The 57,671-nt window shown below is 47.2% G+C and carries 50 protein-coding genes (1 of these 50 running past the window's edge); 34 read left to right on the top strand and 16 right to left on the bottom strand.

Annotated elements, in window-relative coordinates; genetic code table 11:
• Together cysE and V1U08_RS21720 are read left to right on the top strand one after the other, a co-directional pair.
• A protein-coding gene (cysE, locus tag V1U08_RS21725) for a serine O-acetyltransferase (RefSeq protein WP_014233221.1) crosses the window boundary here: on the top strand, window positions 1-160 show its 3' portion. 662 nt of this gene lie to the left of the window's left edge; only the last 160 of its 822 coding nucleotides appear in the window; its start codon lies beyond the left edge, outside the window; its stop codon occupies window positions 158-160.
• A 29-nt stretch (window positions 161-189) separates the two neighbouring features.
• Entirely contained in the window at window positions 190-1,338 is a 1,149-nt protein-coding gene (locus V1U08_RS21720) for a murein hydrolase activator EnvC family protein (protein ID WP_041170278.1), read from the top strand.
• 68 nt (window positions 1,339-1,406) lie between these two features.
• On the opposite strand, the gene V1U08_RS21715 is transcribed toward V1U08_RS21720, so the two are convergent.
• The 4 genes from V1U08_RS21715 to epmA all read right to left on the bottom strand — a co-directional run bounded on the left by V1U08_RS21715 (window position 1,407) and on the right by epmA (window position 4,510).
• Window positions 1,407-2,363 (bottom strand): DHH family phosphoesterase, encoded by a 957-nt coding sequence (locus V1U08_RS21715; RefSeq protein ID WP_330471403.1) that lies wholly within the window; start codon window positions 2,361-2,363, stop codon window positions 1,407-1,409.
• Window positions 2,364-2,497: 134 nt separating this feature from the next.
• Window positions 2,498-3,133 (bottom strand): TetR/AcrR family transcriptional regulator, encoded by a 636-nt coding sequence (locus V1U08_RS21710; protein WP_014233224.1) that lies wholly within the window; start codon window positions 3,131-3,133, stop codon window positions 2,498-2,500.
• Window positions 3,134-3,154: 21 nt separating this feature from the next.
• A complete protein-coding gene (locus V1U08_RS21705) occupies window positions 3,155-3,529 on the bottom strand; it encodes a VanZ family protein (RefSeq protein WP_014233225.1) in 375 nt (124 codons plus the stop codon).
• Window positions 3,530-3,538: 9 nt separating this feature from the next.
• Window positions 3,539-4,510, bottom strand: a complete 972-nt coding sequence (gene epmA / locus V1U08_RS21700; protein WP_330471402.1) for an elongation factor P--(R)-beta-lysine ligase — start codon at window positions 4,508-4,510, stop codon at window positions 3,539-3,541.
• Window positions 4,511-4,958: 448 nt separating this feature from the next.
• Here epmA and frdA point away from each other — a divergent pair, with 448 nt between their 5' ends.
• Genes frdA through frdD form a run of 4 tightly spaced genes read left to right on the top strand, consistent with a single transcriptional unit; the run spans window position 4,959 to window position 8,279 of the window.
• Entirely contained in the window at window positions 4,959-6,764 is a 1,806-nt protein-coding gene (frdA, locus tag V1U08_RS21695; RefSeq protein WP_065297478.1) for a fumarate reductase (quinol) flavoprotein subunit, read from the top strand.
• Window positions 6,764-7,510: a succinate dehydrogenase/fumarate reductase iron-sulfur subunit gene (locus tag V1U08_RS21690; protein ID WP_014233228.1), complete on the top strand. Its 747-nt coding sequence runs from the start codon at window positions 6,764-6,766 to the stop codon at window positions 7,508-7,510. Before frdA ends, V1U08_RS21690 begins: the two co-directional genes overlap by 1 nt.
• Window positions 7,507-7,890 carry a fumarate reductase subunit FrdC gene (gene frdC / locus V1U08_RS21685; RefSeq protein WP_014233229.1) on the top strand — a complete coding sequence of 128 codons (384 nt, stop codon included), beginning with the start codon at window positions 7,507-7,509 and terminating at the stop codon, window positions 7,888-7,890. Before V1U08_RS21690 ends, frdC begins: the two co-directional genes overlap by 4 nt.
• 11 nt (window positions 7,891-7,901) lie before the next feature.
• The gene (gene frdD, locus V1U08_RS21680) at window positions 7,902-8,279 is read left to right on the top strand and encodes a fumarate reductase subunit FrdD (protein ID WP_014233230.1); all 378 of its coding nucleotides are present in this window, start codon (window positions 7,902-7,904) and stop codon (window positions 8,277-8,279) included.
• Between the two features lie 100 nt (window positions 8,280-8,379).
• Here frdD and V1U08_RS21675 read toward each other — a convergent pair whose 3' ends face one another.
• Together V1U08_RS21675 and efp are read right to left on the bottom strand one after the other, a co-directional pair.
• Window positions 8,380-9,783, bottom strand: a complete 1,404-nt coding sequence (locus V1U08_RS21675; protein ID WP_239949952.1) for an SPFH domain-containing protein — start codon at window positions 9,781-9,783, stop codon at window positions 8,380-8,382.
• A gap of 262 nt (window positions 9,784-10,045) precedes the next feature.
• On the bottom strand, window positions 10,046-10,612 hold the full coding sequence (efp, locus tag V1U08_RS21670; RefSeq protein ID WP_014233232.1) for an elongation factor P: 567 nt from the start codon (window positions 10,610-10,612) through the stop codon (window positions 10,046-10,048).
• A gap of 32 nt (window positions 10,613-10,644) precedes the next feature.
• Between efp and epmB the strand changes: the two genes are divergently transcribed.
• Window positions 10,645-11,667 (top strand): EF-P beta-lysylation protein EpmB, encoded by a 1,023-nt coding sequence (gene epmB / locus V1U08_RS21665; RefSeq protein WP_014233233.1) that lies wholly within the window; start codon window positions 10,645-10,647, stop codon window positions 11,665-11,667.
• Window positions 11,668-11,783: 116 nt separating this feature from the next.
• On the top strand, window positions 11,784-12,278 hold the full coding sequence (locus V1U08_RS21660) for an MgtC/SapB family protein (RefSeq protein WP_014233234.1): 495 nt from the start codon (window positions 11,784-11,786) through the stop codon (window positions 12,276-12,278).
• A gap of 75 nt (window positions 12,279-12,353) precedes the next feature.
• Here the strand turns inward: V1U08_RS21660 and V1U08_RS21655 are convergent, their stop codons facing one another.
• The 3 genes from V1U08_RS21655 to V1U08_RS21645 all read right to left on the bottom strand — a co-directional run bounded on the left by V1U08_RS21655 (window position 12,354) and on the right by V1U08_RS21645 (window position 15,337).
• Entirely contained in the window at window positions 12,354-12,917 is a 564-nt protein-coding gene (locus tag V1U08_RS21655) for a VC2662 family protein (protein WP_065300315.1), read from the bottom strand.
• A 405-nt stretch (window positions 12,918-13,322) separates the two neighbouring features.
• Window positions 13,323-14,969 carry a chaperonin GroEL gene (gene groL, locus V1U08_RS21650; protein WP_014233236.1) on the bottom strand — a complete coding sequence of 549 codons (1,647 nt, stop codon included), beginning with the start codon at window positions 14,967-14,969 and terminating at the stop codon, window positions 13,323-13,325.
• A gap of 77 nt (window positions 14,970-15,046) precedes the next feature.
• Window positions 15,047-15,337, bottom strand: coding sequence for a co-chaperone GroES (locus tag V1U08_RS21645; RefSeq protein ID WP_005381516.1), 291 nt, complete (start codon window positions 15,335-15,337; stop codon window positions 15,047-15,049).
• A 218-nt stretch (window positions 15,338-15,555) separates the two neighbouring features.
• On the opposite strand from V1U08_RS21645, the gene V1U08_RS21640 reads away from it, so the two are divergent.
• On the top strand, window positions 15,556-16,941 hold the full coding sequence (locus V1U08_RS21640) for an MATE family efflux transporter (protein ID WP_065297484.1): 1,386 nt from the start codon (window positions 15,556-15,558) through the stop codon (window positions 16,939-16,941).
• Window positions 16,942-17,026: 85 nt separating this feature from the next.
• Here V1U08_RS21640 and pfkA read toward each other — a convergent pair whose 3' ends face one another.
• The 3 genes from pfkA to V1U08_RS21625 all read right to left on the bottom strand — a co-directional run bounded on the left by pfkA (window position 17,027) and on the right by V1U08_RS21625 (window position 19,818).
• Window positions 17,027-17,989: a 6-phosphofructokinase gene (gene pfkA / locus V1U08_RS21635; protein ID WP_014233238.1), complete on the bottom strand. Its 963-nt coding sequence runs from the start codon at window positions 17,987-17,989 to the stop codon at window positions 17,027-17,029.
• Window positions 17,990-18,274: 285 nt separating this feature from the next.
• Window positions 18,275-19,183, bottom strand: a complete 909-nt coding sequence (gene fieF / locus V1U08_RS21630) for a CDF family cation-efflux transporter FieF (RefSeq protein WP_014233239.1) — start codon at window positions 19,181-19,183, stop codon at window positions 18,275-18,277.
• Window positions 19,184-19,305: 122 nt separating this feature from the next.
• A complete protein-coding gene (locus V1U08_RS21625) occupies window positions 19,306-19,818 on the bottom strand; it encodes a CpxP family protein (RefSeq protein ID WP_014233240.1) in 513 nt (170 codons plus the stop codon).
• 190 nt (window positions 19,819-20,008) lie between these two features.
• On the opposite strand from V1U08_RS21625, the gene V1U08_RS21620 reads away from it, so the two are divergent.
• The 3 genes from V1U08_RS21620 to trmL all read left to right on the top strand — a co-directional run bounded on the left by V1U08_RS21620 (window position 20,009) and on the right by trmL (window position 22,754).
• A complete protein-coding gene (locus V1U08_RS21620; RefSeq protein ID WP_065300317.1) occupies window positions 20,009-20,698 on the top strand; it encodes a response regulator in 690 nt (229 codons plus the stop codon).
• Window positions 20,698-22,095, top strand: coding sequence for an envelope stress sensor histidine kinase CpxA (gene cpxA / locus V1U08_RS21615; RefSeq protein ID WP_330471401.1), 1,398 nt, complete (start codon window positions 20,698-20,700; stop codon window positions 22,093-22,095). The genes V1U08_RS21620 and cpxA overlap by 1 nt, the downstream gene beginning before the upstream one ends.
• Window positions 22,096-22,274: 179 nt before the next feature.
• A complete protein-coding gene (gene trmL, locus V1U08_RS21610; RefSeq protein WP_014233243.1) occupies window positions 22,275-22,754 on the top strand; it encodes a tRNA (uridine(34)/cytosine(34)/5-carboxymethylaminomethyluridine(34)-2'-O)-methyltransferase TrmL in 480 nt (159 codons plus the stop codon).
• Window positions 22,755-22,824: 70 nt separating this feature from the next.
• Here the strand turns inward: trmL and V1U08_RS21605 are convergent, their stop codons facing one another.
• Window positions 22,825-23,358 carry an FxsA family protein gene (locus V1U08_RS21605; RefSeq protein WP_014233244.1) on the bottom strand — a complete coding sequence of 178 codons (534 nt, stop codon included), beginning with the start codon at window positions 23,356-23,358 and terminating at the stop codon, window positions 22,825-22,827.
• A gap of 385 nt (window positions 23,359-23,743) precedes the next feature.
• On the opposite strand from V1U08_RS21605, the gene aspA reads away from it, so the two are divergent.
• The 4 genes from aspA (at window position 23,744) to V1U08_RS21585 (ending at window position 29,480) form a co-directional block, all read left to right on the top strand.
• Window positions 23,744-25,195 (top strand): aspartate ammonia-lyase, encoded by a 1,452-nt coding sequence (aspA, locus tag V1U08_RS21600; protein WP_020336214.1) that lies wholly within the window; start codon window positions 23,744-23,746, stop codon window positions 25,193-25,195.
• Window positions 25,196-25,367: 172 nt separating this feature from the next.
• Window positions 25,368-26,675 carry an anaerobic C4-dicarboxylate transporter gene (locus V1U08_RS21595; RefSeq protein ID WP_014233246.1) on the top strand — a complete coding sequence of 436 codons (1,308 nt, stop codon included), beginning with the start codon at window positions 25,368-25,370 and terminating at the stop codon, window positions 26,673-26,675.
• A 161-nt stretch (window positions 26,676-26,836) separates the two neighbouring features.
• Entirely contained in the window at window positions 26,837-28,657 is a 1,821-nt protein-coding gene (locus V1U08_RS21590) for a protein-disulfide reductase DsbD (protein ID WP_330471400.1), read from the top strand.
• Window positions 28,658-28,850: 193 nt separating this feature from the next.
• The gene (locus tag V1U08_RS21585; RefSeq protein WP_014233248.1) at window positions 28,851-29,480 is read left to right on the top strand and encodes a response regulator transcription factor; all 630 of its coding nucleotides are present in this window, start codon (window positions 28,851-28,853) and stop codon (window positions 29,478-29,480) included.
• Between the two features lie 166 nt (window positions 29,481-29,646).
• Here the strand turns inward: V1U08_RS21585 and V1U08_RS21580 are convergent, their stop codons facing one another.
• Window positions 29,647-31,389, bottom strand: a complete 1,743-nt coding sequence (locus tag V1U08_RS21580) for a potassium/proton antiporter (RefSeq protein ID WP_014233249.1) — start codon at window positions 31,387-31,389, stop codon at window positions 29,647-29,649.
• Window positions 31,390-31,777: 388 nt separating this feature from the next.
• Here V1U08_RS21580 and V1U08_RS21575 point away from each other — a divergent pair, with 388 nt between their 5' ends.
• The 4 genes from V1U08_RS21575 (at window position 31,778) to V1U08_RS21560 (ending at window position 35,919) form a co-directional block, all read left to right on the top strand.
• Window positions 31,778-32,041: a DUF4212 domain-containing protein gene (locus V1U08_RS21575; RefSeq protein ID WP_020336217.1), complete on the top strand. Its 264-nt coding sequence runs from the start codon at window positions 31,778-31,780 to the stop codon at window positions 32,039-32,041.
• A 12-nt stretch (window positions 32,042-32,053) separates the two neighbouring features.
• Window positions 32,054-33,781, top strand: a complete 1,728-nt coding sequence (locus V1U08_RS21570) for a sodium:solute symporter family protein (protein WP_014233251.1) — start codon at window positions 32,054-32,056, stop codon at window positions 33,779-33,781.
• A 105-nt stretch (window positions 33,782-33,886) separates the two neighbouring features.
• Window positions 33,887-34,369 carry a hypothetical protein gene (locus V1U08_RS21565; RefSeq protein WP_014233252.1) on the top strand — a complete coding sequence of 161 codons (483 nt, stop codon included), beginning with the start codon at window positions 33,887-33,889 and terminating at the stop codon, window positions 34,367-34,369.
• A gap of 164 nt (window positions 34,370-34,533) precedes the next feature.
• The gene (locus V1U08_RS21560) at window positions 34,534-35,919 is read left to right on the top strand and encodes a class II fumarate hydratase (protein ID WP_065300322.1); all 1,386 of its coding nucleotides are present in this window, start codon (window positions 34,534-34,536) and stop codon (window positions 35,917-35,919) included.
• A gap of 75 nt (window positions 35,920-35,994) precedes the next feature.
• Here V1U08_RS21560 and V1U08_RS21555 read toward each other — a convergent pair whose 3' ends face one another.
• On the bottom strand, window positions 35,995-39,429 hold the full coding sequence (locus tag V1U08_RS21555) for a hybrid sensor histidine kinase/response regulator (protein ID WP_014233254.1): 3,435 nt from the start codon (window positions 39,427-39,429) through the stop codon (window positions 35,995-35,997).
• 120 nt (window positions 39,430-39,549) lie between these two features.
• Window positions 39,550-40,740: a 3-phenylpropionate MFS transporter gene (locus tag V1U08_RS21550; protein ID WP_065300323.1), complete on the bottom strand. Its 1,191-nt coding sequence runs from the start codon at window positions 40,738-40,740 to the stop codon at window positions 39,550-39,552.
• Between the two features lie 230 nt (window positions 40,741-40,970).
• On the opposite strand from V1U08_RS21550, the gene V1U08_RS21545 reads away from it, so the two are divergent.
• The 14 genes from V1U08_RS21545 to V1U08_RS21480 all read left to right on the top strand — a co-directional run bounded on the left by V1U08_RS21545 (window position 40,971) and on the right by V1U08_RS21480 (window position 57,480).
• Window positions 40,971-42,797, top strand: a complete 1,827-nt coding sequence (locus tag V1U08_RS21545; protein ID WP_065300324.1) for a DUF294 nucleotidyltransferase-like domain-containing protein — start codon at window positions 40,971-40,973, stop codon at window positions 42,795-42,797.
• A gap of 30 nt (window positions 42,798-42,827) precedes the next feature.
• Window positions 42,828-43,457: a 3'-5' exonuclease gene (locus V1U08_RS21540; RefSeq protein WP_014233257.1), complete on the top strand. Its 630-nt coding sequence runs from the start codon at window positions 42,828-42,830 to the stop codon at window positions 43,455-43,457.
• Window positions 43,458-43,750: 293 nt separating this feature from the next.
• Window positions 43,751-45,700, top strand: coding sequence for an acetate--CoA ligase (acs, locus tag V1U08_RS21535; protein WP_020336224.1), 1,950 nt, complete (start codon window positions 43,751-43,753; stop codon window positions 45,698-45,700).
• A gap of 304 nt (window positions 45,701-46,004) precedes the next feature.
• Window positions 46,005-46,454, top strand: coding sequence for a type II 3-dehydroquinate dehydratase (aroQ, locus tag V1U08_RS21530; protein WP_014233259.1), 450 nt, complete (start codon window positions 46,005-46,007; stop codon window positions 46,452-46,454).
• Between the two features lie 60 nt (window positions 46,455-46,514).
• Window positions 46,515-46,973 (top strand): acetyl-CoA carboxylase biotin carboxyl carrier protein, encoded by a 459-nt coding sequence (accB, locus tag V1U08_RS21525; protein ID WP_014233260.1) that lies wholly within the window; start codon window positions 46,515-46,517, stop codon window positions 46,971-46,973.
• A 14-nt stretch (window positions 46,974-46,987) separates the two neighbouring features.
• Window positions 46,988-48,331 carry an acetyl-CoA carboxylase biotin carboxylase subunit gene (gene accC / locus V1U08_RS21520; RefSeq protein ID WP_014233261.1) on the top strand — a complete coding sequence of 448 codons (1,344 nt, stop codon included), beginning with the start codon at window positions 46,988-46,990 and terminating at the stop codon, window positions 48,329-48,331.
• Between the two features lie 395 nt (window positions 48,332-48,726).
• On the top strand, window positions 48,727-49,614 hold the full coding sequence (prmA, locus tag V1U08_RS21515; RefSeq protein WP_020336225.1) for a 50S ribosomal protein L11 methyltransferase: 888 nt from the start codon (window positions 48,727-48,729) through the stop codon (window positions 49,612-49,614).
• Window positions 49,615-49,753: 139 nt separating this feature from the next.
• Window positions 49,754-50,722, top strand: coding sequence for a tRNA dihydrouridine synthase DusB (gene dusB / locus V1U08_RS21510; protein WP_330471399.1), 969 nt, complete (start codon window positions 49,754-49,756; stop codon window positions 50,720-50,722).
• A gap of 23 nt (window positions 50,723-50,745) precedes the next feature.
• Window positions 50,746-51,042: a DNA-binding transcriptional regulator Fis gene (gene fis, locus V1U08_RS21505; protein WP_000462885.1), complete on the top strand. Its 297-nt coding sequence runs from the start codon at window positions 50,746-50,748 to the stop codon at window positions 51,040-51,042.
• 537 nt (window positions 51,043-51,579) lie between these two features.
• Window positions 51,580-52,326 (top strand): SPOR domain-containing protein, encoded by a 747-nt coding sequence (locus tag V1U08_RS21500; protein WP_330471398.1) that lies wholly within the window; start codon window positions 51,580-51,582, stop codon window positions 52,324-52,326.
• Window positions 52,327-52,503: 177 nt separating this feature from the next.
• Window positions 52,504-53,118, top strand: a complete 615-nt coding sequence (locus V1U08_RS21495; RefSeq protein ID WP_330471397.1) for a DUF4402 domain-containing protein — start codon at window positions 52,504-52,506, stop codon at window positions 53,116-53,118.
• A gap of 72 nt (window positions 53,119-53,190) precedes the next feature.
• The gene (locus tag V1U08_RS21490) at window positions 53,191-53,658 is read left to right on the top strand and encodes a DUF4402 domain-containing protein (RefSeq protein WP_020336229.1); all 468 of its coding nucleotides are present in this window, start codon (window positions 53,191-53,193) and stop codon (window positions 53,656-53,658) included.
• A 17-nt stretch (window positions 53,659-53,675) separates the two neighbouring features.
• Entirely contained in the window at window positions 53,676-54,521 is an 846-nt protein-coding gene (locus V1U08_RS21485) for a fimbrial biogenesis chaperone (RefSeq protein WP_330471396.1), read from the top strand.
• Window positions 54,522-54,525: 4 nt separating this feature from the next.
• A complete protein-coding gene (locus tag V1U08_RS21480; RefSeq protein WP_330471395.1) occupies window positions 54,526-57,480 on the top strand; it encodes an MSCRAMM family protein in 2,955 nt (984 codons plus the stop codon).
• Window positions 57,481-57,671 lie beyond the last annotated feature (191 nt).

The following is a 57,671-nucleotide window of genomic DNA, read 5'->3' as shown; positions in this document are numbered from 1 at the left end:
CTCTTGCTCCGTGGTTCTACAACCGGTTCCCCCTCACACGACCGTGGCAGGGGTACCAGCAAAAATTGTGGGCCGACCAAAAACAGATAAGCCATCACTCGATATGGACCAGGGCTTCAATGGCAAATCTCAAAGCTTTATCCATGGAGATGGTATTTAATCGCTCTCTAATTTTTAAATAACAACAATGTGGTAGGTAACTCTCAAGTGCGAAAACAAAATCATCCTGTGCTCCGCTCGGCTATTTTATTAACTTGTGCTTTATCTGCCACGTTCCCTATCACCTCTTCCGCTGTGAGTCAGCAAGAGTTGAAAGGGGTCTCCAGCGAAATCAATCGCCAGAAGAAAGCCCTCACCTCTCAAGAAAAGCAACTGAATGAACTGCAAAAATCTCTTAAAGACCAAGAGCTGGGGATCTCAGCTCTAGAAAGAGAGATCAAACAGACCAAAGCAGAGCTCACTCAAGCCGATAAAAACATCAATAACTTAGAAGAAAAGATCGCCTTACAAGAGGGTCAGCGTCAGGCGCAGGAAGAAGAGCTGAAACAGCTTCTGCAAACCTATTACGTGACTGAGCGAGCTAAAGCCAATGGACACTTGCTCAATCAGGGCGTCGAAGAAGATCGTATCAGCCAGTACTTTCAACACTTGGCAAAAGCGCGCTCCGAAATCATTGATGCCATTACCCAAACCACTCAGAAGCTGGAACACAATAAGAACCAACTTGAGCTGGAAAAAGAGCAAATTGAAACCCTGCTAAAACAGCAATCCGAAAAGCGTACCGCGCTGGCAAGTACGCAGTCGAAACGTAAACAAACGCTGAGCAAAATTCAGGGCAGCATTACTAACGACAAACGCTATCTGGCAGAGTTGCAGCGAAATGAGACTCGCCTAAAAGCCGAAATCGCTAAAGCCGCTAAACGCAATGCGGTACCAATGGATGGTTTAGGTAAGCAGCGAGGTAAACTGCCTTGGCCAATAACAGGTAGTGTGCTGCATAACTTCGGCACTCGTCAGACTGGCCAGGTTAACTGGAAAGGCATGGTGCTATCCGCCAACTATGGCCAGCAAGTCAAAGCGGTTTATCCCGGCACTGTGGTATTCGCTGAGTACTTACGTGGTTATGGATTAGTGGTACTCCTCGACCACGGTAAAGGAGACATGACCCTTTACGGATACAATCAGGCACTAACGAAGAAAGAAGGCGATAGAGTGACGGCTGGTGAGGTTATTGCTCTTGCTGGTGATACCGGAGGCCAAGACAGAGCATCCCTTTACTTTGAGATTCGTCGTAACAGCGAAGCACAAAACCCGAAATCCTGGTTAAAGCGCCTGTAAGTAAAAATAGCCTAAAAAGAAAAAGGAGCCGATGGCTCCTTTTTACACAAATGAATGACTCTAAATCGTTACGCGTAATACGTTTCAACCGCATCAATAAATGCGCTCACATCATCTTTGCTTAACGCATTGATTCCCGCCGCAGCCTCTCGACCACCACCTGTCGGGAACTGTCCACAAACCGCTACGGCACCCTGCTTGTTATTCAATGGAGCGCGCAGTGATACCGTATAAGTACCATCTACGTTTTCGGTTAAAACAGCATGAGCTGAATCTGGATTTTGGTTCGCCAACCAGTTGCCATAAACTCCGCTGATACGACGTGAAGCCGCATTGTCTGGTAGCTCAAACAGTTTCAGTTTATTGCTTTCATGGGTGGCAGGAATCGCTTGGGCGGCATCCATATCTTGCTGATAGGCCGATTGCAGCAAGTAGAATGGAGAAGACGTATCTGCAATGACATCAAATGGCGAAGTATATTTCATCAATGCTTGATACAAATCCGCCGGATGAAAATGTAGATCGTCAACCTTCGAACCATAGCCGTTGTAATTGATCAACGTGCCCAGCTCTTTTAGTTGCGCTTTCTGCTCTGCCGAAAAGCCAGCAAGGTCAGCCAGGTCATCAGCTTTAGCAATCAGGTTATCACCATACGCTGCCGTTATAGCCCAGGCATGAAAACGTCCCTGCAACAGTTTATCGACAATCAAAGCCGTACACATATTCGCATCGAGATCGATGTGCGCATCTAAGTTGCCATGCTGTGGAATGTCACCCGCTTTATGGTGATCGGCGTAAAAAACATGAGCGCCCTGAGCCAAAGCATGCTCCAGACCTGCCATGTTCTTTTCCATCGAAACGTCTAATACCGTCAGCTCGTCACCCGCTTGAGCATCCACGCTTTCCACCAGCTTGATATCGCGCTTTACACCCGTTACCAATTTGGCTTCCAGAGGATCAGCTAAGCGCAGTTGCAGCAGAGCGATAATGCCGTCCGCATCACCATTAAATATGTCGTAATTCATTGAAAGATAATTCCTTTATCGAGATAACTTTGCTCAGGTATAAATTGAGGTTTGTAACTATTGTGCGCTGCGCGTGCCACAAGTCAACTCAAGTTACGATTCGAAAATGAAATTAAGCTTAAAATAATACGCCATTAGCCCTGCATAGCACTTACGCCATCTTCCAACAGTAACAGCTGCTCCAACCCTTGCTCCGTTGCGAGTGGTTTTACAACATTGATCATCTGAAGCATGCCTTGTCGCACCATTTGCTCGGTAATGTTGGATTTAGGTAGCATCGCAGATTGGTAAGACAACCAACTACAAGCGATGAGATGCAGCGTGCATACCAAAGATGTTAATTGCTGCTGATCAACGTTCAGCAATTTGAGGGCAACGAATTCCTGCATGATCGCAATCAAATTGGCTTGCAGTTTGTCCTGCACCTCGATGTATTGCTCGTGAAGTTGCTCATCACGCGACAAAATCTCTGGTAAATTGGCGTAGAAAAAACGGTACTTCCACATCAGCGTAAAGGTCGAATCTAGGTAACTCTTCAGCATAGTCAGACTCTCTTGAGAGCCTTTAAGGGGGGTAAATCTTTCTAAAAGTTCTGCTGAATAAAGCGCAAAGATTTCGCGGACGATTTCTTGCTTATTGCGAAAGTGGTAATAAAGATTACCTGGACTGATTTCGATGTGATCGGCAATGTGATTAGTGGTGATATTTCGCTCACCATGTTGGTTAAACAACTCCAGTGCCGCGTAGACTATTTTGTCGCGCGTTTTCATTATTATCGTATTCCCTTTTCTTTAACGAATCGAGTATAGCGACTTCACCAACCTAGGTCGATAGAGGCTCCAAATACGATAACTTAGCAGACCAGTCAGAATCCCCGTGCCATTAGCGACAAGGTCTAACCAAGAGGTTTCTCTACCGACATAACCTTGTAGCCATTCAATCACCGCGCTGAACAACAGGATACTAATTGCCACTATCCAGCGTTTTCGCCAATGACGAACACAGCAACAAGCAACAAAAGCAAAACTCGTGTATGCCATTAAATGTTGTAGCTTATCGAGGTAAGTAAACGACCCCCACTTTTGTAGCTCTCCTGAGCTGAGCGATAAATACGCAATCACAACAGCGCAACCGCAAATAATCAAACGTCCAACCGTTCGGTTCATTGGATATCCTTATGCAATAGGGAACGGGAATGCTGTTACCTGATCAATATGATCACAGCCTAAAGCCAACATGATGAGTCGATCAACGCCTAACGCTACGCCAGCACAGTCCGGCAACCCAGCCTCTAGTGCCGCAATAAGATGATAGTCAATCGGCTGAGGCTTCAAACCCATCTCTAAGCGTTTCGCATTGTCTTGTTCAAAACGCGTAAGTTGTTCTTTAGGATTGTCTAACTCATGGAAACCATTAGCGAGCTCTATCCCTTTAAAATACACTTCAAAGCGATCAGCGACACGGCTGTCTTGAGGGTTTATTTTTGCTAATGCCGCTTGCGATGCAGGAAAGTCATAAACAAACGCAGGCGCATCCTGACCAATCTTACTTTCGACACCAATACTAAACAGGAGTTGCAGTAAAGTATCGCGGTCATCTTCCGGATCAGCAATATCACTCAGCCCCAGCTTTCCGGCGACAACTTTAAGCTCTGACATTGAGCCTTCAAGCGGGCACACACCAAGAACATCAAGAAACGCCTGCTGATACGTCATACGATGAGCCGAGCCACACTTCAGCACTTGCTGTAGCAACTCATCCATCTCATCCATTAACTGATGATGGTCAAAACCAACTCGATACCATTCCAGCATGGTGAATTCTGGATTGTGGTAGCGGCCATTCTCTTCGTTGCGAAACGCTTTATTGATCTGGTAAATGCAGCCACTACCCGCCGCCAATAAACGTTTCATATGGAATTCAGGACTGGTCATAAAGAACAGCTTACTGCCGTCAGCATAGCCAGGGCCAACAAACTCTGTTTGAAAAGTATGCAAATGAATATCCGTCACCGTCGCGTGGCTCATGGCAGGCGTATCCACTTCCATCACCTGTCGCTCGGCAAAAAATTGGCGAACAGTGGAGATTAACGCCGCACGTTGACGAAGTTGTTCAATGGAAGCAGTCGGTTGCCAATTGGTTTGCATAACAAGTCTCTCAAAGCTTAGGGCTAGCAGCTAAAGCCCACATTCTACATGTTTTTACTTTGGGGCGAGAAACGATTTCATTCGCTTTTAAAGACCGGTTATTACTGTGCGACAAAACAATATGAAGCCAAGATTTTTCGTACTACAAAGCAAAATCAACACTCACCACAAAACCTGTTATCAACCTCGCCAACAACAAGCAACACTCCATTAACACTCAATAATTTCAGTTAGAGGTTACAAATATTCTCGCCGTGATAGTAATCACATAACCTGTAATTTTTATGCTCTTAAGTGCATTACCAAAGAAAAAACCTAATTACATCAATATTTATCTCATACAGCTCCACTACACTAATCTCTACTACTTTCGGGGAGCTTCTCTTCGAGAACCCCTCACAATCACAATAACAAGCGGATTTCCGCAATTACTCACTGGAGGATAACTGTGCAAATTATCACCACAGATATCGCAGTCATCGGCGCTGGCGGCGCTGGTCTTCGTACTGCTATTGCAGCGGCAGAGGCAAACCCAGATTTAGAAGTCGCTCTGATTTCTAAAGTTTATCCTATGCGCTCACACACGGTCGCAGCGGAGGGTGGCTCAGCAGCAGTTATCAAGGATGAAGATAGCTTAGATAACCACTTCAACGATACGGTTGGCGGTGGCGACTGGCTATGTGAACAGGACGTCGTTGAATATTTTGTAGAAAACGCAACCCGCGAAATGATCCAAATGGAACAATGGGGTTGTCCTTGGAGCCGTAAAGAGAACGGGGAAGTTAACGTTCGCCGCTTTGGCGGTATGAAGGTTGAACGAACTTGGTTTGCAGCGGATAAAACCGGCTTCCATATGCTTCACACCCTATTCCAAACTTCAATGAAGTACAGCAACATCAAACGTTTTGATGAGTACTTTGTGTTGGATCTGCTTGTTGACGATGGTGAAGTACAAGGCTTAATCGCCATTCACATGTCTGAAGGTGAGTTGGTCACCATCAAAGCGAAATCTGTTGTGCTTGCGACTGGTGGCGCGGGACGTGTTTACCACTGTAACACCAACGGCGGTATCGTAACGGGCGATGGCATGGCGATGGCTTACCGTCACGGTGTTCCGCTACGTGATATGGAATTTGTTCAATACCACCCTACTGGCCTACCAGGTACTGGTATCCTAATGACAGAAGGTTGTCGTGGTGAAGGTGGTATTATTGTCAACAAAAACGGCTACCGCTACCTACAAGACTACGGCATGGGCCCTGAAACTCCAGTGGGTCAACCGAAAAACAAATACATGGAACTGGGTCCACGTGACAAAGTTTCTCAAGCTTTCTGGCATGAGCAACAGAAAGGCAACACCATCAAACACCCACTGGGTGACGTGGTGCACCTAGACCTTCGCCACCTTGGTGAAGAGTACCTACAAGAGCGTTTACCTTTCATCTGTGAGCTAGCAAAAGCTTACGTGAACGTTGATCCTGCAAAAGAACCAATTCCAATTCGTCCGACCGTGCACTACACCATGGGTGGCATCGAAACTGATGGTGGCTGTGAGACTCGCGTTAAAGGTCTATTCGCAGTTGGTGAATGTGCGTCAGTTGGTCTGCATGGTGCGAACCGTCTTGGCTCTAACTCTCTGGCTGAGTTCGTGGTATTTGGCCGAGTTGCGGGTGAAAACGCAGTGAAACGTGCAGCAGAATTCAAAGGCTGGAACGACGACGCTATCGCAGCTCAAGTGAAAGCTGTTGAAGAACGCATTGCCAGCCTAATGAACCAAGAAGGCGATGAAAACTGGGCAGACATCCGTACCGAAATGGGCCACACCATGGAAGCGGGTTGTGGTATCTACCGCCAAGAAGATCTGATGCAAGCAACCATCGATAAGATCACGGAACTTAAACAACGTTACAAACGCATTAGCATCAAAGACAAAGGCAAAGTGTTCAACACTGACCTTCTGTACGCAATCGAAGTCGGTTACGGCCTAGAAGTGGCAGAAGCGATGGTTCACTCTGCAATCCTGCGCAAAGAATCTCGCGGTGCTCACCAACGTCTAGACGATGGCTGCACTGAACGTGACGACGTGAACTTCCTGAAACACTCACTTGCTTTCTATCAACCAGACGCAGCGCCTAGCATCGACTACAGCAATGTAACCATTACTAAGTCTCAGCCTAAAGCGCGTCTATACGGTGAAGCTGCAGAAAAAGCCGCAGCAGAAGAAGCAGCGAAGAACGCAGAGGAGCAAGCATAATGTCAGCAAACCGCATCCAGAAAGTAGACATTCTGCGTTATGACCCAGAAAAAGACGCAGAGCCGCACTTACAAACTTTCGAAGTACCATTCGATGAAACAATGTCTGTGCTCGACGCGATTGGTTACATCAAAGATAACCTAGACAAAGATCTGTCTTACCGTTGGTCTTGTCGTATGGCGATCTGTGGCTCATGCGGCATCATGGTTAATGGTGTGCCTAAGCTAGCTTGTAAGAGCTTCTTACGTGACTACCAAAATGGTCTGAAAATCGAGCCATTAGCGAATTTCCCGATTGAGAAAGATTTGATCGTCGATATGACACCGTTCATCGAGCGTCTTGAAGCAATCAAACCTTACATCATTGGCAACGACCGTAAGCCTGAAGACGGCACAAACTTGCAAACGCCAGAGCAAATGGCGAAGTACAAGCAGTTTGCTGGCTGTATCAACTGTGGTCTGTGTTACGCAGCGTGTCCGCAGTTCGGTCTTAATCCAGAGTTCATCGGCCCGGCAGCGCTGACTTTGGCGCACCGTTACAACTTAGACAGTCGTGATAACGGTAAAGCTGAGCGTATGAAGCTGATTAACGGTGAGAATGGCGCCTGGGGTTGTACGTTTGTAGGTTACTGTTCTGAGGTTTGTCCAAAGAGCGTTGACCCTGCAGCAGCAGTAAACCAAGGCAAAGTAGAGTCTTCTATGGACTTCGTAATTGCGATGCTGAAACCTCAGGAGGCAGAAGGATGAGTAACCGTAAACCTTACGTTCGTGAAGTAAAACGCACTTGGTGGAAGGACCATCCTTTCTACCGCTTCTACATGTTACGTGAAGCGACGGTACTGCCACTGATTCTATTCACCATCTTCCTGACTTTTGGCCTGGGTTCACTAGTGAAAGGGCCTGAAGCTTGGCAAGGCTGGTTAGAGTTCATGGCAAACCCAATTGTAGTCGCGATCAACATCGTTGCGCTACTTGGAAGCCTGTTCCACGCACAAACCTTCTTCAGCATGATGCCGCAGGTGATGCCAATTCGCCTAAAAGGCAAACCTGTAGGTAAGAATATCATCGTACTGACTCAGTGGGCAGCGGTCGCGTTTATCTCACTGATCGTTCTCATCGTGGTGTAAGGAGCTGAACAATGAAACCAAATTATAGTGTAAATACAGCACCAAAACGTTCGGATGAGCCAATCTGGTGGGGACTGTTTGGTGCAGGCGGTACCTGGTTTGCGATGATCACTCCTATCACCGTACTTGTCCTTGGTATCCTCGTCCCACTGGGCGTGATTGATGCAGACGCAATGAGCTACGAGCGAGTATCTGAATTCGCGACCAGCATCATTGGTGCGCTATTTATCATCGGTACACTAGCGCTGCCAATGTGGCATGCAATGCACCGTGTTCACCACGGTATGCACGACCTTAAGTTCCACACTGGTGTGGTGGGCAAAGTGGCATGCTACGCGTTTGCTGGCCTTATCAGTGCGCTATCAGTTATCTTTATCTTCATGATTTAAGACACTGTTATAAATGAAAAAAGCTGGCTTTATGCCAGCTTTTTTTGTTTTTGGACACCTATGATCTTTTTGCTTTATAAGCTTTTGGCCACCTATGATCTTATTGCTGAGTAATCTTCTTAGTTTGATCCATTAAGCCAAGAGCACCAAAACCAGTGATCACATCTAAGTTCGTTTTCAATCCTGTTTCCTGATTACCACCAATGTAGTTTTGCGGCATTTGAACTTGGAAGTTTTGCAGATTACTGTACAACGAGTTTGCAACCTCACGGTTCAGCTCAGCTAGGTAAACTTCTCGGTTTGCCCCTAATGCCGCATACTTAGCTTTCAGGACTTCGGCTTCTGCGCGGCCTTTCTCTAAAATCGCTTTCGCTTCATATTGAGCGGAAAGAGCGTTGGCTTTCTGAATCGCTAAGTTCGCTTCTGCCATTGCCAGCTCTTTTTCTTTCTCCACTTCAGCAAGTCGCTTGGTTTTCTCCACTTCAACGATTTCACGCTCAGCTATTTGACGAGCAACCTCGACCTCTTTTTGCTGAGAAATAATAGCGAGCTCTTTCTGACGTTGTGCATCCTGAACTTCACGAGTACGCTGAATTTCTTTACGCAGCTGCTCAGTTTCGGCCTGAGCTTTAGAAGTTTCCTGCTCCTGAATTGCGCGAATGCGATCTGCGACCAAGCGCTTTTTATCTGCCAATAACTGATCAAGCTGCTTCTCTGGCTGCGGGTCACCAATGGTTACCTGAGTAACTTGAATGCCGTATTGCTGTAACGGGTTATCCTGTCGGATAGGTTGGCCTGTTTTGTCTACGACCGGTACCGTTTTCCAGACTAACTGATTCGTACGCTGTAATTGATTGGCGTTGGCCTGATTTGCACCGACGGGAGCAAGGTCAAGCTCTTCAACTTCCACCTGACGACGCTCAGTCAGATAAATACCTTCTCGAAGCTGATCACCCAACTTAGATTTAAACTGGTTCAAACCGCCCTGAAAGAACTCTTCTCCAGTATACTGAGTCGCAGTAATCACCGTTACGTTGCGGGCATTTTTTACTAATAACGCATCGATCAGATTGCTGTTATTACGAAACTCTCGGTGCATTTTCTTCACTGCTTCCGGATCATTACTCAATTTAAAACGGAATGTGACGGGAATCTGACCAATATAAGTATCCGCAAAGCGCACTTGTACCGGCTCAAGCCTCTGGTAAAAATCCTCACCCTTGTTGTTACCAAATGACACAGTGATGACTTGGTCATATTGGGTGATTTTAGACAGAAAGGGCATACGAAAATGAATACCCGGTTCAGTGAACACATCCAATTCACCGGTAATATTGTTCTGGTGCACGTAACTGTAACCTGCATCGGTCATCAAAACAGAACTGTTAATGGTTAACCCTATAGCCAACAACGGTATACCAAAAACTGCCGCTTTTATCCCACGGTGAAGTAATCGACGTCGTTCTTCAACTTTTAAGCCTTGCCCTAAGCCTGTGCTTTCCATATTGTTCTCCTTATTGCGGTTATCATTGAGTTAAATCGATAAAAATCAAATTGCTATGCAACTCAACGACCTCTGGAGATAATCTATCAAATGGTAACCTTAAGGAATAATCGAAAGATTCATCAAACAAATACGTTTTTAACGAATAATACAAAAAGAATAAAACTATGCGGTGCGCTTCTTGTTTTAGCCACAGACCAAAACTGCGGGTAATAAAAAAGGCCGCCGAAGCGACCTTTTCTATTCGATACGTTGAAGTGAATTACTTCACACGACCTACGTATTCACCAGTACGAGTGTCTACTTTGATCACTTCGCCAATTGCGATGAATAGTGGAACACGTACAACAGCGCCAGTTGATAGCGTAGCTGGTTTACCACCTGTACCTTGAGTATCACCTTTCAAACCTGGATCTGTGTCAGTAACTTCCAGCTCAACAAAGTTTGGTGGAGTAACTGAGATTGGGTTACCGTTCCAAAGCGTGATCATACAAGTGTTGTTTTCTACCAACCATTTAGCGTTCTCACCTACCGCTTTCGCATCAGCAGCGATCTGTTCGAACGTTTCATTGTTCATAAAGTGGTAGAATTCGCCGTCTGAATATAGATAATCTAGGTCGATATCCATTACGTCTGCCACTTCACAAGTGTCACCAGACTTGAATGTTTTCTCTAGCACTTTACCAGAAAGAAGTTTACGAATTTTTACGCGGTTGAACGCTTGGCCTTTACCTGGTTTAACGTATTCGTTTTCCAGAATTACGCAAGGCTCATTATCAAGCATTAACTTAAGACCGCCTTTAAATTCATTGGTGCTAACTGTAGCCATTTTTTCCTCTTACATTCTTAGAGCTAAATTCAATGCCGCACATAATAACCCGAAAAGTCGATTCTGTTGAGCAAAACTGGCTCAAACAGTTGGCGAATGGGATCTCTGATCCTGCAAAATTGCTCGAAAAACTGGAAATAGATCCCTCACCGTGGCAAGACGGGTTTGCTGCGCGCAAGCTGTTTGCACAGCGTGTACCGCAAAGTTTTGTCGATAGAATGGAAAAAGGCAATCCCAAAGACCCTCTTTTACGTCAGGTTTTACCGTTAAGTGAAGAGTTCGAAGTGCATGAGGGCTACTCCAGCGATCCACTTGAAGAGCAAGACAACGAGATTCCCGGCTTGCTGCACAAATATCGTAATCGTGCACTGATGATTGTTAAAGGAGGCTGTGCGGTGAATTGTCGCTACTGCTTCCGCCGACATTTCCCGTATCAGGATAACAAAAGTGGTAAACAAGCTTGGGCTCAAAGTCTCGAATATATTGCGCAGCAGCCCGAGCTGAACGAAGTGATCTTCTCCGGCGGAGACCCATTAATGGCGAAAGACGATGAACTTCAGTGGCTGATAGAGCGGATTGCACAAATTCCGCATATCAAACGTCTTCGCATTCACAGCCGCTTACCTGTGGTAATCCCAGCGCGTATAACCGATGAACTATGCCAGATACTTCGCGACTCCCGCTTGCAGGTTATCTTGGTCACTCACATCAACCATGCGAACGAATTAAGTAGCGAGCTCGCCTCACAGCTGTTCAAACTCAAACAGTCTGGTGTGACTCTACTCAACCAAAGTGTGCTGCTTAAAGATATCAATGACTCTGTGGATGCCCTGGTCGACTTGAGTGAAGCCTTATTTGATGCGGGAGTGTTACCTTATTACTTGCATGTACTAGACAAAGTCCAAGGTGCTGCGCACTACTTTGTTTCCGATGAGGAGGCAAAAACGATCATGCGCGGAGTAATAACTCGTGTGTCTGGTTACCTGGTGCCAAAACTTACGCGAGAGATCGGCGGCAGGCCAAGTAAAACACCGCTTGATCTCCATTTAGAATAAACACCAAGGCCGGATTAATTTGAGTTTAAGCTTAATTAAATTTGTCGTCACGAGCGTTTCTTTTTGTTCGCTTTGAGGGGTAATTCTATGCATACTCCGCGCTTTTGGAGGTCAAGATGCATACAACATTCGAACAAATTTTCGATCTTGGCCCATTTAGTTGGTCTGCTCTTCTATGCTGTGCCATCAATGGGTTAATGATTGGCATAGAACGCCAGACCCGTGGTAAACCGGTTGGCATTCGCACTGCAATACTCATTATTTCAGGCACCTATCTTTTTATGTCGATGGCGGTATCCTTATCGCCGAACACGCTTGATCAGGCACGTGTACTGGGTCAAATCATTACCGGTGTCGGATTTCTGGGCGCTGGTGTAATGATGACGCTAGATGGCAAAATCCACGGTGTGACTTCTGCGGCGGTCATCTGGGTACTAGCCGGGTTAGGCTTAATGATTGGTCTTGGTTATTTGTCTCAATCAGTGGTCATCACCGTACTGACTTTAACCGTGTTACTGGGCGTTGATGAAGCGGAGCGACACATCAAGTCCTTACGTCGCGGTGTGCATCAAAGAATACAGCGCAGAAAGTCGTCTCGCTTAATCAAATAAGCTCAAACGTGAGATATAAAAAGACCCCGACATCAGTTCGGGGTCTTTCTGTTTAAGTATTACTATAACTGCAGATTATTTCGCGAAGTTAATCAGAGGGAAACACTTCAAGAAGCCGTTATCCGCACAGTTAAGCAGACCAATTTGAATACCGTCGATTTGGTCTGTCATGTTGAAGAAACCTAGCTGGAAGTTAGACTTTTTAGAGATACTTGCCAGACCAACATCCGCCATTGTGTAACCTTGGGAGTAGTTCACCGCGCTCCAGTTAAGGCCTTTCACATTGTTAGTAATGTTAACCGCACCCAGGTTTAGGCCTGTTGTTTGGCCACGGTTCCAGTTAACAAGGCCAAGTGAAGCACCTTTCATTTCTTGGTTTACTTTCGCTGCGCCGAAGAACAGACCAAAGTTAATACCGGTTGTACGATCGGTTTCAGACATACCAAGTAGAGAGAAATCGACCCCTTTCACTTCGTTAACCTGTCCGTGTAGAACAGCTAAGCGAACACCGCCCACTTCAGAGCGAGACGGCGCATTAATGTGATCAATTGTAGAAAACATCACAGGAGTGCTGTCAGCAAGCGCAACAGGTGATGCAACAGCGGCTACCACTGCCAAAGACGTCAAAAGCTTTTTCATTCTTATCTCCGTTATATTAAGCATTACTTACAACATAGCGTATGTGTACTCATTTTCTACTAATCGTATGAAAAAATTTCACTCGCATGCCATATTTAACAAGTTGACTATAATAGAAAAAATCTACAACGACCATATTTCAATATTTTCTGAAGTATTTCTTGTACCAGTCCCACACAATGGCGATGTCATGTTCAGCCACGAATCTGGATAAACAAATACGACGCATCGCCTTTAAATCAGTATTTCATCGCACTGCATAAACGACCAATTGAATTGCGATGACGTATCAACAAATCAAAAACGCCAAGCACAAAAAAGCCGAGGTAAAAACCTCGGCTTCTTCTTGGTTTGGTCAGTTACCTCTTCGCTATAAAACGTTACAGCGATAAGGTAAGCAGCGTATTACATCATGCCGCCCATACCACCCATACCGCCCATGCCGCCCATATCAGGCATGCCTGCGCCGTCTTTCTGTGGCATATCAGTAACCATTGCTTCAGTTGTGATCATCAGACCAGCAACCGATGCTGCGAATTGTAGTGCGCTACGAGTTACTTTAGTTGGGTCTAGGATACCCATCTCTAGCATGTCGCCGTATTCACCTGTCGCTGCGTTGTAGCCGTAGCTGCCTTCGCCTGCTTTCACGTTGTTCGCTACTACTGACTCTTCGTCACCCGCATTCTTCGTGATTTGACGGATTGGCGCTTCCATTGCACGTAGTGCAACGCGGATACCAACGTTTTGTTCTTCGTTGTCACCTTCAAGGCCAGCAATCATAGATGCTGCACGGATTAGAGCAACACCACCGCCTGCTACTACGCCTTCTTCAACCGCTGCGCGAGTTGCGTGAAGTGCGTCTTCTACGCGGTCTTTCTTCTCTTTCATTTCAACTTCAGTTGCTGCACCAACTTTAATTACTGCAACACCGCCAGCTAGCTTAGCTACGCGCTCTTGTAGTTTCTCTTTGTCGTAGTCTGAAGTTGACTCTTCGATTTGCTGACGAATCTGAGCAACACGGCCATGAATCATTGTTTCTTCACCGATACCATCGATGATAGTCGTGTTTTCTTTCGTGATAGCAACGCGCTTAGCCTGACCTAGGTCTTCTAGCGTTACTTTTTCAAGCTCTAGACCTACTTCTTCAGAAATCACTGTACCGCCAGTTAGAACCGCGATGTCTTGTAGCATTGCTTTACGACGGTCACCAAAACCTGGTGCTTTTACTGCCGCAACTTTCACGATGCCACGCATGTTGTTCACAACTAGTGTTGCTAGCGCTTCACCTTCTACGTCTTCTGCGATGATTAGCAGTGGACGAGATGCTTTAGCTACTGCTTCTAGAGTTGGTAGAAGTTCACGGATGTTTGAGATCTTCTTATCAACCAGAAGGATGAATGGGTTTTCTAGATCAACAGAACCTGCTTCTTGGTTGTTGATGAAGTAAGGAGATAGGTAACCGCGGTCGAACTGCATACCTTCAACTACGTCTAGCTCGTCTTGTAGCGCCTGACCTTCTTCAACAGTGATAACACCGTCGCGGCCAACACGTTCCATTGCTTCAGCAATGATGTTACCTACGCTTACGTCAGAGTTCGCAGAGATAGTACCTACCTGTGCGATAGCTTTAGTGTCGTTACACTCAACAGACAGCTCTTTTAGCTGTTCAACTGCTGCTGCTACTGCTTTGTCGATACCGCGCTTAAGATCCATTGGGTTCATACCCGCTGCTACTGCTTTCAGACCTTCGTTTACGATTGATTGCGCTAGTACTGTTGCTGTTGTTGTACCGTCACCTGCAGCATCGTTTGCTTTAGATGCTACTTCTTTAACCATTTGAGCGCCCATGTTCTGGAATTTGTCTTCCAGTTCGATTTCGCGCGCTACAGATACACCATCTTTAGTGATTGTTGGTGCACCGAAAGATTTATCTAGAACGACGTTACGGCCTTTAGGACCTAATGTCACTTTTACCGCGTCAGCCAGAACGTTTACACCTTCTAGCATCTTAACTCGTGCGTCATTACCAAATTTAACGTCTTTAGCAGCCATCTTTGATTTCCTTTCTACAATTCTTTAAGTTCGACTTGGTTTTTGAATCTGAGCAAAAAATTACTCAATGATTGCTATTATTCAACGATTGCCATGATGTCGTTTTCAGACATAACTAGCACTTCTTTACCGTCGATTTTTTCAGTCTTAGTGCCGTAACCTTCAGCGAAGATAACAGTATCACCAACTTTAACGTCCAGCGGTAGCACTGTGCCGTTTTCTAGAATGCGGCCTTTGCCTACAGCTAGAACAACACCGCGAGTTGATTTTTCCGCAGCAGAACCAGTCAGAACGATTCCACCAGCTGACTTAGATTCAACTTCTTTACGTTCAACGATAACTCGGTCATGTAATGGACGAATGTTCATTGGTCGTCTCTCCTGAAAATTTCCATGTTTATTTGATAATTGCCCTTCTGGGACACGTGATCACTATATAAGGGGTCCAATGAACGATCCCAAGGGGCGAGCATGATTTTTTTGTGACTTAGTTAAAAGATCGCAACGGTTTGCGTGAGAAATGCGCACTCGCTCACCTTCCTGCTTTCTTGTATCCTTGCAGTTTATCCACCAGATAGACGTTAAACATGCTGGAAAAAAACAAGCCGGAACACCAAGCAACAGATAAACATGGTTTGTTGAGCGCGCCCATTCCCGAAACACTGAGAAAAATGACGGTCCCGATGACGGTGGGCATGATCGCGATTTTGATGTTCAATCTGGTCGATACATTCTTTATTTCTCTGCTCGGCACTCAAGCCCTAGCTGCCATTAGTTACACCTTTCCGGTCACCTTTGCCGTTAACTGCATTACGATGGGCATTGGCATGGGGCTTTCGACCAATATAGGCCGATTACTCGGACAGGGGCACTCAACACAAGCCGCGCGTTTTACTACTCATGGTCTACTGTTAGCTGTCATGCTAGTTGCGATCGCGTCATCAGTTGGCTTTGTGACCATCAGACCATTGTTCGGTTTTCTTGGCGCGACTGACGATCTTCTTCCACTCATCGAACAGTACATGCAAGTGTGGTATCTCACCATTCCATTACTGGTGATCCCAATGGCTGGCAACAGTGCAATCCGTGCGACGGGTGATACGAAAACCCCAGCTAAAATCATGATGCTGGCAGGGTTGATCAACGGGATGCTGGATCCGCTACTGATCTTCGGCTTGGGACCTTTTCCTGAACTTGGAATTCAGGGCGCAGCAATCGCGAGTGCTTTTAGTTGGCTAGGTGCTTTAGTCGGCTCATCATACTTACTGGTTAAACGGGAAAAACTTCTGGCTAAGCCGCAGTGGTTACATCTGAAACAAGATTGGCAACAGACATTGAAAATCGGTACGCCTGCGGCCTTCTCTACCGCAATGACACCTCTGTCAGGCGCTATTTTGATGATGCTGCTGTCAGGCCACGGAACCGCAGCTGTTGCCGCTTATGGCGCAGCACAGCGCATCGAGTCGATACTGATTCTGGTATTGATGTCACTGACCTCAGCTTTAACGCCGTTCATGGCACAAAATCTCGGCGCTAATAATCCACAACGGGCATTTGCAGGATTATTCCTCAGCATGCGCTTCGCAGTTGTGTTTCAGGGACTTATCTTTCTGGCAATGGTGCCTTTGAGCATCCCGCTGGCCGCTCTTTTTTCACAAGAAGAAGCGGTTAAAAACCTGCTTTGGCATTATCTCCTTGTTGTGCCGTTCAGCTACGGTTTTCAGGGTATTGTGATGATATTAGTGAGCGGGCTTAATGCGATGCACAAGCCATTACGCGCTTTCCAGTGGAGTTTTATGCGCCTGTTCATCTTTACATTGCCAGCGGCTTGGATTGGCAGCTACCTGTACGATGTTGAAGGGCTATTTATCGGTATTGCGGTGGGTAATATATTAGGTGGGTTACTTGGTTATATGTTTGCGCTCCGCGAACGAAAGTTAATGCTGGTAGAACAAAGCATTTCCTCTTCATGAACCCTGTCCTCCCCTCGCTTAGAAAAACAGAGACAAAAAAACCGCGTATCAACGCGGTTTTTTATTTTAGCTAAGAGTGGTCTACTTAGAACAACTCTTCTGCAACCTTGTACAAGTCATTACGTACAGGGCGCTTCATATTTTCGATCGCATCAATAATATCGTGATGAACAAGCTGCTCTTTCACGATACCAACACAACGGCCACCGTGACCTTCCATTAGAAGGTGAACAGCGTAGTTACCCATGCGAGATGCAAGAACACGGTCAAATGCAGTAGGACGACCACCACGTTGGATGTGACCAAGTACTGTCGCACGAGTTTCACGGCCTGTTGCCGTTTCAATATCACGTGCAAGCTCGTTTGCATCCATCATCAGTTCAGTAAGAGCAATGATTGCGTGTTTCTTACCTTTTGCGATACCGTCTTGAATGTTGCCGATCAGCTTCTCTTTATCAAGACCCGTTTCTGGTGTGATGATGTACTCACAACCACCAGCGATAGCAGACATCAGAGTCAGGTCACCACAGTGACGGCCCATGATTTCTACAATTGAAATACGTTGGTGAGATGAAGAAGTGTCACGTAGACGGTCGATTGCATCAATAACTGTGTTTAGTGCAGTTAGGTAACCGATAGTGTAATCCGTACCCGCAATGTCGTTATCGATAGTGCCTGGCAGACCGATACATGGGTAACCCATTTCAGTCAGTTTCTTTGCACCCATGTAAGAACCGTCACCACCAATCACTACCAGTGCGTCGATACCGTGTTTCTTCAGGTTCTCAATAGCTTTTTCGCGTACTGCCACTTCCTTGAACTCAGGGAAACGTGCAGAACCCAGGAACGTACCACCTTTGTTAATAACATCAGAAACACTAGAACGATCTAGCTTCTCGATGCGGCCTTCATAAAGACCTAGGTAGCCATCGTACACACCAAACACTTCCAATCCTTCAGAAAGTGCTGTGCGTACCACGCCGCGTACTGCAGCGTTCATACCAGGTGCGTCACCGCCACTTGTTAAAACACCGATCTTCTTAATCATGCTCACCCTCGATCTTTGGCAATCAATTTATTTAATTTTCTTCTAGGCCCCTTGTCACCAAGCAACCTGCATAATCCAGAACTGTGCGTTATGTTACATTTCCTATACCGGATTACCAATGAAAACACACATTTTTATGTAACTTTTCTACTTATGTAAGAGTATTACAGCTTCTACTATCAACTTCGTTGATTCACATCAGTATCAGGATTCTTAAAGCGTATTGATGGAAAGATAGACAATAAGCGCCTATTTGTCGTCAGACGCTTTTGTATTTTTCGAGCTCTACCAATCTTGCTCTTTCTGTTCTTTCTCTGGTCCATAAATGACAGATATCGGATCTTGGTGGATCAATACATCCGCTTCAGGAAAGACAGACAAGAGGTTTTCTTCCACTTTATCAGCTATATAGTGGGCTTCGATTAAACGTAAGTCATCATCTAGCTCGAGATGTAACTGAATAAAACGTGTCGGCCCGGACATCCGTGTTCGTAACTGATGAACACCTCTCACTCCTTTCACGCTCAAGCACTGAGTGTGAATTTCCTCTAATTCTGTATCAGGCAGTTTTCTGTCCAATAAAGTTTGAGTCGCTTCATTCACCATTTTGAAAGCACTGTAAAGAATGAACACGCCAATACCAATCGCAAACACCGCATCCGCTTGTGTGACACCAAAATAACTTAACCCGAGCGCGACCATAATGGCCGCGTTCATATAAAGGTCAGTCTGATAGTGAAGTGAATCGGCTGCAATGGCTTGGCTGCCTGTCACTCGCACTACGTGCTTCTGAAACGTCACCAAACCAAGTGTAACGACAATAGCAAACAACGAGACATAAACGCCGAGTTCAGGAGTATGTAAAGCCTGAGGGCGGAAGAAACGCTCAACCCCATTAAGGATCAAGAATACCGCGGAGCCGGAAATAAACATGGCTTGCGCCAGGGCAGCTAATGACTCCGCCTTGCCGTGGCCAAAAGTATGTTCCCTGTCTGCTGGCTGCAAGGCATAACGAACCACGACTAAATTCACCACCGACGCGGCAATGTCCAGCATAGAGTCAATAAGAGAGGCTAATAGGCTGACCGAACCTGTCACCCACCAAGTGATGACCTTAACCAGTAAAAGAAGCGTTGCCGTGATTGTTGCAGTCCAGGCTGCTGTCGTCACTAAGCGTGCGTATTGATGTTTCATAATCAAAGAGTTAACTCAAACCATAACCAAAGTATACCTCGATAATTATTTAATGAGTATGAAATAGCCAGATCAAAAAGAGGCAGCCAGGGCTGCCTCTTAAGATTATTTCGTTGTGTCGGTTAGTTGCTGCTTGGTTTAGTCATGCGTTTTTGCATTCTTTCACCACACTGTTGCATACGTTCATTTTGCAACTTCACAAACTCTGCTTTTTGCTCAGGAGTCAGTACACTCAACATTTGGTGTTTTTTCTCCAGCATTTTTACACGGCGTTCGGTTTGTTTTTCTACCATTTCTTTGGCTAACGCATTCGCTTGAGCTTCATCAAAGTTATCCGCTAGCACAAGAGCCTGCATTTTTGCGTGGTAAGCCTGGCGCTCCGCTCGACGAGCATCACGTTCTGCCGCATTTTTACCTTTCATCTCCGCACGATTAGCGTCGCGAAATGATTGTAATTGCTCTTTTTGCGCGTCGGTCAGATCCATTTGACGCATAATTCCTCGGTCCATTCCTGGACCACATTCGTCACGAGGACCTTTTTGCTGGTCTTTACCACCGTAGGCGAAGGCACCTGCAGCACCAAGAGTAAGTGGTAGAACAACGGCAGCTAACACAATTTTTTTTGCAGATTTCATAATTTGATTCCTCATACATCTGATTGCTTCTTCTGGGCTGTTCTCCCAGCGCTTGAGTATAGAATAGGACGCGCTAGGTAAAGTGACGTATAGAGAGCGTAAAGATTCGTAAAGAGTGATTTTTATACTCTTCGTCACCCATCATTCCAATGTAATATTAAATAAAAGGTAATTGATGGTAGGTCCCTAAATGGCAAACATTCTTTTGATTGATGACGATATAGAGCTAACTAGCCTGTTAAAAGAAGTGCTCAGCTTCGAAGGATTTGAAGTCAGTGAAGCGAATGATGGAGAAGCAGGTTTAGCTGCCGTGACAAGTGAAGTCGATTTAATTTTGCTGGATGTCATGATGCCTAAACTCAACGGCATGGAAACATTAAAGCGCTTGCGTGAAAACTGGGAAACTCCCGTACTAATGCTGACAGCCAAAGGCGAAGAAATCGACCGAGTGATTGGCTTAGAACTAGGGGCAGACGATTACTTACCAAAACCCTTTAGTGACAGAGAGCTACTGGCCCGCATTCGCGCCATTTTACGCCGTACCAGTGCAACACAAAAGGACAATAAAAGCGGTGACTGCATTGAGTATCAAGAGCTTCGTCTTTATCCAGGCAAGCAGGAGGCTTACTGCGATCAGTTGCTTCTTGATTTAACGGCAACAGAATTTGCTTTGCTCACACACTTTGTACAACACCCTGGGCAAGTACTGACGAAAGAAACCCTGAGCTTGGATGTGCTTGGCAAGCGACTCGCCGCTTTTGACCGCGCGATTGATATGCACGTCTCCAACTTACGCAAAAAACTGCCCGACCAAAGTAATGGCAAGCCACGTATCAAAACCTTGCGTGGCCGAGGCTATATGTTGCTTGAGGAAGATTAATGAGCCAAATATCACGCATCAAACTGCCAAATATTAACAGCTTGTATGGACGCATATTTGCCATCTTCTGGTTCACCATGTTGTTGGTGTTAATCGCTGTGCTATCACTACCGCATCTGGATCCACGTAAAGCGCGTGATATTCCAAGTGCGCCTTATCAGCGCATGCTAGAAGTGCGTGACGACATTCAGAATCAATACAGTAAAGAAACTGACCTTGGCCGCATTCTATTTAGTATTGAGGGACGTCGCCAAAATAAAAACGACCCTCGGCCACGGATGTTCTTTTCTGACTATAACGGCAAAATATTAACCACTGATCACCGCAACAACTTTCAAATGCGGGCGATGCAAAACTTTGTTTCCATCATTGAAGACAATAATCAGCCAAAACAAAAGCTCTATGGCCGATACATGGTCGCCGGGCCAGTGCCAATTACATTAGCCGGTTCTGACCTTTTAATGTACGTCGGCTTTAAATGGAATGAGCCACCGCCACTGCTGCTGAGACTGTTTGATCACCCTGTTCAGTTATTACTTGCCGTCATGCTGGCAAGTACACCTTTGCTACTTTGGCTAGCATGGGCATTGAGTCAGCCTGCACGTCGACTCGAAGCCGCCGCACAGCGCGTAGCCAAAGGAGAATTTGTCACAGACCCTAATCTGGAGAAAGGGACTTCAGAGTTCCGTCAGGCGGGCAGCAGTTTCAACCAGATGGTCGAAGCCGTAAATCAGATGATATCCGGTCAGCAACGCCTGCTCTCCGATATCTCTCATGAACTGCGTTCACCACTGACTCGCCTGAGAATGGCCAATGCATTAGCGACACGCAAACAAGGCGAAAGCCCAGAGCTAACAAGGATTGATACCGAGGCTCAGAGGCTTGAGCAAATGATCAGTGAGCTACTGGAGCTGTCCCGAATGCAGGCGAATAGCCACATGACACGTGAAACTCAACCGATTCAAAGTTTGTGGGAAGAGATCATTGAGGACACTCAATTTGAAGCGGAACAAATGGGTAAACAATTGCGTTACTCCCCGCTACCTAAAGGCAGTATTTCAGGCAACCCTAAGTTGCTAATGAGCGCTGTGGAAAACATCATTCGCAACGCCATTTACTACGGGAAAGATCAGGTTGAAATTAATCTAGAAACGCAAGGTAACACTCTGCACATCACCGTAGATGATAACGGTGAAGGAGTGCCAGATGCCGAGCTGGAAGCCATCTTCCGACCATTCTACCGAGTCTCTACCGCTCGTGACCGTCACACTGGCGGAACAGGATTAGGGCTGACGATCACCGAAAGTGCCATTCGTCAACACAGCGGGACCATTGTCGCTAGTCGCAGCCCACTAGGTGGATTGCGTATGACGATAACATTGCCTTTGAGTTTGTAGTCAAAGCTCACATCATTCAACTGATCAGGTAAACCCTCCGTCTCAGGAGGGTTTACTTTTTCTCAACACGGTTCATCCATTGGACTAGCATGTGTAGCTTTGCCAATACTTGGTGTATACCCCAGTCGTAGCTACGGTATATACTGCCTCTCTCTTTTGACTAACTCTATTTCTATACCATGTTTGATATCGCTTTATACGAACCAGAAATCGCGCCGAACACCGGCAACATCATTCGACTTTGTGCCAACTGCGGTGCAAACCTTCATTTGATTGAGCCACTGGGTTTCGATCTGGAAGAGAAAAAAGTGCGCCGTGCAGGCTTGGATTATCATGACTTGGCTCGAGTAACACGTCATAAAAACTATCAGGCATTCTTAGACTATTTAGAGGAAGAGAAGCAAGGTAACTACCGTCTGTTCGCTTGTACAACCAAAACGACAGGTCACCATGTAGATGCTCAGTATCAAGCCGGTGACGTGCTGCTTTTCGGTCCGGAGACCCGTGGTTTACCTGCGGAAGTGATTGAAAGCCTGCCTATGGAGCAACGTATTCGTATTCCAATGATGCCAGATGCCCGCAGCCTGAACTTGTCGAATGCCGTAGCCATTATTGCATTTGAAGCATGGCGTCAGATGGGCTTTGAAGGAGCTCAATAATCGCTGGATTATAGTGGCAAAAAAGGGCGCCAGATGCGCCCTTTTATCTTCTGCTTGTACTGGTAATTGATCAGTTAAGCTTATTTCGGTCATTACGATCGTCATCGTCGTCTTTACGCTCGTATTCACCTTCGAAGGTATTGCCATTATCCGAGCGAGAATCGAATGGACCACGACGGAATGGATCATCGTCAAATGGCCCCTGCTGCCCAGAAAAACCGCTGTGGAAGCCACCACCGTGGACCGTTTTCACCACCATTTTACTCATCAGGTATTTTGCAATCGCAGCTCTAGGCGCAGGCAACAATACCAACATACCAAGTGCATCCGTCATAAAGCCCGGAGTTAACAGCAGCACGCCAGCTACAGCCAGCATGACACCTTCAAAAATCTGCTGAGCAGGAATTTCACCTTGCTCAAGACGCCCCTGAACTGACATCAGAGTTTGAATACCCTGACTACGCACGAGTGACGCCCCAACAAACGCGGTGATGATCACCAACGCAATGGTCGGCCAGAGGCCTAAAAATCCGCCTACCTGAATAAACAAGCCGATTTCAATGATCGGAACAAAAATAAACGCCAATAATAAGATAGGAAACACACGCCCTCCTTTGTTTAATTCAGTGTAATGGTAAAAGCTAACCAAGCTCAAACGAATCGTTGTAAAAAAGCGTGTTCAGCACTTGTTGATGAAGTAAAAGATGCCTTTCCATTGGCACGAAGCAGATAGCCATAATCACAAACATGAACAGTAGAAACACTGTCCTGAAACGTAAGGCAATAACCTGTTCATACTTTGCAAACTATTGACGCATTAAAAACCAAAAAGGTGATCTAGTTACTATTTTTATGTGCTAGGTAAAGTATGATGTGCCACATAAGTCAGGACGGATTTTCCAGCCCAAAATTCTGATGAATGGATTCTAGATTGCAGAATAGGCTAATACTCAACCATATTATTAGAATTATCATCTAAGGATCCTGTTATGGCTACTCTATCTGATGCTCAAAAAGCAGTTAACTCAGCCACTCGTATTGAAGAAGATCTATTAGGTCAACGTCATGTCCCTGCAGATGCGTACTACGGTATTCACACTCTACGTGCCATCGAAAACTTCAACATCTCTAACGTAACCATTTCTGACGTACCTGAATTTGTACGTGGTATGGTAATGACCAAGAAAGCCGCAGCGTTGGCAAACAAAGAACTTGGTGCGATTCCAAAAGATGTTGCTAACTACATCATCGAAGCATGTGATTTGATCCTGGAAACAGGCAAGTGCATGGATCAATTCCCTTCAGACGTATTCCAAGGTGGCGCTGGCACTTCTGTCAACATGAACACCAATGAAGTGATCGCCAACGTTGCTCTTGAAATCATGGGTAAAGAGAAAGGCCAGTACGAGTTCGTCAACCCGAATGATCACGTAAACAAAAGTCAGTCAACTAACTGTGCTTACCCTACTGGCTTCCGTATTGCGGTTTACAACAGCGTACACAAGTTGATGGAAGCGATTGAGTACCTGAAAGGCGCATTCGAACTTAAAGCAATTGAGTTCAAAGATGTACTTAAAATGGGCCGTACTCAGCTACAAGACGCGGTACCAATGACGGTTGGTCAAGAGTTCCACGCTTGGGCGGTAACATTAAACGAAGAAATTCGTGCTCTGGACTACACGTCAAAACTACTTCTAGAAATTAACTTGGGCGCGACCGCTATCGGTACGGGCCTGAACACACCAACCGGTTACCAAGCTCTGTCGGTAAAACACCTGGCTGAAGTAACAGGTCTGGACGTGGTTCCTGCAGAAGACCTTATCGAAGCGACGTCAGACTGTGGTGCTTACGTGATGACACACAGTGCCCTAAAACGTCTGGCAGTGAAACTGTCTAAGATTTGTAACGACCTGCGTCTGCTTTCATCTGGCCCACGTGCTGGTCTGAATGAGCTTAACCTTCCTGAAATGCAAGCCGGCTCTTCTATCATGCCAGCGAAAGTGAACCCTGTAATCCCTGAAGTTGTAAACCAAGTGTGCTTTAAAGTACTGGGTAACGACAACACGGTATCTTTCGCAGCAGAAGGCGGCCAGCTACAGCTAAACGTAATGGAACCAGTGATCGCGCAAAGCATGTTTGAGTCCATCTCACTACTGCAAAATGCGTGTATTAACCTGCGTGACAAATGTATCGATGGCATCACAGTGAACAAAGAAGTCTGTGAAAACTACGTATACAACTCCATCGGTATCGTAACCTACCTGAACCCATACATCGGTCACCATGAAGGCGACATCGTCGGTAAGATTTGTGCGGAAACCGGTAAGAGTGTTCGTGAAGTCGTGCTAGAGCGCGGTCTGCTAACAGAAGAAGAACTTGACGAAATCTTAACTGTTGAAAACTTCATGCATCCAACTTACAAAGCGAAACGCTACGAGTAAGTCATCATCCATAGGGGCCTATAAGGCCCCTTTTTAGGGTTCCGTACGGTTAACCACACTTTTTCTAAGCTTTTTAATGCCATAGCTCTTGGGCTCTGATTCTCTGAACATTTACTCCTGTTCCTGAGTGTTCAAAAAATCAGAATCTATACAAACTAAAGAGGTATCTATAATGGTCATGGTCGAACTCTTCGTGGTTCTGCTCTTCATCTATTTGGGAGCGAGAATCGGCGGTATCGGCATCGGTTTTGCCGGTGGTGCAGGTGTCATTGCATTGTCTTTGATCCTAGGCGTTCCTACTAGCCAGGCTTACATCCCTGTTGATGTAATTTTGATCATCATGTCAGTGATTACCGCTATTGCAGCAATGCAAGTTGCAGGTGGTCTGGACTGGATGGTGCAAGTTGCCGAAAACTTTTTGCGTAAACACCCTGAACGCATCACCTTCTATGCGCCAATCGTGACATACATAATGACACTAATGGCGGGTACTGGTCACACCGCGTTCTCTACTTTGCCAGTAATTGCCGAAGTGGCTAAAGGTCAGGGCGTTCGTCCTTCCCGTCCTTTGTCTATCGCCGTTGTCGCATCGCAAATCGCCATCACAGCATCTCCAATCTCTGCGGCTGTGGTCGCTTTCGCAGCCATGCTTGCTCCATTTGGCGTCGATTACCTCACTCTACTCGCTGTGTGTATTCCAACCACATTCATCGCTTGTATGGTCGGTGCGTTCATTGCGAACTTCATGGGCAGTGAACTAAAAGACGATCCTGAATATCAACATCGTCTGGAAAATGGCCTCATCAAACTCAATACTGAAGAAAAACGCGAGATTCTACCAACAGCGAAGAAAGCAACGTTTATCTTCCTTGGCGCTATCGCCTTCGTAGTGTGCTACGCAGCAGCAATCTCTGGCTCTGTGGGTCTTATCGAGAACCCAGCACTGGGTCGTAACGAAGCGATCATGACAGTCATGCTTGCGGCAGCAGCTGCCATCGTAATGAGCTGTAAGATCGACTCGAGCAAAATCCCAGCGGCAGCAACATTCCGTTCTGGTATGACAGCGTGTGTTTGTGTACTTGGTGTTGCATGGCTAGGCTCTACATTCGTGAACGCGCACGTTGATGGCATTAAAGAAGTGGCTGGTGCACTTCTAGCAGACTACCCATGGATGCTTGCATTGGTGCTCTTCTTCGCTTCTATGCTGCTTTACTCACAAGGCGCAACGACTGTTGCACTGATGCCTGCAGCATTAGCGATTGGTGTCGCACCACTGACTGCGGTTGCATCATTCGCGGCGGTAAGTGCGCTGTTCGTACTACCGACTTACCCAACGCTACTTGCCGCGGTTGAGATGGACGATACAGGCTCAACACGTATTGGTAAGTACGTGTTCAACCACCCGTTCTTCCTACCAGGTGTCGCAACCATCGCATCAGCGGTGACATTAGGCTTCATCTTCGGTGGCCTGCTGATCTAGCAGAAACAGAGTCTTACTCGGGGAGCTTCGGCTCCCTTTTTTATTGCCAGAATTTGAACGTATTGATTAACAAATCTTCACTTTGATGAAACTTATCGGTTAGTCAGCAGGTCTGATTGAGTTACACTTACGGCAATTAGCTAAGACGAATTGAACATTTTATGCGTGCATTACTTTCCGTATTACTCTTAGGGTTGATTACCTTTTCTGCGCCTTCTTTAGCCTTATTTGGCAAGGACCAGTTTAACAATAGTCAGAACAACAACTTCGGTAACAGCAGCGACAGCTTTGTTCCTGTTGATCAAGCGTTTCCGTTTAATTTTTATCAGCAAGATGACAAGCTGATGCTCGACTGGCAGGTACGTGACGGCTACTACCTGTATCAAGAACGTTTGTCGGTATCCGGCGAGAATGTCACGCTTGGTGAGTTAGACATGGAACGTGGTACACCACACAAAGATGAGTTCTTTGGAGAGGTGCATATCTATACCATGCCACTATTTGTCAATGTACCACTGTCAAATTGGCAGGAAGGTGCACGCGTTATCGTCCAGTATCAAGGCTGTGCCTCAGCAGGTTTCTGCTATCCACCAGAAACGCGGGTCATTCCTATCAACGCATTTACGTCACCGGCAGGTTCCGCAGCTGCCACTGCACCACAACAGCCACCCCAAAAACAAACAGCACAAGCCACGCCAAAAGTAACAAACACAGCGCCAACAGCGCCTGTTACGCAGCAAGACAGCCTGGCGACAAACCTGGCTGAAAGCTGGTGGACGCCACTGCTGTTTCTAGCTTTAGGTGTCGGCCTTGCTTTTACTCCTTGTGTACTGCCTATGTACCCGATCCTGACCAGCATTGTGCTTGGTAGCGGGAAACTCAGCCAACGACGTGCACTTGGCTTGTCGTTTATTTACGTACAAGGTATGGCGCTGACTTATACCCTGCTTGGTCTGGTCGTTGCCTCTGCTGGTATGCAGTTCCAAGCGGCGATGCAGCACCCGTATGTACTCATCGGTCTGAGTGTCTTATTCATCGCGTTGGCAATGTCGATGTTTGGCCTGTATTCGCTGCAACTCCCAAGCAGCGTGCAAACTTGGCTCAATAATCTAAGTAACAAACAGCACGGTGGCAGCGGTACTGGCGTGTTTGTGATGGGTGCCATTTCCGGTTTGGTATGCTCACCATGCACCACTGCGCCGCTCTCTGGTGCGCTGCTTTACGTCGCGCAAAGTGGCGATCTGCTAACCGGTGGAGTTGCTCTGTACGCTCTGGCCATGGGAATGGGGATTCCTCTGATTCTTGTTGCGGTCTTCGGCAATAAACTGCTGCCGAAAGCGGGTAACTGGATGGGTCGGGTTAAAACGCTATTCGGGTTCATTCTGCTCGCTGCCCCTATCTTCCTGCTTGAACGCCTGTTACCTGAAATGTGGTCAACATTACTTTGGTCTGTGTTGGGTGTGGCTGCTTTTGGCTGGCTATATCATGTGAAAAACAGCCTCGAGTTTGGCGGCTGGAAACAGAGTGCCGTTGGAATTATTGCCGTTCTGGGATTATTCGCTTCCGCACAACCTGCGTTGAATTATTGGTTTGGTAACAACGAAACTCATGCTCAACAAGCCAGTGTCAGTTTCACGCGGATAGCGAATGTCACAGAACTAGAAGAACAACTGGCGTTAGCAAAAGCGGCAGGTAAACCGGTCATGCTCGACTTTTATGCCGACTGGTGTGTGGCCTGTAAGGAGTTTGAGAAGTACACCTTCCATTCGCCAAAAGTCGAAGAAAAGTTGCGAGATTTTGTGTTACTGCAAGCGGATGTGACCAAAAATCAGGTTCAAGATATTGAATTACTCAAGCGTATGAACGTCCTTGGCCTACCAACGATTGAGTTTTGGAACAGTAAAGGAGAACACGTTTCAAACGCTCGTTTAACGGGTTTCATGCAGGCAGAACCTTTCTTAGAGCACATCAATCAGTTCTAATCAGACAAATTCAAACGCCAGTAATTTTCTACTGGCGTTTTTATTGCACAAAACAAAAAAATAAAATGAGGGTTATATGCATTTTCTCTAATAAAAGTCGATTTGGTTCAGACTTTTAGCGAATAAATATTGTCCACAATCTCAAAGCTGGACAATAATAAATTTAACCAAATAGTCAAAAGTGTTTAACGTCATGGATTCGACCTACACCATCATCATTGCTGATGATCACCCTCTCTTCCGTAATGCTTTGTTCCAATCGGTACACATGGCGGTGAGTGGTGCCAATCTTCTCGAAGCTGACTCACTCGATGCCTTACTTGCGTTATTGGAGAGGGAAGAGGAGCCAGACTTAGTGCTGTTGGATCTCAAGATGCCTGGCGCAAATGGTATGTCGGGCCTGATTCACCTGCGTGCTGAATACCCTGACTTACCAGTAGTTGTCGTTTCAGCCAGTGAAGAGCCTGCTATCGTAACTCAGGTTAAAAGTCACGGCGCTTTCGGCTTCATTCCTAAATCAAGCGATATGCGTGAACTCGTTAATGCGATCAATCAGGTGCTTAACGGCGACCCGTACTTCCCTGAAGGTCTGATTACCAATAATGCTGCATGTAGTGACTTGGCAGAGAAGATTGCCACGTTGACGCCGCAGCAATACAAAGTGTTGGGGATGTTGTCAGATGGCTTGCTGAACAAACAAATCGCTTATGAGCTGAATGTATCAGAAGCCACCATCAAAGCGCACATGACGGCGATTTTCCGCAAGCTGGGCGTGAAGAACCGCACTCAAGCTGTCATCATGTTAACGGAAATGAACAACTAAGGCTGATACCAATCGTAGTAAGTAACTGGTCATCCTAGCTTGTTAAAACACTAGATAACTGCGTTATAATTTTTGATTGTAGAATAACTACTTATCGAAAAATTCCGCCTTGTTCTCAAGCATTTTTCCTGCGCTATTTCTGACCATTGTCTTACTGTGATTGATATTACTCTTCTTCCGATTCCTCTTGTTCAGTAGGCAAGCGTAAGCCTACTTTGGTCACTTGCTGATCGACTACATCAGCAATAATCCAATGCAGCCCTTGCCATTCAAACTGGTCACCCAGTACAGGGGCTGTTCCCAGTTGTTCTTCCACCAAGGTTCTCAGTGTAATACCCAGCGCTTCCTCGCCAAGATCCAAACCATACATCATGGCAACATCGGCCAGTCTGACTTCAATATCCAAAAAGAAATCACCAAAGAAACGAGTCATTGATGCTTTTTCTGGAGCTTCACTAAACAACAGGCTCAACGCATCTAAATCTTTCTCTTGAGCAAAGACACACAAAGTATCATCTTCTTCCAGCTTGGTACTTCCAGATGGGTGCATCAATTCCTGATGGCGAAAGACCGCCGCAATACGCGTGCCTTCCGGCATAGACAAGCTACGTAATGGCTCCCCGATACACCATTTGTCTGCTTTCAATCGATAGATAAATAGCTCCCACTCACTGGTAGGATAAACCTCGACACCAATTCGCGATATTGGCTCCGGTTTTGGAGGCAGTTCTACTTTGGCTAGCGACATTGCTTTAGTCAATGTGCCTCCCTGAACAATCAGCGAGACCATAACAACGAAGAACGCGAGGTTGAAATAAAGCTGTGCATCAGGAAGGCCTGCCATCATCGGGAACACCGCCAAAATGATCGGCACGGCACCACGCAACCCCACCCAGGAAACAAACCACTTTTCGCGCGGCGTAAAACTTTTGAATGGCAGTAAGCCTACCCACACTGAAATTGGACGAGCAAACAGAATCATACCAAAGGCGAGTGCCAGCCCCGGCAAGGCTATCGACAACAGATTCGAAGGCGTGACCAGCAAACCAAGCACGAGGAACATGCCTATCTGGGCCAACCATGTCATTCCGTCCAGCACATGAAGAATCGAGTGACGGCTGCGCGTAGGGCGATTACCTAATAACAGACCGACTAGGTAAATGGACAGAATGCCGCTACCACCGAATGTATTCGATAAGGCAAAAATCAGCAGACCACCACTGACGGTCAGAATGGAGTACAAGCCATCCGGTAGCTGATTGCGGTTTATGATCTTCCATAACAACCAGCCACCAGCAATACCAAGCAATGCACCAATGCCAAACTGCTTCACAAAGCTCAGTGCTAAAAAGCCGACACTTAACTCCGCACCTGAGCTCGACAAAATAGCAATTAAGGTAACGGTGAGAAATACCGCCATCGGATCGTTGGTACCGGATTCGATTTCCAGCGTTGAGCCGACACGCTCATTGAGACTGCGCCCTTTCAGTAGTGAAAACACCGCAGCAGCATCGGTAGAGCCCACGATAGCGCCCACAAGAATCCCTTGCAGTAAGTCCAGATCAAACAGCCAGGTCGCCATCAAACCGGTTAAAAGCGTCGTCATTGCCACACCCAGCGTGGCTAATGACACCGAAGGCCACAACGCCACCCGGAAGCTCGCGACTCGTGTTCTCATGCCACCATCAAGCAGAATAATCGCTAAAGCTAAGTTACTGACTAAATAAGCAATTGAGTAATTATCAAATAATATTCCGCCTAAGCCATCTTCTCCGGCCAACATACCAACCGCAAGAAACACGAGAAGAATAGGAATACCCAGTTTCGAGGACACAGGGCTTAGAAGAACGCTCAGTGCAATCAGCAATGCACCGACGAGAAAAAAGCTATTGATGGTGTTTGCGTCCATTCCACTCTCCCTAATATAAAAGTTATGACCAACGTACTAAGACCGTTAGTCTAACCCCTTATCGTGTCTCAATGCTTTAGTTGAAACGAAAACTTTATGTAAACAAATAACTTGTAGCAATGAGTATAGGTTTCATGAAACAAATGAAGAAAAGATAACGCCAGCAAAAATAATTAGTGAAAAATGTCATTTCGCATTAGACCTTAGGCTAATTTAACACCACGTTAACATACTAAAATCCTCTTACAATTGCCTTAAGCGCCCATTCTACGGGCGTTTTTTGATTTTTATGCCCCGACTAAAGTTGAAAAGAGTTCTTGCCAACACCTTGCTAATGTACATGGTGAAACATTTTTTTAACAACAATACCAATCGTAAGGAGACGGCAATGGCGTTTGAAAGCGAAGAAAGAGCCAAAGCCTACTGGGACAAGAACGTGAAGCTAATGATTGGCCTAATGGTCATCTGGTTCTTAGTGTCTTTCGGCTGCGGCATTTTATTTGTCGATGTACTCAATCAATTTCAACTAGGCGGATACAAACTTGGTTTCTGGTTTGCTCAACAAGGCTCCATCTACGCCTTCCTGGGTATTATTTTCTACTACGCGTGGAAGATGCGCAAAATAGACCGTGAATTCGGCGTGGATGAGTAAGGAGTCACTCAGATGGATTTGAAAACTATTACCTACCTGGTTGTTGGCGCAACCTTCATCCTGTACATCGGGATTGCGATTTGGGCGCGCGCAGGCTCAACCAAAGAGTTCTATGTTGCGGGTGGCGGTGTAAACCCAATCGCGAACGGTATGGCGACAGCAGCAGACTGGATGTCAGCGGCGTCGTTTATTTCGATGGCGGGTCTGATTGCCTTCATGGGATACGGAGGTTCTGTATTCCTAATGGGTTGGACTGGCGGTTACGTTCTGCTTGCTCTGCTTCTTGCTCCTTACCTACGTAAGTTCGGTAAATTTACCGTGCCAGAGTTTGTCGGTGAGCGTTTCTACTCTAAGACAGCGCGTATCGTAGCGGTTGTGTGTCTGATCATCGCGTCAGTAACCTACGTTATCGGTCAGATGAAAGGCGTAGGTGTTGCATTCGGTCGCTTCCTAGAAGTAGATTACGCAACAGGTCTACTGATTGGTATGTGTATCGTATTTATGTACGCTGTACTAGGCGGCATGAAAGGCATCACATACACGCAGATTGCTCAATATTGTGTACTCATTCTTGCTTACACTATCCCAGCAGTATTTATCTCTCTGCAATTGACTGGTAACCCAATTCCGCAAATTGGCCTTGGTAGTACCATGGCGGGAACCGATGTCTATCTACTCGATCGGCTCGATCAGGTGGTGACCGAACTCGGCTTTAGTGAATACACCACTCAAGTTCGTGGTGATACACTAAACATGTTTGCTTACACCATGTCACTGATGATCGGTACGGCTGGTCTGCCACACGTAATCATCCGTTTCTTTACGGTACCTAAGGTTCGTGACGCACGTACATCAGCAGGTTGGGCACTAATCTTCATTGCTATTCTTTACACAACTGCACCTGCAGTATCAGCAATGGCGCGCCTAAACCTAATGAACACAGTTAACCCAGCTCCGGGCCAACACTTGGCTTATGACGAGCGTCCTGCTTGGTTTAAGAACTGGGAAAAAACAGGCCTGCTAGGTTTCGATGATAAGAACGGTGATGGCAACATTCAGTACACTTCTGATGCGGCTACTAACGAGCTAAAAGTTGATAACGACATCATGGTACTGGCTAACCCAGAGATTGCTAAGCTACCAAACTGGGTAATCGCATTGGTTGCGGCAGGTGGTCTGGCAGCAGCACTATCAACCGCTGCGGGTCTACTACTGGCGATTTCGTCCGCGATATCTCACGACTTAATCAAAGGGGTCATTAACCCGAATATCTCCGAGAAGAAAGAGCTCCTTGCCAGCCGGATTTCCATGGCAGTGGCAATTGCGGTAGCAGGCTACTTAGGTCTACACCCACCGGGCTTCGCGGCAGGTACCGTTGCACTGGCCTTTGGTCTGGCAGCGTCCTCTATCTTCCCTGCATTGATGATGGGTATCTTCAGTAAGAGCATCAACAAAGAAGGCGCTATCGCAGGTATGATCGCAGGTATCAGTATTACACTGTTCTACGTATTCCAACACAAAGGTATCCTATTCATCGCGGATTGGACTTACCTAGAAAGCTGGGGCAGCAACTGGTTCCTAGGCATTGAGCCAAACGCGTTTGGTGCAATTGGTGCGCTATTCAACTTCATCGTGGCGTTCGCAGTATCGAGAGTAACAGCAGAAACACCACAAGAAGTGAAAGATCTGGTTGAGCACGTACGTGTACCAGTAGGTGCGGGCCAAGCTGTCGATCACTAATTATAATTAGAACCACAAAGCCCCGTCTGGAAACATCTGTCCGGGGCTTTTTTATTCTCTATTTTCAGTTACTATTTCGAAGTCTGTCGTTGCAAGGAAGCCAAGATGTTCAAAAACAAGCACTTAATTATCGCCCTGTTAATCGCTCCGATCCTATCGTTAATTGCCTACTTCGGTACGGATTTAGCGTTAAGTGAAAAGCCTCATGCCGCGAAAGAAGGTGAAAGTTATAAATTGGCCAGCAAGTCCAATTGTCGCTACACCAGTGGTCTTTGTGATATGGAAAATGGCGATTTTAAAGTGAAGTTTCGCTCTGAGAAGCTAACGAAGGACAGTCTAGAATTGTCTCTCAATGCGGCTTTCCCACTGGAAGGCGTGAAAGTTTCTGTGGTCGCAAATCAGGAAAAGAACGCGCAGCCAGTCGATATGAAGCCCGCTGATCAAGCAGGTAAAAACTGGTACATCACCTTGCCGAAACCAAAATCAGCAGAAAGCTGGTTAAGAGTGGTCATTCAGTCAGAAGGAACGCTCTACTACGGCGAGACTCAAACGGCTTTCGTGAAATACGAGACCCTGTTTACCGAATAACTGAAATAAAGAACAAAATAGAAAGCTGGGCTTAATTGTAGGGATATAGCTCACTTGCTCCAAGCCGATGCCTGTATTCATGCATCGGCTTTTTTGTCATCAAAATCCTCGTAAATCACCTATGGTTGATAAGAGACTTAGGATTGAGAACAGAGGAGCAAGTCATGACCAGAGACTTTCGTATTGAAACCGACAGCATGGGTGAGGTGAAAGTCCCTTCTGATGCTCTCTATCAGGCTCAAACTCAACGTGCCGTAGACAATTTTTCCATCAGCAGACACACCATGCCACAAGGCTTCATCCTTGCTTTGGCACATATCAAACAAACCGCAGCACTGACTAATGCTCAATTAGGAATATTAGACAGTAAAATTGCCGATGCGATAGCGAATGCAGCGCAATCGATCATCGACGGACAACATCTGGAGCAATTTCCGATTGATGTTTTCCAAACCGGCTCTGGTACCAGCTCAAATATGAATGCCAATGAGGTGATCGCAACGCTGGCTGCCCAGACTCTTGGAGAAAGCGTAAGCCCAAATGATCACGTCAACATGGGTCAAAGCAGTAACGATGTCGTGCCAACGGCGATTCAGGTCAGCGTAGCACTGGCGATCGAAAAGCAACTGATTCCCGCTTTGGAGTACCTTTGCCAATCACTTGCCACGAAACAACACGCCTTAAAAGACGTGGTAAAAACAGGCCGAACTCATCTGATGGACGCCATGCCGATTACCCTTGCCCAAGAACTTGGAGGATGGCAGTACCAAATCGAACACGCCAAACAAGCGATTGAACAAACTTTGCCAGCCGTGAAGGCACTGGCACAAGGAGGTACCGCAGTAGGTACTGGGATCAATGCCGATCCGCGATTCGCCCCACTTTTCGCAGACAATCTTTCACAATCAACAAATGTAGCGTTTTGTTCCAGTCCAAATTTCTTTTTTAATCTCAGCAGTCAGGATGCGATCGTCGCCCTATCCGGACAGCTCAAAACGTCAGCAGTTGCGATCCTGAAGATCGCAAACGATCTTCGCTGGATGAATTCCGGACCACTAGCAGGGTTGGGAGAAATTGAGTTAAAAGGGCTTCAGCCCGGTTCTTCCATCATGCCGGGGAAAGTAAACCCTGTTATTCCAGAAGCCGTCGCCATGGCCTGCGCCCAAGTAATTGGTAATGACACCACCATCACCATTGCAGGTCAGTCTGGTAACTTTCAGCTCAACGTGATGCTGCCTGTCATTGCTCATAATGTATTAGAAAGCATTGAGCTACTATCCAACAGCGCCACTGCACTGGCAGACAAAGCCGTCGCCACGTTTGAAGTCAGGCAAGATAACCTTGATGTGGCGTTAGCCAAGAACCCTATTCTGGTCACCGCACTTAATCCGGTTATTGGTTACCTGAAAGCCGCCGAAATCGCGAAAAAGGCTTATAAACAAGGACGGGCGATCATTGATGTCGCTGAAGAGGAAACCGACTTAGATCGTGCGACACTGGAGAAACTGCTGAATCCAACCAAATTGACGCAAGGCGGGGTAGCTGAGTAATTCGTCCAGCCTCAAACACAAAGACCTCCAATTGGAGGTCTTTATCTAACTGTAAATAACTGAAACTAACTAAAACTAGGCCACTCGGTTTAGTACCGAACGCAACTTCAACGGTTTAACAGGTTTGGCGATAAAGCTAAATCCATTCGCTTTGATGCCATCGAGCATATCATCGGTACGGTCCGCACTGATGATGACACCTTCAAAGCGATTACCCAGACGAAGACGGCACTGTTGCAGCACTTCCAATCCAGTGCGTCCGTTATCGAGTCGGTAATCCGAGAAGATCACATCCGGCACCCAGCCATCATCCAGCGCTTTCAGACTTTCGACTAAGTCGGCGGCCAGTCGTGTATCACAGCCCCAACGCGATAACAGGTTATCCATTCCCACTAAAATATCTGGCTCATTGTCGACACACAGAATTTTCAGATGGCATAGCTCAGACTGAGTACTGCTTGGCATCGTCACTGTGCTGATGACCTGTACGCTCTCGGCTCTGTCGAGCGTAATCGAGAAGACACTGCCTTTGCCATGCCAGGAGCGCATCGAGATTTCATGTCCCAGCACCTGCGCTATCCCTTTCGATATCGCCAGCCCCAACCCTAAGCCCTGATCAGAGCGAACTTGAGAGCCTCGGTTAAATTCTTCAAAGATCTCCTGCTGTTTCTCTTCTTCAATGCCCATACCGTTATCCCAGACATCAATACGCACTCGACCTTTGACGCGGCGCACACCCAAAGCGACTTTGCCGTTTGGACTATAGCGGAACGCGTTAGTAAGAAAGTTTTGCACCACTCGGCGCAGAAGTTTGGGGTCAGAATTCACCGTCAGCGAGGAAGGGATCATCGTAAACTCAATACCCTGTTGTTTCGCCAGCGCACTGAACTCCGCATTTAAATTCGCCAATACATCATTAACGGCGAACCCACAAACATGCACTTCAAGCTTGCCCGACTCCAGACGGGAAATATCCAACAAGTCGCCAATCAAATCCTCTGCTGCACCGAGTGCACTTTCGATATGAGAAGAGAGCTTTTTCGTCTCGTCGTCTTTGGCGACTTCAGAAAGTGAAGAGGCAAACAGCCTTGCAGCATTAAGAGGCTGCATCAGGTCGTGGCTCACCGCCGCGAGGAATCGTGACTTTGACTTCGATTCTAAATCTGAACGCTGCGTCGCCGCCACCAGCTGTTTGTTAAGCCGTTCAAGTTCACGGGTACGAAGTCGCACGCGTTCCTCAAGCGTCTCGTTCGCCTCTTTTAGTGCCTGCTCGGCATCGCGGAAGACGGTGATGTCGGTGAAGCTCATAACAAAGCCCCCACCCGGCATCGGATTCCCCTGCACTTCAATTACTCGGCCGTCAGGACGAACACGAGAGGATGTATGCCGCGTCCCTTGCTCAAGATGGTAAACCCGGCGACGAACATGGTCATCTGGATCACCCGGGCCGCATAACCCTTGCTCGGCATTGTGGCGAATGACATCTGCGATTGGACGGCCGACCTGAATTAACCCCGGAGGAAATTCAAACAACTCAAGATAACGTTGGTTCCATGCCACCAGCCGCAATTGTTTATCGACCACAGCGATACCCTGGCCAATATGCTCAATCGCCCCTTGCAGTAGCCCTCGGCTGAAATCGTACAGTTCAGAAGCTTCATCAACGATGGTCGCGACTTCTTCGAGCTGCATGTTTCTTCCCTGCAAGGCAGAAGTAAGTACTAACTTAGCAGAAGAAGCACCGAAGACCCCCGCGAGCACACGTTCTGTGTGTCTTATCAATGAAGACGGCGCTTGCTGGTTCGGCATCAGCTCTTCACGTTGCTGGCTCCAATAGGCCTGAAACGCAACTTTAACGCGAGATCGCCCAACAAAGCGAGAGGCGAGCATTTCCAGTTCAGCCACGGTCACGCGGCTCTGGTAAAGGCTCATATTTTCGCTTTCTGGCAACGGTGTACCAACAAACGAAGCCGATTGTAAGCGCTCACTTAGGCTTGGACGAGTAATCAGAGAAACGACGACAAAACAGGCGGTATTGGCCGCGACACTGAGAATCATTCCCCAGTCAGAGATCGCAATATCAAACTGGGTTAACATCTCTGGCGGCGTAATAAGCCAAATCAAAAAGTTACTGCTGGCGTTACCCGCAAGCATGTCGGTTTGGCTCATCAGGGTGATAAGCCAAATAGTAAAACCAACCGCAAGACCGACATAAACGCCCTTCTTGTTTCCCTGACGCCAATACATCCCGCCAATCAGTGCCGGCGCGAATTGAGTGATGGCTGCAAACGATAGAAAGCCTATCGCAGAGAGTGAGTGGATACTATCAAGTGCCTGATAAAAGCCCCATGCACCAATCAAAAGAATCAGGATAAGTGCGCGACGAATGCGTAGCAGTAACTGAGAAAAGTGCTGATGATTACGTTGGGACAGGCGCATACGACGTAAAAGCAGTGGCATCGCCAGATCATTCGATACCATGATGGCTAACGCGATAGTCGAAACGATCACCATCCCACTTGCTGCGGAAGTGCCACCAAGGAATGCCAGTAACGCAATCTCGCTCGCGCCAACCGCCATCGGCACACTGATAACAAAAGTATCTGGCGACGCATCACTCAGCAGTCCTTGCCCTACCCACGCAATCGGCAAGACAAAAATACCCATTAAAATCAGATAGAGTGGAAACAACCAGCGGGCAACATGCAGATCCTGAGCGCGCTCGTTTTCCACCACCATGGTATGAAATTGACGAGGTAAACAAACGATCGCCAACATGGTAAGCACGGTATGGATCAGAATGGTAGGAATGTTGGGCGGCTGATAGGTTTCGGTAGCGACATCTATCAGACTGAGGTTTTCTGCACTCATTGCCAGCCAGACAATAAATACACCAACCACTAAAAATGCCATCAGCTTGATGATCGACTCAAAGGCGATCGCCATCATCATGCCCCGGTGGTGCTCGGTGTTATCGATATGACGCGTACCGAATAAAATGGTAAAGATGGCCAGTGCCATTACCACAAACCAAGAGACACTGTCGTTCTGATAACCAAAGTCTGACGCAAGCTCAGGCGCAATGATTTCCAGCCCCATGGTGATGCCACGTAACTGCAATGCGATATAAGGAAGAATCCCCGCGACGGCAATCAGCGTCACGGCAACCGCTAGTCCCTGCGATTTTCCATAACGTGCGCCAATGAAATCAGCAATAGAGGTAATGTGTTCACGCTTGGCGATTAATATCAGCCTGGCAAGCACTCGCCAACCAAGCGTAAAGACCAGAATCGGCGCAATGTAGATCGGCAGAAAAGACCAGGGATTACTGCTCGCTTGGCCCACCGTGCCGTAGAACGTCCAGGAGGTACAATACACAGCAATAGACAAGCTGTAGATCCAAGGCCGCCATCTGGCTAGCCACCTTCTCTGGTTGTCTCCATACCACGCGATTATAAATAGGGCTCCCAAGTACGCCAAAGAAACGGGAACCACCAGCCATCCTTGCATCCGATATCCTTTATGACCTTGCTTACAAAAAACAAAAACCTCTCCGTAAGGGAGAGGTTTCATTTAACACTGCTTTCACAACAGAGACAAAGATTAGTTTTTAACCTTTGTCACAGAAGTCTAATTCTGTGTTTCAAGTGTTTTATCCGACAGGTCAACAACATGCCTTGCTGGCTCTTGCGGATCCAGTTTAATGAACAGTGCAATCAATCCCATTACAGCCATTCCCCAGAACACAAACGCGCCCCAGTGTTCATAAGCCCAACCACTGAGCACCGTCATCAGCGCAGTAAATGCCCCAAGCGCAACCGCGTTATATAGCGCCTGTAACGCAACCATTTTATTCTCTGAAGAGTTTTGGATGTATTGAATCGCAGCAATATGCGCAGCCGCAAACGTCACGCCATGCAGCAGCTGGACGATAACCAAAGCTAGAATTGACGTTGTGCCTGCCGTGATCCCCCAACGCAACATCACACCGCAAGCCGCAATAACAAACAGTGAACGCAGAGAACGACCAGCAAAGATGCGCTTGCTCAACGCAAACACGGCAACCTCTGCTGCCACCCCCAGACTCCAAAGGTAACCAATCACATCTTCAGAGTGACCAGCGGATTTCCAGTGGATCGCACTAAAGCCATAATACGCCGCATGGCTGCCCTGAATCAGCGACACAAGCACTAAAAACTTAAGGACAGATTTCTCGGTTAACAGTGCCGACAATTTAGGACGTTCAGCGTGCTGATCACTGAGCGTTACCGGCATTGGGTTAGTCATACGCATCGCAAACAACAAGGCTATAGTTAAACCCGCCATTGCGGTGTACAGAATCATATCCGCACCAAAACCTGCCACTAAGTAACCAACCACGGTAGAACCAGCGATAAACGCGATCGATCCCCATAAACGTGAACGCCCGTAATCGAGCACTTTTAAACGCGCATAATAATTCGCCATCGCATCAGAGAGCGGGATAATGGGGCCACAACATAAGTTAAATAGAATGGTAGCCAACGCCATTAACCAAAAGTTACCGCCGGTAAAAAAATGGAATCCTACAAAAATAAGACCGGCGAAACTCAACCAACGTAATGCTGGCATCAAACGCTCCACTCTATGCACTCGAGGAGTAATCACCAGATTCGCAACACAGCGAGTTGCCAAGCCTAAACCCACTAGCAAGCCAATATCAGTCGGCGTGACACCCTGCTCTTTAAACCACAATGACCAAAATGGCAGATAGACGCCATACGCAAAAAAGAATCCGAGAAAGTACTGGGAGATCCAGCCATACGGAGAAGGTTTTAGCATTATTATTTTCCTAAAATGGGAACACCAACGTTATGAGCGTGGATTATGGATCGCGAAACGGAGTAGAAAAAGGGAAGAATCGGCAACTTACCGTTTCCTCGATGGGATACAAACTTTTAAAAATCAGAAAGCGTGGATTTTAACGCCCTGGATTTAGACCAAAGTCGTCTGGCTTATGGGAGGAAATTTGTCAGACTTAGAATGTGTTCCTCCCAATTTTAGGGTTCCTTATGCCTGATAAGTTTAATATGCAATCTCCCCCGTTCGATCGCCTGACCAGCAAGCAGCAAGCGCGACTGCGTTCGTCTCTCGACGTGGCATATTATCGAACTCGAGATGTGATTTTATCTTGTGGGCAAACCAACCCTCATTTGCATATTTTGATCAAAGGTGCCGTGGAAGAGCGCTCCAAAGACCAGAGCGAAGTTTTCGCTCACTATGCCAATGACGATATGTTTGATGTCCGTTCTTTGTTTGAAGAGAGTGTACGTCATCAGTATGTAGCGCTTGAGGATACGCTGTCCTATTTGCTGCCAAAAGAAGTGTTTCTTGAACTCTATAACGAGAATGGACAATTCGCAGCGTACTTCGATAACAACCTATCTAAACGACAGGCATTAATCGAAGCCGCGCAGCAACAGCAAAATCTGGCCGAGTTTATTCTGACTAAAGTCGATAAGAGCATTTACCATCCTCCGATGATTCTTAAGCCCGACATGCCTATCAATGATGTCACACGAACATTGAAGGAAAATGGCATCGACGCCGCATTAGTTGAGCTCAACCCAGATGATGCACGCCTCGAAAAATGGCCTTCAGCGCATCCGTACGCCATTGTCACGCGAACGAACATGCTCCATTCCGTGATGTTAGATAACTGCGCTGTCGATACACCTGTGGGCGAGATCGCCACCTTCCCGGTTTACCACGTTGATGAAGGCGACTTCCTGTTTAATGCCATGATTACGATGACGCGCCACAGGATGAAGCGCCTGATGGTCTGCGATGGTAATCAAGCCATTGGCATGTTGGATATGACGCAGATCCTCAGTGCATTCTCCACTCATTCACACGTGCTTACGCTCAGCATCGCCAGAGCCAGCAGTGTCGAAGAACTCGCTCTGGCGTCAAACCGACAACGTCAGTTAGTAGAGAGTCTGGTGAGAAATGGCATCCGCACCCGATTTATCATGGAATTGATATCTGCCGTTAATGAACAAATTATCGAGAAAGCGTTTGAATTAGTGGTGCCACCAGCACTCCACGACCACTGCTGCCTAATTGTTTTAGGCTCGGAAGGCCGAGGTGAGCAGATCCTCAAGACCGACCAAGATAATGCGCTGATCATTAAAGACGGTTTAGAGTGGTCGCACAGTGAACAGGTGATGCAATCATTCACCCACACCCTGCAGCAACTGGGTTATCCGCTCTGCCCTGGCAAAGTGATGGTCAACAATCCTAAGTGGGTAAACTCTCAATCAGAGTGGATTCGAACCCTTGATAATTGGATTTCAAAAGCGCAGCCAGAACAAATCATGGACTTAGCCATCTTCAGTGATGCGCAAGCCGTTGCTGGCAATCGAGAATTACTCACTCCCGTCGCCAACCATCTCAGAGACACAATGAAAGATCGCATGTTGATCCTGTCCGACTTTACCCGTCCAGCGTTGCAGTTTTCTGTGCCTCTGACTCTGTTTGGTAACGTAAAAAGTGCCAAAGATGGCTTAGATATCAAACGCGGCGGTATTTTCCCGATAGTGCACGGCATTAGAACTCTGTCTCTCGAATATGCCATTGAAGAGAAAAATACCTTCGCTCGAATAGAAGCCCTGAGAAACAAGCGAATTTTAGAACCAGAAACGGCAGATAACTTAAACGAAGCACTCAAGTTGTTCTTTAAGCTTCGGCTCAATCAGCAACTTAACCAACAAGAGGCACAGAATAATATCGACCTCAAACAACTCGACAGAACAGAGCGCGACTTACTGCGTCATAGCCTGCATGTCGTGAAAAAGTTTAAGCAGTTTTTAGGTTTCCACTATCAGATCCGTGATTAAGCCCGGTAAGTTGTAAAAGAGGTATCTGGGATGAATTGGCTACAACGAAAATATTGGCACTATAAACTGAAAGGCTCGCCTTATCAGTCGCTATTTTGTGCACCAGATAAAACCGAGCTGGTTTCTCTCGACTGCGAAACCACCAGCCTAGACCCGAATAGAGCAGAGCTGGTGACCATCGCAGCCACTAAAATCATTGATAACCGCATTATCACCAGCCAACCATTCGAAGTGCATTTGCGAGCGCCACAATCTCTCGATTCCGGCTCGGTAAAAATCCATAAAATTCGCCATCAGGATTTAGTCGACGGCATCAGCGAAAAGGATGCGCTATTGAAATTAATAGATTTTATCGGCAATCGTCCACTCGTCGGCTATCACATCCGTTACGACAAAAAAATCTTAGACCTCGCCTGCCAAAGACAACTGGGATTCCCCCTGCCCAACCCTCTTATTGAAGTAAGCCAGATTTACCACGATAAGCTGGAGCGACATCTACCTAATGCCTATTTCGACTTAAGTCTGGAGGCGATTTGCAAGCACCTTGAGCTGCCAATTCAAGATAAGCACGACGCTTTGCAAGATGCGATATCCGCAGCATTGGTATTTGTTCGTTTAACCAAAGGCGATTTACCGAGTCTCAGCGTGCCATACACATAATTCCTGTTGACCTGGCTCCCATAATTACTTTTATTTCAACCCTTTTTCGGTAGATCCCTCTCTATCATCCTAAAGTCTAATTGTGGAAATACGCGCTGTGACTGAAAGTTATTAGCACAAGGTCAGTCTTGCGACGACCAACTGTTTAAAACAAATATCCGTTCTATTCTTTATGTTTTAGAAAATCATAATGTTGATAGAGCGGGTAAATACAACAGCCCGACAAAGTAAAGATTCAAAGTCTTATGTAGATTGTTGTAAGGCCGAGAAATAAAGGCACAAGGAGAGAAGCCATGAGCGAAGCCCACGTTTATCCGGTAAAAGAAAACATTAAAACTCATACACACGCGGATAATGAAACTTACCTAGCCATGTATCAGCAGTCGGTAACCGACCCAGAGGGCTTCTGGAACGAGCACGGCAAAATCGTTGATTGGATTAAACCTTTCACCCAAGTAAAAAGCACCTCTTTCGACACGGGTCACGTCGACATCCGCTGGTTTGAAGACGGCACACTTAACGTTTCAGCAAACTGTATTGACCGCCATCTAGCAGAACACGGCGACGACGTAGCAATCATCTGGGAAGGCGATGATCCTGCAGACGATAAAACGCTGACGTTCAATGAACTGCACAAAGAAGTATGTAAATTCTCAAACGCACTGAAAGATCAAGGCGTACGTAAAGGCGATGTAGTTTGTCTCTACATGCCAATGGTACCTGAAGCTGCAATCGCGATGCTGGCTTGTACCCGCATCGGCGCAGTCCACACTGTGGTATTCGGCGGTTTCTCACCAGAAGCACTTTCTGGCCGTATCATTGACTCAGACGCTAAAGTTGTCATCACCGCAGACGAAGGCGTTCGTGGCGGACGTGCGGTTCCACTTAAAAAGAATGTTGATGAAGCACTGACTAACCCAGACGTGAAAACCATCAGCAAAGTGTTGGTTCTTAAACGTACTGGTGGCGATGTTGAATGGCATGATCACCGTGATGTTTGGTGGCATGAAGCAACCGCAAGTGTTTCTGACGTTTGCCCTCCAGAAGAGATGAAAGCCGAAGATCCACTTTTCATCCTTTACACCTCAGGCTCTACGGGTAAACCTAAAGGCGTACTGCATACCACTGGTGGCTACCTTGTTTATGCCGCAATGACATTTAAATACGTCTTCGACTACCAGCCGGGCGAAACCTTCTGGTGTACTGCTGACGTGGGCTGGATTACTGGTCACACGTACCTTATCTACGGTCCACTAGCGAACGGCGCTAAAACCATCTTGTTTGAGGGTGTGCCAAACTACCCAAGCACAAGCCGTATGAGCGAAGTGGTTGATAAGCATCAAGTGAACATCCTTTACACTGCGCCAACTGCGATTCGTGCGCTAATGGCAAAAGGTAATGAAGCGGTTGAAGGCACGTCTCGTACAAGCCTTCGCATCATGGGTTCGGTAGGTGAGCCAATCAACCCAGAAGCATGGGAGTGGTACTACAAGACCATCGGTAACGAAAATTCACCGATTGTCGATACTTGGTGGCAAACTGAAACAGGCGGCATCTTGATTGCTCCACTACCAGGCGCTACAGATCTAAAACCAGGTTCCGCGACCCGTCCATTCTTCGGCGTACAACCTGCGCTTGTCGATAACATGGGTAACATTATTGAAGGTGCAGCTGAAGGCAACCTTGTGATTCTTGATTCGTGGCCAGGTCAGATGCGTACGGTCTATGGTGACCATGAACGCTTCGAACAAACTTACTTCTCAACCTTCAAGGGCATGTACTTCACCAGTGATGGCGCTCGTCGTGACGAAGATGGTTACTACTGGATCACAGGCCGTGTGGATGACGTATTGAACGTTTCTGGGCACCGTATGGGTACCGCAGAGATTGAATCTGCCCTAGTCGCGCACCACAAGATTGCAGAAGCAGCCATTGTAGGTATCCCGCACGACATCAAAGGTCAGGCTATCTATGCTTACATCACGCTAAACGATGGTGAATTCCCTTCAGCGGAACTGCACAAAGAAGTTAAAGACTGGGTACGCAAAGAGATCGGTCCAATTGCAACACCAGATGTACTGCACTGGACGGATTCCCTACCGAAGACTCGCTCTGGTAAGATCATGCGTCGAATTCTGCGTAAGATTGCAACTGGCGATACGAGCAACCTGGGTGACACGTCAACGCTTGCCGACCCTAGCGTTGTAGACAAACTTATCGCTGAAAAAGCTGAGCTGGCGTAAGCTAACTAGCCAGTTTTAAACAAATAACAGAAAACCGCCACTTTGATGGCGGTTTTTTTGCTTTGGGACGCAAGTTAGCCACACCCTTGATGTGGTCATTAGGTTATTTTTGTTAACTTGGTTGCAGAAAGAACATGAGCTGTTGGGAGATTAGACCAGTAAATTGCTGCTAATTGCTATGAATTAGCTATAATCTTGGTCGATTTTTTAAATTTTGCTCGGTTTTAACAAAAAAATCGTGTTGAATTATCGTATATTTGGGAAAATAAACGTTCCACTCACGATAAGGGAAGATAGCAACATAATGTCTGCAAAGTCACGGATTCTTGTTCTAAACGGACCAAACCTTAACCTGTTAGGTCTGCGCGAACCGACACACTATGGTAATAACACCTTAGCACAGATTGTGAACACGCTAACGGAGCAAGCTCACAACGCAGGGGTGGAATTAGAACACCTACAATCAAATCGTGAGTACGAACTAATTGAAGCCATTCATGCCGCGCATGGCAAGATTGACTTCATCATCATCAATCCAGCTGCTTTCACTCATACCAGTGTAGCACTGCGAGATGCATTACTTGGCGTCGCCATCCCATTTATCGAAGTGCACCTATCAAACGTGCACGCACGTGAGCCGTTTCGCCATCACTCATACCTGTCAGATAAGGCAGAAGGGGTGATTTGCGGTCTAGGCGCACAAGGTTATGAATTTGCTCTGTCTGCCGTAATTAACAAACTTCAGACAAAGTAACCCTTACACTCTGCAATCCTACGGGGTTGTCTTAATCACAAGATAAAAGAGAAAGAAAAGATGGATATTCGTAAAATCAAAAAGCTAATCGAGTTAGTTGAAGAGTCTGGCATTGCTGAGCTAGAAATTTCAGAAGGTGAAGAATCAGTACGCATCAGTCGTCACGGCACTGCAGCTGCGCCAGCACCAGTTCACTACGCAGCAGCTCCAGTAGCAGCACCTGCGCCAGTAGCAGCGGCTCCAGTAGCAGAAGCACCAGCAGCTGAAGCTCCAGCAGTACCTGCGGGTCACCAAGTTCTTTCTCCAATGGTTGGTACTTTCTACCGTTCTCCAAGCCCTGACTCGAAAGCATTCGTAGAAGTAGGCCAAAAAGTTAGCGCTGGCGATACTCTATGTATCGTTGAAGCAATGAAGATGATGAACCAAATCGAAGCGGACAAATCTGGCGTTGTTACAGCTATCCTTGTTGAAGACGGCCAACCAGTTGAATTCGACCAACCTCTAGTTGTAATCGAATAAGCGAGGCTTGCCTTATGCTAGACAAAGTAGTCATCGCGAACCGAGGTGAAATTGCACTTCGTATTCTTCGCGCTTGTAAAGAGTTAGGTATTAAGACCGTTGCTGTTCACTCAACAGCTGACCGCGATCTTAAGCACGTACTACTTGCAGATGAAACCGTATGTATCGGTCCTGCTCGTGGTATCGACAGTTACCTAAACATTCCACGTATCATTTCTGCAGCAGAAGTAACGGGTGCGGTTGCTATCCACCCTGGTTACGGCTTCTTGTCAGAAAACGCAGACTTCGCAGAGCAAGTTGAGCGTAGCGGCTTCATCTTTGTTGGTCCTAAAGCAGAAACTATCCGCTTGATGGGCGACAAAGTATCAGCGATCAACGCAATGAAGAAAGCTGGCGTTCCTTGTGTACCAGGTTCTGACGGTCCATTGGACAATGATGAAGATAAAAACAAAGCGTTTGCTAAACGCATTGGTTACCCAGTCATCATCAAAGCGTCAGGCGGCGGCGGCGGTCGTGGTATGCGTGTTGTACGTTCTGAAAAAGAACTAGTACAGGCTATCGCTATGACACGTGCAGAAGCGAAAGCAGCATTCAACAACGACATGGTTTACATGGAGAAATTCCTGGAAAACCCTCGTCACGTTGAAGTTCAGGTTATTGCTGACGGCCAGGGCGGCGCAATCCACCTAGGTGAGCGTGACTGTTCAATGCAGCGTCGTCACCAGAAAGTGGTAGAAGAAGCACCAGCACCAGGTATCACTGAAGAAATGCGTAAGTACATCGGTGAGCGTTGTACTCGTGCATGTATCGAAATCGGTTACCGCGGCGCAGGTACGTTCGAATTCCTATACGAAAACGGTGAGTTCTACTTCATCGAAATGAACACTCGTATTCAGGTAGAGCACCCAGTAACAGAAATGGTTACAGGTATCGACCTAATCAAAGAGCAGCTACGTGTTGCAGCTGGCCAGCCTCTGTCATTCACTCAGGATGATATTAAGATCCGCGGCCATGCGATTGAGTGTCGTATCAACGCAGAAGACCCAGAGCGCTTCCTACCATCTCCAGGTAAGATTGAACGTTTCCACTCTCCAGGTGGCATGGGCGTACGTTGGGAATCGCACATCTACACAGGTTACTCAGTACCACCTCATTACGATTCAATGATTGGTAAACTGATCACTTACGGTGAGAACCGTGATGTAGCGATTGCACGTATGAAGAACGCACTTGGTGAGATGATCATCGAAGGCATCAAAACTAACGTGCCTCTGCAAGTTTCAATCATGAATGATGAGAACTTTCAGCACGGTGGTGCCAACATTCATTACCTAGAGAAGAAGCTAGGCCTACAATAAGCCTTGGTTCAACTCCTGAAAAATGCCCACATCTGTGGGCATTTTTGTTTTGTACAAAGTCTATACCCAAATAACCTCGAGATGCTTGGTTCAGCTAGAATGACTTGGCTCTCAGACGCGACAACGATTTGAAGATCTAGTGGTACTAAATCAAAAATCGTTAACAAAGGCTGTGAGTCAAGACAACTCGCCCTTCGGGAGCGTGTCACTGACACAATTTCTGCGTCAAATAACTTGGAAAGAGCTTGCTATTCCGCTGCATTATTTTCCTTGAAGTAGTATCAGTGACAACGCTCTGAATCCTGCATCTTGAAGTCATTTGGGTATATACTCAAACAAATCGCAGAGTTCTGGTAAACTCTGCGCCACTTCATTTACTGTAAGAGCAAAAACCAATGCCTTGGATTCAAATCAAACTCAACGCGACCAATGAAAACGCTGAGCAAATCGGCGACATGCTAATGGAAGAGACTGGAGCGCTGTCTGTAACTTTCCTAGACGCGCAAGATACGCCTGTATTCGAACCTCTTCCTGGCGAAACTCGCTTATGGGGCGATACTGACATTCTGGCACTGTACGATGCAGAAGCCGATACCAACTTCATCATCGACCAAATCAAAGCAAGTAACATGCTTGCAGACAATTTTGCTTATAAAGTAGAACAGCTGGAAGACAAAGACTGGGAACGTGAGTGGATGGAAAACTTCCACCCAATGAAATTTGGTGAGCGCCTATGGATTTGTCCGAGCTGGCGTGACGTTCCTGAGCCAGACGCAGTAAACGTTATGCTTGATCCTGGCCTGGCATTCGGTACGGGTACTCACCCAACGACAGCGCTTTGTCTGGAATGGCTAGAAGGCCTGGACCTGACGGGTAAGACTGTCATCGACTTCGGCTGTGGCTCTGGCATTCTGGCGATCGCTGCGATCAAACTAGGCGCAGAGAAAGTCATCGGGATCGACATTGATCCTCAAGCTCTACAAGCCTCTCGCGACAACGCAGAGCGTAACGGCGTTGCCGATCAACTTGAAGTTTACCTACCTCAAAATCAACCTGAAGGCCTGATCGCTGACGTGGTGGTTGCCAATATTCTTGCAGGTCCTCTGCGCGAACTTGCTCCTATCATTAAAGGTCTGGTGAAGCCAAATGGTGACCTTGCGATGTCGGGCGTTTTAGATACCCAAGCAGAAGATGTCGCCAACTACTACCGTGATGAGCTTCACATAGATCCTATCGTTGAGCAAAAAGAGTGGTGTCGCATCTCTGGTCGTAAGCAAGGCTAGACAAGGATTTGACGGCTAATTGATTGAAATTCATACAATTTACAAAAACAATTTGTAAATGCTCAAATATTAGTCTTTTCACGCAGTAAAAAAATGCGTAAAATGCGCGCCCTTGCTGGTACAGAACTGTGATGACGTTTTGAGAATCGGAAACTATCAACTTAAGAACAATCTAATCGTAGCCCCTATGGCTGGTGTAACGGATAGACCGTTTCGCGAGTTGTGTCTTCGTTATGGTGCGGGAATGGCCGTCAGTGAAATGATGTCTGCCAACCCAAAGCTATGGAAAACGTCGAAGTCGAAACAGCGCATGGTGCATGAAGGCGAATCGGGCATTCGCTCTGTACAGATTGCCGGTTCCGATCCACAGCTTATGGCGGATGCAGCTCAATTTAGTGTTGAAAACGGTGCGCAAATCATCGACATCAACATGGGTTGCCCAGCAAAGAAAGTGAATAAGAAGCTAGCGGGCTCTGCACTGCTTCAGTACCCAAACATTATCGAAGAGATTTTGAAAGCGGTAGTGAATGCTGTTGACGTTCCTGTAACGTTGAAGACCCGAACTGGCTGGGATACAGAAAACAAAAACTGTCTCCAAATCGCTAAATTAGCCGAAGACTGCGGCATACAGGCTCTTGCACTACACGGTAGAACAAAAGCATGTATGTACAAAGGTGAGGCCGAATACGACAGCATTAAAGCGGTAAAAGAGGCAATTTCAATTCCGGTTATCGCGAACGGTGATATCGATAGCCCGGAGAAAGCCAAATTTGTACTGGAGTACACCGGTGCGGACGCTTTAATGATTGGACGCCCTGCCCAAGGTCGTCCTTGGATTTTCCAGGAAATCCATCACTATTTGGAAAACGGCACCACGATGGATGAGCTTCCGGCAGAGGAAGTGAAAACCATTATGCTTGGCCATGTGAATGCTCTACATGAATTTTATGGAGAGTACTTAGGCCCACGTATCGCGCGTAAGCACGTTGGTTGGTACCTAAAAGAGTATGAGCAAGCGAGTGAGTTTCGCCGTACCTTCAACGCTATCGATGCAGCCCCGCTGCAAATAGAGGCGTTAGAAGGTTATTTTGATAACGTTGCATCATAATTAAGAGAAGAGCTAGACCGAATATGTTCGAACAAAATCTGACTTCAGAAGCATTAACAGTAACTACAGTAACGTCACAAGACCAGATTACTCAAAAGCCTTTACGTGACTCTGTTAAAGCATCTCTTAAAAACTACCTTGCTCAACTAAACGGCCAGGAAGTAACAGAGCTATACGAATTAGTTCTAGCTGAAGTTGAACAGCCACTACTAGATACCATCATGCAGTACACTCGCGGTAACCAAACTCGCGCAGCAACTATGATGGGTATCAACCGCGGTACTCTTCGCAAGAAACTTAAAAAATACGGCATGAACTAAGACCGTAATTAAAAATTGTTATAGAACAAGCCGCTACCTTTTTAGGTCGCGGCTTTTCTTTATCTGCCAGATAGAAACATTTCATATTCGCCTCTCAGGCGTGGATAGCCTCGAGATACATAAGCTCTCGATAACGAGCGCTTAAAAATAAAGACCCAACTCTTCCAAAGCCATCATGCTATTTATGTTGGCCATTCAATGCCCCTCCCCAACTGTGCTTAATAGCAAGTTCACTCATGCGACTAGCCTGTCCTTGCTCATTTCAAAGACCGACACTCACGCCCCCAAATAGCCATTTAATGCACTGTTGTTCTCTACCCACCGGAGAGCAAATATCACACTTTCCTCATAGAAAGAACGTTGTAGGAAAACAGTAATAAGTTGCTTGGGATGGCAAGCTCAGAGATAAGCTCTTGCTTGACTGTTCTTTTAACCCCATCGCGTAATCTTGTTCTTAGCTATTGATTAGTTTTACCCCCTTGATTAAACTCCGCATCATATTATAAATATCAATAAGTTGTCTTCTAGGTATAATGCGTGCGAATAATTAAGGCATCCAATAATAAGCTTACAAGGCAAGGTTGTCGGTCGAATACAGTTCAAGGTCCATATACAAGCACAGCGATATCAAAGTTGTTAGTCGTTGGCTGTTGTCTATTACTGGCTTCCTGTGCAACCAGTAAACCCACAAACACATCTGAGTATCAGGCTATTCAAGCACAAGTCGAAGAGTTGAGAGATCGTCTTGATCAACAAAATACGGAGTGGGAGCAATACCGCCCAGGCATTAACCGGTTGGCCGCGTTGGAGTCGGACTTTAAAAATCTGATTGGCCAGTTGGATAAAATGGCTTCCTCTACTCCTAAGCCAGCACCAAATAAGATCCTCCCTGAAGTAAAAGATCATAAGTTGATAGCAGTGGTCGATGCAGGCGATAAAGCCATCAAAGCTTCAGCTAAGAAAGAGAAAGACGCTCAGCCTAAAACCCAACAATATGCATTACAAGTTGGCACCTATAGATGGCTTCAATATATCGAGTCAAATAAAAGGAAACTGGTGAAGAAGTCGCCTGAACTTCTGTCAGACAAACGCTTTTATCTAACACCCGTTTATATCGGGCCAAAAAAGGAGAGGCTTTATCGTCTACTTGCCGGCCCTGTAAAGGATAAGGTGACAGCACACGCATTGTGTCGACAACTTAAGACCGACGGGCTGGACTGTATCGTGAGACCGCTGACCGGCAAGCCTTTGTCCGATGAACAGAATATCGCTTATATAAAGTAACTCAACCGGCGTAAGTATGTGCTGACAGTAAGGTTAAAGGATAGCCCTGCCCCCTGCTTTTAGTGGCCGTGCTTAAACAATACGCCCACGTCTATTGGTTTAGTAAGTTCTCTTGATTGAATAATCTAACGGTGGCACTGAGCCGCCCGCTTATCTTGAAAACAAAAGGAGTTAACATTGAAAAATAACAAAAAACTGGCTTATGCAGCACTGGCAGTATTTGCGAGCTCTGCCTACGCAGAGGGCGTAGCACCTGAGTTTAACGGCAAGGGGACAGCATCGGTCGAGGTCAGAAATACTCTGGATATCGTCGAAACGGCTTCGCTTAACTTCGGCACCATCGCGGCAGTAGCTGGTAGCGATAATACAAATGTCGCCACACTGGTATTAGATCCCAGCACTGGTGAGGTGACAGCAACAGCTACTGCTGACTCCGGCAGCATCACCCCAATTGACAAAACCAATGTATCGCCAGGTACCTTTACGGTGAGCAACGCGGCTAGGTATACCAACCTGAATATCACGTTGCCGAAAGATGCTGATACTATCGAGTTGAAAATGGAAAACGCAGCGCCGGAATCACTGAAGTTTACCCTAGGTAAATTTACAGCTTATGCCAATGATCAAGCGGTTGAGTTAGATGGTGCTACTGGTGCAGGAAAAGCCAGAACAGATGAGAACGGCAACCTGGTATTACTGGTAGGTGCAACCTTGAACACCCAAAAAGCGGGAGATGCTTCTTATGACGATGCTGTATACAGCGGTACATATGACTTGACAATTAAATACTAAAGCAAAGGAGCGAGCCGGCTTACCGGCTTGCCTCTGTTAAATTAACCAGTTCAATAGTTTATTGGAAAAGTCATGCGTAACCACTTGTTATCGTTGCTGGCAATATGCCTGCTCGCCGGGGGAGCCTGGGCTGGGGAGATCACTCAGGTTAAGCCGCTTGACTTCGGGGTTATTGCACTGCGCAACAACGACAATATCTATAACTACCAGATTAACCCGGACGGCTCACGAAAGTATGACACCAATATCGTGGTTATTGAGCAAGGTCACCCGGCCGAGTTTCTGCTTTCCGGTTTTCAGGCAGGCAGTTACCTCCATATCACGACCAGTCTGCCGGAGGGTGCCAAAAGCCTGAGCCACGGCGGCAACGCTGGTAGCCGCTTCACCATTAAGCAACTAAACGTCAAGCCCTGGGTCAGAACAAACACTAAGGGCGAGGCGCGGGTATGGGTTGGCGCTACCCTGGCCACCTCAGGTACAGGCTACTACCTGGACGCCAAATACACTAATCCCCATATAACTCTACATATCACCCATTAATAAAGTTTAGGAATTCCATGCTGTTGATAATTAGCAGAAAAAACCTGTCCCTGCTCGCCACCTTGCTGCTGCCAGTTTTACTTGCCAGCAACGCCAGCGCCAGCCTTTTGATCTCGCCGACCCGATTAAGCTTTGCCGAGAGAGAACGCAGTTCTAAGGTCTTTTTGATGAATACCAGCAGCGAGACCAAGACCTACCGACTGGAGTTTCAGCAGCAAAAGCAATTACCCGACGGCCGCTACCAGGCTCTGAACGAGGAAGAGTTAGCCAGCTTTAATATTGCCAGCAGCATGCTCAGATTTAGCCCCAGACAGGTAACGCTCGGCCCAGGCGAGCGCCAGCAGGTTCGCATCGCGGTGCGCCGCCCTAAGGATCTTGCACCCGGGGAGTATCGCTCCCACCTGCTGCTTGCCGCTCTGCCCGGTAATAAGGAACGCAAGCAAACCGAGGGCGTGGGTATTCAGTTAAACTTGAGGCTGAGCTTTTCCATTCCGGTGATCATACGTGCCGGCGGCCTGGACGCTGCTGCGGAGTTTGGCCCGGTGACGCTCTACCGGGGTGCCGGTAGTGCCAAGCCAGATGGGTTAACTTTTGCCCTTAACCGATCAGGTCTGCACAGCACCTTCGGTAGCCTGAAAGCCTTCTGGCGCTCGTATGACGGTGTCGAAGAGCGCCATGTGGCTACCCTTAACAACGTTGCAGTTTTCCATGAAAACAAACAACGCGTGATTAGTCTGCCCTTTCACGATCCCATTGCGCAGGACGGCACGCTGCGTCTGATTTATGAGGGAGACGACGAGTTCGGAGGCCGAGTTCTGGCAGAGCAACAACTGACCATCAGCGACTACCAATTAGCACCTTAACTTTATGTCCCTGTACCATCCGTGTAAGTGGCTGCTGCTGGGCTTGCTTTGGCCTGTCTGCACGCCCGCTATTGCCCAGTCAGAACTGTTTGAGTTGATCCGAACGATCAACCACAAATATCAGGAACCAGATTTTGGACTGATGCCTGCCGACGCTCCAACGACAGATGATGGCCGGGGCATCGCCGATGGTGAAGAGCTGATACTGGAGGTGCGCATCGACGATCTGGTGATCGGCGATCTGTTTGCCATCAAGCATAAAGATAGCGCCCTTATCGCCTTTGGCCAATTTGTCGATCTTTTAGATTTCGCCATTGAGCTGGACAACGAAACATCGGCGGCCGCTGGCTGGTATATCAATGAGGACCAGAGCTTTAGCCTGAACCTGCCCGAAAAGGATGGTGAGCAAACTGCCGCCGACAGTCAGGCTAAAGCCGAGGCAAACGGGGTTACCTACCATCTGCCGGCCTCACACTTTCAGATCCTGCCGGACGACCTCTATATTCATGCCGACGATCTCGACCGCTGGTTTAATATCAAAATGACATTTGACTTCGGTGCTATGATGTTGGTGCTTAAGCCAGAGCAACCCCTGCCGATCCAGGCAGCTCTGACGCGCAAACAGAGACAAAAAAGCAGGACAAAAACAACCAGCACCAAGCCGGCTTTACCACTGCGCAAAAGCGGTCACGAACTGTTGTCCGCACCCCTGTTGGATATCAGCACCAACTCCACCTATTCAGGAAAAGATGTCAACTTCGGCTATTCTACTTTGGGTCGCCATGATTTGGGCTTTTTTAGCAGTCAGTATTACCTTGGCGGCGGCTCGGAAAATGAACTGGACTATGCGCGCCTGACGTTGGAAAAAACCTCGCTGGAGGGCGGCCTATTGGGTCCCGTAAACGCTACCCAATACCGCTTTGGCGATGTTGTACCAGTAGCCGGTGCCAGCGGCCAGGAACGGGGAATGAGTTTTAGCAACAGGCCACTGACGGGCAATACCGAGTTAGACACTCTGGATTTGCAGGGAGATATTCAGCCCGGCTGGGATGTAGAGCTTTACCGTAATGATGTACTGATAAATGCGCTGACCGCCGGGCCAGATGGTCGCTATGTGTTTAACGATATAGAGCTGCTCTACGGCAACAACACCCTTAGACTGATCTTTTACGGCCCGCAAGGCCAGATCCGGGAAAAGACCAAGCAGGTGCTAGTAGACAGCCGCACGGTAGAAAAGCAGCACTATTTCGATCTCTCCCTTACCCAGCCCGGCAGTCTGTTTCTCAACGAGCCAGCCGCCAATACTGCTGACTGGCATCTGGCTGGCAAGTATAGCAAAAGCCTTAGCGACAAATTGTTGTTAGATGCAACCATTTCCAAGGTGGAAAGACATAACGCAGCTTACTCTTTAGACGCTAGTTTTTCCCTGTTTGACCGCCTGCTGATGCAGGCCGGAGTTGACAACAACGGTGCCTACCGGATGGGGGGGAAAACCTTTTTGGGCAAACATGCACTGAATTTCTCGCACAATGCTGATGATGGTAAGTTTAATGACAATGTGACGCTGGCAGGCTCGCTTTTCCAGGGCCGGCAGACTGCGCTCAACTATGAGCAGGGGTTTAGCCGCCGCTATGGCGATATCGACCAACCGAGCTTTTCGCTACAAAACCGTCTCAGCCTCTACCGGCCGTCCTTTTACCTGAGCAACAGCTTTACTTATCAAAGAACCGAGCCTGAGGTGGGTGAGGCAGAGGACTGGCAAAGCGGCAGCGCTTTGTTGCGTAAGCGCTTTTCAGCATTCACCTGGGAGCTAGGGGCTGACTATAGCCTGTCGCCCGAAGCCGAGCTAACCCAGCTGGATACCGAGTTCAGCCGCGCCCTCAGCTCCTCCCTTAACAGCGAGTTTGGCATTAACTACTGGCCCCAAACCGAAAGGTATAAAGCGGATATGAGGTTGAACTGGAAAGCCGATACATTTTATCTGAGCTCTACCCTCTCCTACGATGATCGCGGCGAATGGTTTCTGGGCCTGAACACCCTACTTAGCCTGGGCTGGGATCCTCAGGAAAGTGACCTTTATATAGACCGCCGCCGCCTGGCGCAAAACGGTGCCATCAGTGTGCGCGTATTTCAGGACTTGAACCTAAACGGCCGCTACGACCAAGATGAGCCGCCAGTGGTGGGTGCCAAGGTAAAAGGCACCCAGGTATACCGCAGAGCTTCTACTAATGACAAGGGGATTGCTTTTTTGCGTGGCCTGCCCGCTTATCGCACCACGGATATTGAACTAGAGATAGGAAGTCTGGAGGACCCCTACTGGATGCCCAGTCGCCTCGGAATCTCGATTACACCCAGACCGGGGTTGGTGGAGACCCTGGATATACCTGTGGTCACCACTGGTGAAATCGAAGGCATGGTCTACCTAGAGGATGGTCATGGCGGTGAGAAGCCGGTGGCCTATGCCCCCCTTGTGCTGCTGGATGAACAGGACCAAGTGGTACAAAGAGGGGAGAGTGAATATGATGGCTTCTACCTCTTTATGAATGTGTTGCCGGGTAAGTTCCGGGTGGAGATCGATAAGCAGTATATCGAGGATAAGAAACTGTATCCGCTTGCGGCCGTCGAGGTAACGATAAAGGGTGATGGCGATGTGTTGCGCGGCAACGATTTCAGTCTTGCTGCCCTGATCTTCCAGCCAGCGTTTCTGGTTTCATTGGGTGAGTTTAGCTCCGAAACAACCATGAAGGCCTACTGGCACCTGCTCTACCGTTCGCACGCCAATATATTGCCGCAGGCATCTTATTCTAAGGTAGCTAGGGAAGGCAGCGAGCACCTCAGGTTACAACTGGGCACCTACCTGAACAGAGCACAGGCCCAGTCCCAATGCACCCGCCTGCAGGAGCAAGGCATCAACTGCCGGGTTACTACCACAGAGCTCCTATTAGAAAAAAGCTCTTAGCATCGAACACAAATACGCATGAACCCATCCATGGGGATTCGATTTGCCATCCATGGCAAATCGAGTTTGTTTATCGAACCCTGCTCCCTGACCAGTTAATTTTCCGGATTGGTATTAGAGTGTGTCGATGTCTGGTTTCAGGACGAAGCCAGATTTGGGCAACAAAACACGACCACACGTTTATGGGCTGA

The organism is Vibrio sp. YYF0003 (assembly GCF_036350715.1).
In the GTDB taxonomy this organism is placed as follows: domain Bacteria; phylum Pseudomonadota; class Gammaproteobacteria; order Enterobacterales; family Vibrionaceae; genus Vibrio; species Vibrio natriegens.
This window is presented reverse-complemented; position numbering and strand designations above follow the sequence as displayed.

What these genes read in the sequence shown, in the direction of transcription:
- prmA (WP_020336225.1), top strand. Translation starts at nt 48,727, where the DNA reads ATGCCTTGGATTCAAATCAAACTCAACGCGACCAATGAAAACGCTGAG.
- V1U08_RS21490 (WP_020336229.1), top strand. Translation starts at nt 53,191, where the DNA reads ATGCGTAACCACTTGTTATCGTTGCTGGCAATATGCCTGCTCGCCGGG.
- aroQ (WP_014233259.1), top strand. Translation starts at nt 46,005, where the DNA reads ATGTCTGCAAAGTCACGGATTCTTGTTCTAAACGGACCAAACCTTAAC.
- V1U08_RS21705 (WP_014233225.1), bottom strand. Translation starts at nt 3,529, where the DNA reads ATGAACCGAACGGTTGGACGTTTGATTATTTGCGGTTGCGCTGTTGTG.
- V1U08_RS21560 (WP_065300322.1), top strand. Translation starts at nt 34,534, where the DNA reads ATGACCAGAGACTTTCGTATTGAAACCGACAGCATGGGTGAGGTGAAA.
- V1U08_RS21660 (WP_014233234.1), top strand. Translation starts at nt 11,784, where the DNA reads ATGCATACAACATTCGAACAAATTTTCGATCTTGGCCCATTTAGTTGG.
- V1U08_RS21640 (WP_065297484.1), top strand. Translation starts at nt 15,556, where the DNA reads ATGCTGGAAAAAAACAAGCCGGAACACCAAGCAACAGATAAACATGGT.
- V1U08_RS21540 (WP_014233257.1), top strand. Translation starts at nt 42,828, where the DNA reads ATGAATTGGCTACAACGAAAATATTGGCACTATAAACTGAAAGGCTCG.
- V1U08_RS21570 (WP_014233251.1), top strand. Translation starts at nt 32,054, where the DNA reads ATGGATTTGAAAACTATTACCTACCTGGTTGTTGGCGCAACCTTCATC.
- trmL (WP_014233243.1), top strand. Translation starts at nt 22,275, where the DNA reads ATGTTTGATATCGCTTTATACGAACCAGAAATCGCGCCGAACACCGGC.
- V1U08_RS21595 (WP_014233246.1), top strand. Translation starts at nt 25,368, where the DNA reads ATGGTCATGGTCGAACTCTTCGTGGTTCTGCTCTTCATCTATTTGGGA.
- V1U08_RS21555 (WP_014233254.1), bottom strand. Translation starts at nt 39,429, where the DNA reads ATGCAAGGATGGCTGGTGGTTCCCGTTTCTTTGGCGTACTTGGGAGCC.
- frdC (WP_014233229.1), top strand. Translation starts at nt 7,507, where the DNA reads ATGAGTAACCGTAAACCTTACGTTCGTGAAGTAAAACGCACTTGGTGG.
- cpxA (WP_330471401.1), top strand. Translation starts at nt 20,698, where the DNA reads ATGAGCCAAATATCACGCATCAAACTGCCAAATATTAACAGCTTGTAT.
- V1U08_RS21550 (WP_065300323.1), bottom strand. Translation starts at nt 40,740, where the DNA reads ATGCTAAAACCTTCTCCGTATGGCTGGATCTCCCAGTACTTTCTCGGA.
- accC (WP_014233261.1), top strand. Translation starts at nt 46,988, where the DNA reads ATGCTAGACAAAGTAGTCATCGCGAACCGAGGTGAAATTGCACTTCGT.
- V1U08_RS21690 (WP_014233228.1), top strand. Translation starts at nt 6,764, where the DNA reads ATGTCAGCAAACCGCATCCAGAAAGTAGACATTCTGCGTTATGACCCA.
- V1U08_RS21645 (WP_005381516.1), bottom strand. Translation starts at nt 15,337, where the DNA reads ATGAACATTCGTCCATTACATGACCGAGTTATCGTTGAACGTAAAGAA.
- efp (WP_014233232.1), bottom strand. Translation starts at nt 10,612, where the DNA reads ATGGCTACAGTTAGCACCAATGAATTTAAAGGCGGTCTTAAGTTAATG.
- V1U08_RS21585 (WP_014233248.1), top strand. Translation starts at nt 28,851, where the DNA reads ATGGATTCGACCTACACCATCATCATTGCTGATGATCACCCTCTCTTC.
- pfkA (WP_014233238.1), bottom strand. Translation starts at nt 17,989, where the DNA reads ATGATTAAGAAGATCGGTGTTTTAACAAGTGGCGGTGACGCACCTGGT.
- V1U08_RS21480 (WP_330471395.1), top strand. Translation starts at nt 54,526, where the DNA reads ATGTCCCTGTACCATCCGTGTAAGTGGCTGCTGCTGGGCTTGCTTTGG.
- V1U08_RS21590 (WP_330471400.1), top strand. Translation starts at nt 26,837, where the DNA reads ATGCGTGCATTACTTTCCGTATTACTCTTAGGGTTGATTACCTTTTCT.
- acs (WP_020336224.1), top strand. Translation starts at nt 43,751, where the DNA reads ATGAGCGAAGCCCACGTTTATCCGGTAAAAGAAAACATTAAAACTCAT.
- V1U08_RS21625 (WP_014233240.1), bottom strand. Translation starts at nt 19,818, where the DNA reads ATGAAATCTGCAAAAAAAATTGTGTTAGCTGCCGTTGTTCTACCACTT.
- V1U08_RS21655 (WP_065300315.1), bottom strand. Translation starts at nt 12,917, where the DNA reads ATGAAAAAGCTTTTGACGTCTTTGGCAGTGGTAGCCGCTGTTGCATCA.
- V1U08_RS21715 (WP_330471403.1), bottom strand. Translation starts at nt 2,363, where the DNA reads ATGAATTACGACATATTTAATGGTGATGCGGACGGCATTATCGCTCTG.
- V1U08_RS21580 (WP_014233249.1), bottom strand. Translation starts at nt 31,389, where the DNA reads ATGGACGCAAACACCATCAATAGCTTTTTTCTCGTCGGTGCATTGCTG.
- V1U08_RS21565 (WP_014233252.1), top strand. Translation starts at nt 33,887, where the DNA reads ATGTTCAAAAACAAGCACTTAATTATCGCCCTGTTAATCGCTCCGATC.
- V1U08_RS21485 (WP_330471396.1), top strand. Translation starts at nt 53,676, where the DNA reads ATGCTGTTGATAATTAGCAGAAAAAACCTGTCCCTGCTCGCCACCTTG.
- fieF (WP_014233239.1), bottom strand. Translation starts at nt 19,183, where the DNA reads ATGAAACATCAATACGCACGCTTAGTGACGACAGCAGCCTGGACTGCA.
- fis (WP_000462885.1), top strand. Translation starts at nt 50,746, where the DNA reads ATGTTCGAACAAAATCTGACTTCAGAAGCATTAACAGTAACTACAGTA.
- frdD (WP_014233230.1), top strand. Translation starts at nt 7,902, where the DNA reads ATGAAACCAAATTATAGTGTAAATACAGCACCAAAACGTTCGGATGAG.
- V1U08_RS21710 (WP_014233224.1), bottom strand. Translation starts at nt 3,133, where the DNA reads ATGAAAACGCGCGACAAAATAGTCTACGCGGCACTGGAGTTGTTTAAC.
- V1U08_RS21675 (WP_239949952.1), bottom strand. Translation starts at nt 9,783, where the DNA reads ATGGAAAGCACAGGCTTAGGGCAAGGCTTAAAAGTTGAAGAACGACGT.
- epmB (WP_014233233.1), top strand. Translation starts at nt 10,645, where the DNA reads ATGCCGCACATAATAACCCGAAAAGTCGATTCTGTTGAGCAAAACTGG.
- groL (WP_014233236.1), bottom strand. Translation starts at nt 14,969, where the DNA reads ATGGCTGCTAAAGACGTTAAATTTGGTAATGACGCACGAGTTAAGATG.
- aspA (WP_020336214.1), top strand. Translation starts at nt 23,744, where the DNA reads ATGGCTACTCTATCTGATGCTCAAAAAGCAGTTAACTCAGCCACTCGT.
- V1U08_RS21575 (WP_020336217.1), top strand. Translation starts at nt 31,778, where the DNA reads ATGGCGTTTGAAAGCGAAGAAAGAGCCAAAGCCTACTGGGACAAGAAC.
- V1U08_RS21620 (WP_065300317.1), top strand. Translation starts at nt 20,009, where the DNA reads ATGGCAAACATTCTTTTGATTGATGACGATATAGAGCTAACTAGCCTG.
- V1U08_RS21545 (WP_065300324.1), top strand. Translation starts at nt 40,971, where the DNA reads ATGCCTGATAAGTTTAATATGCAATCTCCCCCGTTCGATCGCCTGACC.
- accB (WP_014233260.1), top strand. Translation starts at nt 46,515, where the DNA reads ATGGATATTCGTAAAATCAAAAAGCTAATCGAGTTAGTTGAAGAGTCT.
- epmA (WP_330471402.1), bottom strand. Translation starts at nt 4,510, where the DNA reads ATGCAAACCAATTGGCAACCGACTGCTTCCATTGAACAACTTCGTCAA.